52 protein-coding genes and 1 riboswitch (1 of these 53 running past the window's edge) are annotated in these 57671 nt (G+C 36.8%); of the genes, 11 read left to right on the plus strand and 41 right to left on the minus strand.

All coding sequences use genetic code 11. The annotated features are described in order from the left end of the window. Positions 1–203: 203 nt before the first annotated feature. The 4 genes from BLQ56_RS02785 to BLQ56_RS02800 all read right to left on the minus strand — a co-directional run bounded on the left by BLQ56_RS02785 (position 204) and on the right by BLQ56_RS02800 (position 2948). Entirely contained in the window at positions 204–530 is a 327-nt protein-coding gene (locus BLQ56_RS02785; RefSeq protein ID WP_090849664.1) for a hypothetical protein, read from the minus strand. An 11-nt stretch (positions 531–541) separates the two neighbouring features. Beyond that, positions 542–629, minus strand: a riboswitch (cyclic di-GMP riboswitch). A gap of 258 nt (positions 630–887) precedes the next feature. Further along, complete coding sequence (locus BLQ56_RS02790) at positions 888–1301, minus strand: RrF2 family transcriptional regulator (protein ID WP_090849666.1); 414 nt, start codon at positions 1299–1301, stop codon at positions 888–890. 113 nt (positions 1302–1414) lie between these two features. After that, entirely contained in the window at positions 1415–2536 is a 1122-nt protein-coding gene (locus tag BLQ56_RS02795) for an NADH-dependent flavin oxidoreductase (RefSeq protein WP_090849668.1), read from the minus strand. 28 nt (positions 2537–2564) lie between these two features. Next, positions 2565–2948 carry a hypothetical protein gene (locus BLQ56_RS02800; protein ID WP_090849670.1) on the minus strand — a complete coding sequence of 128 codons (384 nt, stop codon included), beginning with the start codon at positions 2946–2948 and terminating at the stop codon, positions 2565–2567. A gap of 389 nt (positions 2949–3337) precedes the next feature. Here BLQ56_RS02800 and BLQ56_RS02805 point away from each other — a divergent pair, with 389 nt between their 5' ends. Next, entirely contained in the window at positions 3338–3640 is a 303-nt protein-coding gene (locus BLQ56_RS02805; RefSeq protein WP_090849672.1) for a hypothetical protein, read from the plus strand. Between the two features lie 287 nt (positions 3641–3927). Here the strand turns inward: BLQ56_RS02805 and BLQ56_RS02810 are convergent, their stop codons facing one another. Further along, positions 3928–4347 carry an Lrp/AsnC family transcriptional regulator gene (locus BLQ56_RS02810; protein ID WP_090849673.1) on the minus strand — a complete coding sequence of 140 codons (420 nt, stop codon included), beginning with the start codon at positions 4345–4347 and terminating at the stop codon, positions 3928–3930. A 179-nt stretch (positions 4348–4526) separates the two neighbouring features. Between BLQ56_RS02810 and BLQ56_RS02815 the strand changes: the two genes are divergently transcribed. After that, complete coding sequence (locus BLQ56_RS02815; RefSeq protein ID WP_090849675.1) at positions 4527–5078, plus strand: cysteine hydrolase family protein; 552 nt, start codon at positions 4527–4529, stop codon at positions 5076–5078. Positions 5079–5153: 75 nt separating this feature from the next. Here the strand turns inward: BLQ56_RS02815 and BLQ56_RS24010 are convergent, their stop codons facing one another. The 8 genes from BLQ56_RS24010 to BLQ56_RS02855 all read right to left on the minus strand — a co-directional run bounded on the left by BLQ56_RS24010 (position 5154) and on the right by BLQ56_RS02855 (position 18322). Further along, entirely contained in the window at positions 5154–10256 is a 5103-nt protein-coding gene (locus BLQ56_RS24010) for a rhamnogalacturonan lyase family protein (protein WP_090849677.1), read from the minus strand. A 426-nt stretch (positions 10257–10682) separates the two neighbouring features. Further along, a complete protein-coding gene (locus BLQ56_RS02825) occupies positions 10683–12116 on the minus strand; it encodes an NAD-dependent malic enzyme (RefSeq protein ID WP_238457148.1) in 1434 nt (477 codons plus the stop codon). A 21-nt stretch (positions 12117–12137) separates the two neighbouring features. Beyond that, the gene (locus BLQ56_RS02830; protein ID WP_090849679.1) at positions 12138–13652 is read right to left on the minus strand and encodes a tripartite tricarboxylate transporter permease; all 1515 of its coding nucleotides are present in this window, start codon (positions 13650–13652) and stop codon (positions 12138–12140) included. A 13-nt stretch (positions 13653–13665) separates the two neighbouring features. After that, complete coding sequence (locus tag BLQ56_RS02835; RefSeq protein ID WP_090849680.1) at positions 13666–14124, minus strand: tripartite tricarboxylate transporter TctB family protein; 459 nt, start codon at positions 14122–14124, stop codon at positions 13666–13668. Positions 14125–14184: 60 nt separating this feature from the next. Continuing rightward, positions 14185–15192 carry a tripartite tricarboxylate transporter substrate binding protein gene (locus BLQ56_RS02840; RefSeq protein ID WP_090849682.1) on the minus strand — a complete coding sequence of 336 codons (1008 nt, stop codon included), beginning with the start codon at positions 15190–15192 and terminating at the stop codon, positions 14185–14187. Between the two features lie 179 nt (positions 15193–15371). Beyond that, positions 15372–16055, minus strand: coding sequence for a response regulator (locus tag BLQ56_RS02845; RefSeq protein WP_090849684.1), 684 nt, complete (start codon positions 16053–16055; stop codon positions 15372–15374). A gap of 12 nt (positions 16056–16067) precedes the next feature. Continuing rightward, positions 16068–17660, minus strand: coding sequence for an ATP-binding protein (locus BLQ56_RS02850; RefSeq protein ID WP_090849686.1), 1593 nt, complete (start codon positions 17658–17660; stop codon positions 16068–16070). Positions 17661–17905: 245 nt separating this feature from the next. Then, entirely contained in the window at positions 17906–18322 is a 417-nt protein-coding gene (locus BLQ56_RS02855; RefSeq protein WP_338011837.1) for a CBO0543 family protein, read from the minus strand. Between the two features lie 278 nt (positions 18323–18600). On the opposite strand from BLQ56_RS02855, the gene BLQ56_RS02860 reads away from it, so the two are divergent. Next, positions 18601–20124 (plus strand): multicopper oxidase family protein, encoded by a 1524-nt coding sequence (locus BLQ56_RS02860; RefSeq protein ID WP_090849688.1) that lies wholly within the window; start codon positions 18601–18603, stop codon positions 20122–20124. A 118-nt stretch (positions 20125–20242) separates the two neighbouring features. On the opposite strand, the gene BLQ56_RS02865 is transcribed toward BLQ56_RS02860, so the two are convergent. The 15 genes from BLQ56_RS02865 to BLQ56_RS02935 form a co-directional block, all read right to left on the minus strand. After that, positions 20243–21526, minus strand: coding sequence for a Gfo/Idh/MocA family oxidoreductase (locus tag BLQ56_RS02865; RefSeq protein WP_090849690.1), 1284 nt, complete (start codon positions 21524–21526; stop codon positions 20243–20245). A 211-nt stretch (positions 21527–21737) separates the two neighbouring features. Further along, positions 21738–24929 (minus strand): rhamnogalacturonan lyase family protein, encoded by a 3192-nt coding sequence (locus tag BLQ56_RS24015; protein ID WP_386756462.1) that lies wholly within the window; start codon positions 24927–24929, stop codon positions 21738–21740. A 394-nt stretch (positions 24930–25323) separates the two neighbouring features. Further along, positions 25324–27360 (minus strand): glycosyl hydrolase 115 family protein, encoded by a 2037-nt coding sequence (locus BLQ56_RS02875; protein ID WP_090849693.1) that lies wholly within the window; start codon positions 27358–27360, stop codon positions 25324–25326. Between the two features lie 30 nt (positions 27361–27390). Then, positions 27391–29379 carry a beta-galactosidase gene (locus BLQ56_RS02880; protein WP_090849695.1) on the minus strand — a complete coding sequence of 663 codons (1989 nt, stop codon included), beginning with the start codon at positions 29377–29379 and terminating at the stop codon, positions 27391–27393. A gap of 25 nt (positions 29380–29404) precedes the next feature. Beyond that, positions 29405–30514, minus strand: a complete 1110-nt coding sequence (locus BLQ56_RS02885; RefSeq protein ID WP_090849697.1) for a rhamnogalacturonan acetylesterase — start codon at positions 30512–30514, stop codon at positions 29405–29407. A gap of 178 nt (positions 30515–30692) precedes the next feature. Beyond that, positions 30693–31976, minus strand: a complete 1284-nt coding sequence (locus BLQ56_RS02890; protein ID WP_386756456.1) for an ABC transporter substrate-binding protein — start codon at positions 31974–31976, stop codon at positions 30693–30695. 236 nt (positions 31977–32212) lie between these two features. After that, positions 32213–32854: a YesL family protein gene (locus tag BLQ56_RS02895; protein ID WP_090849701.1), complete on the minus strand. Its 642-nt coding sequence runs from the start codon at positions 32852–32854 to the stop codon at positions 32213–32215. 69 nt (positions 32855–32923) lie between these two features. Then, positions 32924–33757, minus strand: coding sequence for a carbohydrate ABC transporter permease (locus BLQ56_RS02900; protein WP_090850104.1), 834 nt, complete (start codon positions 33755–33757; stop codon positions 32924–32926). Positions 33758–33819: 62 nt separating this feature from the next. Beyond that, on the minus strand, positions 33820–34719 hold the full coding sequence (locus BLQ56_RS02905) for a carbohydrate ABC transporter permease (RefSeq protein WP_090849703.1): 900 nt from the start codon (positions 34717–34719) through the stop codon (positions 33820–33822). An 85-nt stretch (positions 34720–34804) separates the two neighbouring features. Beyond that, a complete protein-coding gene (locus BLQ56_RS02910; protein WP_090849705.1) occupies positions 34805–36118 on the minus strand; it encodes an ABC transporter substrate-binding protein in 1314 nt (437 codons plus the stop codon). A 205-nt stretch (positions 36119–36323) separates the two neighbouring features. Continuing rightward, a complete protein-coding gene (locus tag BLQ56_RS02915; RefSeq protein ID WP_090849707.1) occupies positions 36324–37862 on the minus strand; it encodes a response regulator in 1539 nt (512 codons plus the stop codon). Then, positions 37840–39621: a sensor histidine kinase gene (locus tag BLQ56_RS02920; protein WP_238457149.1), complete on the minus strand. Its 1782-nt coding sequence runs from the start codon at positions 39619–39621 to the stop codon at positions 37840–37842. The genes BLQ56_RS02915 and BLQ56_RS02920 overlap by 23 nt, the downstream gene beginning before the upstream one ends. A 78-nt stretch (positions 39622–39699) precedes the next feature. Further along, entirely contained in the window at positions 39700–40071 is a 372-nt protein-coding gene (locus BLQ56_RS02925) for a sensory rhodopsin transducer (RefSeq protein WP_090849709.1), read from the minus strand. A gap of 467 nt (positions 40072–40538) precedes the next feature. Continuing rightward, positions 40539–42104, minus strand: coding sequence for an FAD-dependent oxidoreductase (locus tag BLQ56_RS02930; RefSeq protein ID WP_090849711.1), 1566 nt, complete (start codon positions 42102–42104; stop codon positions 40539–40541). A gap of 149 nt (positions 42105–42253) precedes the next feature. Next, positions 42254–43576 (minus strand): prolyl oligopeptidase family serine peptidase, encoded by a 1323-nt coding sequence (locus BLQ56_RS02935; RefSeq protein WP_090849713.1) that lies wholly within the window; start codon positions 43574–43576, stop codon positions 42254–42256. Positions 43577–43839: 263 nt separating this feature from the next. Between BLQ56_RS02935 and BLQ56_RS02940 the strand changes: the two genes are divergently transcribed. Together BLQ56_RS02940 and BLQ56_RS02945 are read left to right on the plus strand one after the other, a co-directional pair. Continuing rightward, positions 43840–44340, plus strand: coding sequence for a hypothetical protein (locus tag BLQ56_RS02940; protein WP_090850108.1), 501 nt, complete (start codon positions 43840–43842; stop codon positions 44338–44340). Between the two features lie 182 nt (positions 44341–44522). Then, entirely contained in the window at positions 44523–45035 is a 513-nt protein-coding gene (locus BLQ56_RS02945; protein ID WP_090850110.1) for a DUF3231 family protein, read from the plus strand. A 163-nt stretch (positions 45036–45198) separates the two neighbouring features. On the opposite strand, the gene BLQ56_RS02950 is transcribed toward BLQ56_RS02945, so the two are convergent. From BLQ56_RS02950 to BLQ56_RS02965, 4 genes are all read right to left on the minus strand, one after another. Then, entirely contained in the window at positions 45199–46023 is an 825-nt protein-coding gene (locus BLQ56_RS02950; RefSeq protein WP_090849715.1) for an aldo/keto reductase, read from the minus strand. A gap of 171 nt (positions 46024–46194) precedes the next feature. Next, positions 46195–46434, minus strand: coding sequence for a hypothetical protein (locus tag BLQ56_RS02955; protein ID WP_090849717.1), 240 nt, complete (start codon positions 46432–46434; stop codon positions 46195–46197). A 27-nt stretch (positions 46435–46461) separates the two neighbouring features. Then, positions 46462–46896, minus strand: a complete 435-nt coding sequence (locus BLQ56_RS02960; protein WP_090849719.1) for a glycine/sarcosine/betaine reductase selenoprotein B family protein — start codon at positions 46894–46896, stop codon at positions 46462–46464. A gap of 33 nt (positions 46897–46929) precedes the next feature. Next, positions 46930–47430, minus strand: coding sequence for a redoxin domain-containing protein (locus BLQ56_RS02965; protein WP_090849722.1), 501 nt, complete (start codon positions 47428–47430; stop codon positions 46930–46932). A 221-nt stretch (positions 47431–47651) separates the two neighbouring features. On the opposite strand from BLQ56_RS02965, the gene BLQ56_RS02970 reads away from it, so the two are divergent. After that, positions 47652–47948, plus strand: a complete 297-nt coding sequence (locus BLQ56_RS02970; protein WP_090849724.1) for a hypothetical protein — start codon at positions 47652–47654, stop codon at positions 47946–47948. Between the two features lie 123 nt (positions 47949–48071). Here BLQ56_RS02970 and BLQ56_RS02975 read toward each other — a convergent pair whose 3' ends face one another. The 7 genes from BLQ56_RS02975 to BLQ56_RS03005 form a co-directional block, all read right to left on the minus strand. After that, positions 48072–49025 carry a glycine-rich domain-containing protein gene (locus BLQ56_RS02975; RefSeq protein WP_090849726.1) on the minus strand — a complete coding sequence of 318 codons (954 nt, stop codon included), beginning with the start codon at positions 49023–49025 and terminating at the stop codon, positions 48072–48074. A gap of 175 nt (positions 49026–49200) precedes the next feature. Beyond that, complete coding sequence (gene folE / locus BLQ56_RS02980) at positions 49201–49764, minus strand: GTP cyclohydrolase I FolE (protein WP_090849728.1); 564 nt, start codon at positions 49762–49764, stop codon at positions 49201–49203. 51 nt (positions 49765–49815) lie between these two features. Then, positions 49816–50544 (minus strand): 7-carboxy-7-deazaguanine synthase QueE, encoded by a 729-nt coding sequence (queE, locus tag BLQ56_RS02985; protein WP_090849729.1) that lies wholly within the window; start codon positions 50542–50544, stop codon positions 49816–49818. Then, on the minus strand, positions 50537–51019 hold the full coding sequence (gene queD / locus BLQ56_RS02990) for a 6-carboxytetrahydropterin synthase QueD (RefSeq protein WP_090849731.1): 483 nt from the start codon (positions 51017–51019) through the stop codon (positions 50537–50539). Before queD ends, queE begins: the two co-directional genes overlap by 8 nt. A 3-nt stretch (positions 51020–51022) precedes the next feature. After that, a complete protein-coding gene (gene queC, locus BLQ56_RS02995; RefSeq protein ID WP_090849733.1) occupies positions 51023–51685 on the minus strand; it encodes a 7-cyano-7-deazaguanine synthase QueC in 663 nt (220 codons plus the stop codon). Between the two features lie 263 nt (positions 51686–51948). Further along, positions 51949–53007 (minus strand): C40 family peptidase, encoded by a 1059-nt coding sequence (locus tag BLQ56_RS03000; protein ID WP_090849735.1) that lies wholly within the window; start codon positions 53005–53007, stop codon positions 51949–51951. Between the two features lie 69 nt (positions 53008–53076). Next, on the minus strand, positions 53077–53919 hold the full coding sequence (locus tag BLQ56_RS03005; protein ID WP_090849737.1) for a halocarboxylic acid dehydrogenase DehI family protein: 843 nt from the start codon (positions 53917–53919) through the stop codon (positions 53077–53079). 198 nt (positions 53920–54117) lie between these two features. Here BLQ56_RS03005 and BLQ56_RS03010 point away from each other — a divergent pair, with 198 nt between their 5' ends. The 4 genes from BLQ56_RS03010 to BLQ56_RS03025 all read left to right on the plus strand — a co-directional run bounded on the left by BLQ56_RS03010 (position 54118) and on the right by BLQ56_RS03025 (position 56258). After that, positions 54118–54303, plus strand: coding sequence for a hypothetical protein (locus BLQ56_RS03010; RefSeq protein WP_090849739.1), 186 nt, complete (start codon positions 54118–54120; stop codon positions 54301–54303). A 33-nt stretch (positions 54304–54336) separates the two neighbouring features. Then, complete coding sequence (locus BLQ56_RS03015) at positions 54337–55218, plus strand: ATP-binding protein (protein ID WP_274380199.1); 882 nt, start codon at positions 54337–54339, stop codon at positions 55216–55218. Positions 55219–55400: 182 nt separating this feature from the next. Next, positions 55401–55907: an Hsp20/alpha crystallin family protein gene (locus tag BLQ56_RS03020; RefSeq protein ID WP_090849743.1), complete on the plus strand. Its 507-nt coding sequence runs from the start codon at positions 55401–55403 to the stop codon at positions 55905–55907. A 42-nt stretch (positions 55908–55949) separates the two neighbouring features. Continuing rightward, entirely contained in the window at positions 55950–56258 is a 309-nt protein-coding gene (locus tag BLQ56_RS03025) for a hypothetical protein (protein ID WP_274380200.1), read from the plus strand. Positions 56259–56307: 49 nt separating this feature from the next. On the opposite strand, the gene BLQ56_RS03030 is transcribed toward BLQ56_RS03025, so the two are convergent. Then, on the minus strand, positions 56308–56574 hold the full coding sequence (locus BLQ56_RS03030) for a spore germination protein (protein WP_090849747.1): 267 nt from the start codon (positions 56572–56574) through the stop codon (positions 56308–56310). An 11-nt stretch (positions 56575–56585) separates the two neighbouring features. Beyond that, a complete protein-coding gene (locus BLQ56_RS03035) occupies positions 56586–56957 on the minus strand; it encodes an Hsp20/alpha crystallin family protein (RefSeq protein WP_175490168.1) in 372 nt (123 codons plus the stop codon). A gap of 85 nt (positions 56958–57042) precedes the next feature. Here BLQ56_RS03035 and BLQ56_RS03040 point away from each other — a divergent pair, with 85 nt between their 5' ends. Beyond that, positions 57043–57671 carry the 5' portion of a hypothetical protein gene (locus tag BLQ56_RS03040; RefSeq protein WP_090849751.1) on the plus strand. It continues 439 nt past the right edge of the window, so 629 of the gene's 1068 nt are visible here — the first part of the coding sequence; the start codon lies at positions 57043–57045; its stop codon lies beyond the right edge, outside the window.

The raw sequence follows: 57671 nt of genomic DNA on the forward strand, positions 1-57671 counted from the left end.
CTGGTTTTTTCTATATAGTAAATAATTCCCAATATGAACATACATGTTTAATATATCAAAATTTAGAGGCTTTAATTTTATATAACAACCAACTACATATTATATGACTATTATAGAACAAATGGTTTTTTTTAATCCTTAGTAAAATACCATTTACCCTCTTTTTCATTTTCAACTAGTATAAGCTTTCTTCCCATTCAACACTATAAAGCACGTTTGTATCCATCCCTTAAAGCTTCTTTTCTAACAGTAACCCCAGTTAGAAACGTCTTTAAATAGTTTGAGATATTGCTATTTCTTTCTTTAATTAAATCGATATCTTTTAGAAATAGCACTTTCTCTGTGTAAGATAAGTTTTCCTCTAATGTATTTATTATAAAAGTTTTATTAAACAAATAAACTCTTTTACCTATTTTTATTTTAAGTTTTAAATCTGGAATATTCTCAAAGGATATTTCTGACTTATACATGTCGAGGTTATCTATTAAAGAATAAAATTCATTACTGTCTACAATTCTTTGGTCAACCACATATTATTCCCCCCGGTAACTTGGCAGTCGTAGTGATTTTCACACGTTAGACCCATAGCTTTGCGTCCCCAACTTTCGATGGGTTTGCCTTTTTCAAGTAAATTAGAAACATTCATGATAAAAATATACTATTTCAACAAATTTTACAATACAAATATTTAAGGAAATAATTTTCATCTACAACTAATGCATTCTAGGAGGAGTTTTTTCTATTAATGTTTCCTATTATAGGATGAATGAAAAAAGCCATCCTTTTATCAATGAGAATAGTTTTATCAACATTAATGGATGACTTGTTATAGAGATTCAAACTCTCAACCCCTACCCTGTCAAATTTATATTCTAAATCAAAACCATTTAACAACCCTGATTAACAAACTCGACTACTTCTTTAATGGTGTATTTTTTTAGATATACTCCAAGATGTTCCTCTGCCCCTAAGAAGATATTGAAAAGAACATGCTGCATATTTGCTCCAACGATACACTTTTCATTTGATTCAGGACACTTTGGTTGCAACGCCCCTTCTGACGTAATCTTATATATATCCCAGAGGTTCACATCTTCTGGACTGAGAGCGAAAATAAATCCCCCCCCTGTACCTTCTTTAGAGATGATATAACCATGTTTTTTTAACACACTTAGGACTTTTCGGATTCGTACCGGATGAACATTGGCACTTTCGGCAATTGCATCACTAGAGGACATACTCTCAGGCTTTAGGGCAAGAAGGGTTAAACTATGAATCGCCAGTGTGAAATTACTATTCATATTTATCATCCTCCTTCGTTAGTCGTTAACCTATTATATCCTTTAATACGCCACATTTCCTCAAGTTTTAAAAAAATGCGGTCAATTTAATGACCGCATTTCCATTAATCCCATTAATCAACGACTGGAAACCATCCAGGACTATTGATGATCGCTTGCCAAAGATAATCAGGAATGATTAATTTCTCTTGATCTTTTTTAGACAAGGTTGTAGCAATCTCTGCTTCTTTTCCTTCAACGACTTTCTCTACCCAGTCTGGTTCCATAATAAGTTCACGGCCAAGAGCCACCATGCTTGAGCCTGTGCTTAGAGCTTTTACTGCTTCTTCAGGTGTATGAATAGAACCTACACCAATAAATGGCACTCTGTTCCCGATTGTCTCTAATAAATACTCAATACGTAGTTTTGTTGTATCAACACCACGTCTAGGCTCAGACCAGAAATCCATAAGAGAAACATGAAGATAATCAAGTCCTTTATCTGCAAGAGCATCAACTAACACTAGCGTATCAGCCATCGTAAAGCCTGGTGTCGTTTCTTCTTCTGGTGAGAAGCGGTAACCGACAATAAATGGTTCCTTTGCATGTGCATTTACAACTTTTTGAACTTCGTCAACAACAGCAAGTGGGAAGGTTAAACGTTTTTCTAAACTTCCTCCAAAGCGGTCTTCACGACGGTTGCTATGTGGTGAAAAGAACTGGTGGATTAGATAACCGTTCGCACCATGAATCTCAACACCATCAAATCCAGCTTCAATAGCTCGGCGTGTCGTTTCGCCGAATGCAGTAATCATCTCTTCAACTTCATTTTCCGTTAATGCTCTTGGAGTAACATCACTACCCTCTTTTGCTACCGCACTTGCACTAACTGTTTCTCCATTTGGTACTAATTCAGTCGGACACTCTCTTCCTCCGTGAAAAATTTGCAGAACGGCTTTCGCTCCTTTTGCTTTAATGCTGCTTGCAAGTCTGCGAAAACTTGGAATCATACTATCATCATGTCCACCAAATTCACCATGAAATCCTTTTCCATTAGCCGTTACATACGTACATGCTGTGATGACCATCCCAACACCCTTAGATCTACGCTCATAATATGCAATTTCCTCATCAGACACAGTGCCATCAGGATGTGAGGCAAAGTTAGTCATAGGTGCCATAACGACACGATTTTTTAATTGAAGTCCATTTTTAAAATCAATACTTTCAAATAAAGGCTTAAAGTTTTCATTCATCATTTAACACTCCTCTTCTCTTAACCAATTACAATCGGTAAGAATCTATTCTATTATGCTGTGTTGGTTTTACAGCTATACTCTGCTTATGGATATTTGATGCTTTTCTTATCGCAACAAATCTTTCCTGAAGCTCATAAAACCAATCCTCATCTTTTGTTATAAGTGACAATTCAATTAATTCGCGAATACCTTCTTCATTCGTTTCGGCAGATGGCAGTCCCTGAACTAACCTTGATAGAGTTTCAATGGTCTTACCTACTACGATGTCATGATCTGAATGTACAACTTTCACTTTAACGGTTTTATTTAAAGAATGAATATCTTCTATATAGCCTAAAAATAATTCTCCACTCTTCGTTGTTCCTTTGACCCAGTTACCAATTTGTATAATCTCGGTTCCTTTCAACACTTTATCCACCACCTTCAATATAATAAAAAAAGATACAGTTCATTTGAAAAATAAAGCTTAAACAACTTTTTGACATTTAAGCCTTGAATACGATTGAATTCTCTTTTAAAAGATTACTGTAATAATATATTTTACAGTTCGTGATGTCAAAGAATTGAACTTCAGGTCCTTCTTTTGAAAACCTAATTGAAATTGTCTCTGAACCAAGCCGTTTTCTTACTAATAAGACTGTTCAAAATCTTCTATACCAGTTTACCTCCTCAGTTCCCTCCAATGCTGTCGTTAAACCTGTTTTCCTGTCTTAATTTCACGACAAAAACTCGTTATGTAATGTAAAAAATTCAATTATAATTATATCTATGGTTAATTTTTAAAAAGGAGTTTTTAGTATGACATTAACGAAACAAGACAAGGATTTCATCGACTATATTACATTATGGCACTTAAATAAGATTCCAAACGGTAGGGTTTTGGGTGGAAAAGATCAATTGGAAGAGGTATCCACTGAAAGATTACTACATTTATATAAAGGAACTGTACAATTGATTAAGGAAATTAAAGAAGTTGTAATGACGACTCAAAAGTGCGAACCATTATTCATGGCCATCGATTACATATCAACCAAGCTATTATTTGAGCGTGTGATAAAAGACAGACTTCGTTATGAAACTGTCGAAGGGGTATTTCAATAGAATTATAATAAGCTAAGGGCTGGGACTATTAAAGTGTTTAACTGAGTTCGAACAAATCAAAATTTAGCGGATGAAATATACGTAGACTCCTGCGGGATGAAAAGCAACGGTGAGACCCCGCAGTGCGAAGCCGAGGAGGCTCACCTCACCAGCTTCCCGCGGAAAGCGTAGTATATTTCAGCAGCGGTGTTCCTACACCATCTATGAATGTTCGGCTTTTTATTTAGTTAAAACACATTTGTCTCGGCCTCTTTTTTTGTGTATCTCTCTAGTAATTGTAGGGGAGATTAGTATACTTTATCTGTTACAGGCGAAGAAAGATTCATCATCGTATAAGGTTTCCCAAAGTCCATCGTTTCATCAATAAATCCTTCTAAACTCTCATTCGTATCTGTCACAATCTTTACTAGATAACTATATTGTCCCGTTAATCTGTGACATTCAATGACCAATGGATTTTCCTTACAAAATTCTCTAAACGCTTTGCATCGATGAGTTTCTACTAATACAAAGGCTTTTACTCCCTTACCCATTTTAGCAGGGTTAATTTGAGCTTTGTACCCTTCTATTATTCCTTGTTCCTCTAGTTTTCGAACTCGCTCAACCACAGCAGGTGTGGACAGATTCACTTTCTTTCCTAACTCAGTCATCGATATCCTTCCATCCATTTGAAGTATACCCACTATTTCGCTATTTACTTGATCCATAAGTGCTCACCTTCAATCATTCATTTTACCCAACTAATTTCCTTCTTTTTTTAAGAATAGCAGTTCTAATTCCTTAAAAATAGTATATCTCTGATTATTTTTTTCCAATAGAATATAGTGGAGAATTGGTGAAGCAACCAAAGCCAGAAACACCATGCGAACTGAAGGAGAGTAATAAAATGAAGAGAGCACTAATCATAATAGATGTTCAAGAAGCTTTTAACAGTCCTAAATGGGGCGTGCGTAATAACCTACAAGCAGAGGAAAACATTCGCATTCTTTTATCTCTGTGGAGAAAAACAAAGCAAGAAGTCATTTATATCCAACACACATCAAAGAATCCTGATTCACTATTCCATCCTCAAAACCCTGGTTTCAAAATCAAAGACATGGTTCGTCCTTTAGATGGCGAAAAGGTGATTACAAAAGAGGTAAATAGCGCTTTTATAGAAACGAATCTTGAAGACTATCTATTATCAAAAGGAATTACAGAGCTAGTTATTACAGGTTTGACTACGGCCCACTGTGTTTCTACTTCTACTAGAATGAGTGGGAACTTAGGCTATACAACCTTCCTATTATCTGATGCAACGGCAACATTCGGTTTGTATGATCATCACAATCACTATATAGAAGCAGAAACCATTCATCATGTATCACTTGCAACCATTCATAAGGAATTTGCTACAGTTTTAACAACAGAGTCTTATATTAAAGAATTTCTTACATAAAAAAAGGCAGAAAAAACGTGGGGACTAACCCCCACGTTTACCATCTGCTTCAAATTTGAGACATGAGAACCGTCCCTATTTGACTAAATGCTCTGCGAACTTAATTAAGTACCCAGATTGCTCTTCTGTTATTTGTTTATTTGTTTGAGCCTTTACGTGATTTATATATGCCTTAGTCGGACCGGCTTGTGCTTTTATATTTCCTCTTTCAGAAGCAGCTTTAGCGGCTTCTAATTTTGATAGATATGGAACAGAATTTTCATGACCATTTTCGGTTAAGAAAGTTTCTGTTAATTTACCTAGACTATCATAGTTCACCGTCACAGTAATTGTAACAGCTGCACTAGATTGGTTGCCAGCTACGTCTACAGCTTCAACATTAAATGTATGTTCACCAAGTCCAAGCTTGTATGCTTGCTCTGAGATTTCTTCACAAGTACTAGATTCAATACCTGATAAAGCATCTTCAGCCGTACAAGAGAACGTTACAACTTCGTCAATTCCAAATTCTGTACCATTTTCAACTGAGAATTGAATAGCCGGTGCTGTTCGATCAATGTTAATTCCCACTTCTTTCTTTTCTTCAACATTACCAACTTCATCCTCGCTCCAGAATTGGATGGTATATTTCCCCTCTTCCTCAAGAACAACTGAATTTCCAGTCTGAGTCTCACCATCATTGATTGTGAAGTATGTTCCATCAACCTCTGATTCGCTATCAGTTGCCGTCAAGTTAACTGTTACTGTTTCACGATACCAGTCATTGTGCGCTTCTCCTACAATTTCATGTGTTGTTTCAGGAGCTGTAACATCTGGCTTTTTAGCTGAAACTAGATAAATATTAGCGGTTGGTGGTTCTTCCATCCCATGTCCAATGAAGAAGCTTGGATGTGGTGGTTGGTTGTAACCGACATTTTGCCATGAAATTGCTAGTCGATACTGTGAATCGTGCATTAACGTATAAATCTTATGTTCTGTCACATCTGTTGTCATGAAGACTCTTAAAGCAGAACTATCCTCTGTTCTCCAGATTGCTTCTTCTCTCCAGTCTCCCAAAATATCTGCTGATAATGAAGGTGTACCCTTTGTTGAATTGTTTGAGAACGTTCCATCTGCAGTTACTAAGTTTACTAGCTTCTTATTGTTATAATCCCACTTGTCAATCGTTCCAGTACCTACACCGCTCGCAGCATCCCACTTATGGTCAAGTAGCTCACGTTGTAAATCTCCATCCCACCAAATTCCAAAGTTTGATGAAGGGATATTCTCAGAGATTTTCTCACCTTTTACTGAATATAGCCCACCAGTTGTGCTGTTCCATGCGCCTGAAATCGCCCAAGCCTCTGCACCAGGATAGTTCGGATCAATATCAGCCGTCATTCCACGTCCTGTATCCTCACCAGTTTTCACACCCCAGATGACTTCTCCAGTTTCTGCATCACGAAGGTCATATCCGAATTCAGCAGCCTTATTTTCTTGAACTGCAAAGATTTCTTGACCTGGTCTTGTAGGATCCAAATCACTTACATGTAATGCATCACCATGACCTAAGCCCGTATTGTATAGCCCTGTTCCATCATCATCAATTGTCATTTGTCCATAGACAATCTCGTCTTTCCCATCATGATCCACATCAGCCACACTTAAGCTATGATATCCTTGACCAACCCAGTCATTATACTCTTCCTGATTTGTGTCAAACGTCCAAAGCTTCGTTAGCTTTCCATCACGGTAGTTGTAAGCCGAAACAACCGTTCTTGTATAATAACCACGAGCCATAATAATACTTGGCTGTTCTCCATCCAAATACGCCACACCAGCTAAGAAACGATCAACACGGTTTCCATAGGAATCTCCCCATGAAGATACATCACCACGTGGTGGATGGTAATCAGTGGTTACTAGTTCTTTCCCTGTCGCGCCTTCAAAGACCGTTAAGAACTCATCTCCTTGTAAAACATACCCTGATGTATAGCGGTGATCAGCTTCTGCACGACCAATCACATTGCCCTGGCCATCTATTGTTCCATCTGCTGTTTTCAATGAAACCTCGGCCTTTCCATCTCCATCAAAGTCATATACAAGGAATTGTGTATAGTGAGCTCCAGCTCGAATGTTTTTCCCTAAATCAATACGCCACATTAATGTTCCATCTAGCTTATACGCATCAATATAAACATTTCCTGTATAACCGGATTGTGAGCTATCCTTCGAGTTTGTCGGATCCCATTTAAGGATGATTTCGTATTCTCCATCACCATCTAAATCACCGACACTTGCATCGTTTGCTCGATATGAATATGGATCGCCTAATGGTGTAACACCATCTGCTGGTTTTTGAAGCGGAATATCGAAATGATTATTACTTAGGACATTTGCTTTATCCTTTGTTTTCTTTTCTGCTCCGTCAATCACAGCACGAACTTCATATTGGTCTTCAACTGTTCCCTCTTTATCAACATAATTCGTTGTTGATGTGATAGGCTCAGAGTTAATCAGTTTCTTATTACGATATAAATTAAAGCTAGTATCCTTTGAGTCTGTCCCAAATAATCTCCAACTCAGATAAACACCATCTTCCGTCTTCATCGCAACAAGTCCTCGATCAATGGACTCCATTTGTCTCTTTAATACAGTAACAGCTGGTGTTTCTAGGCTGTCAGAAAGCTCGGAAATTCCTCCTGCACTTACAGCAGAAACCTTGTAATAGTACTTAATTGTTGTTAAAACTGTATCATCCTTATAAGATGTTCCTTTTGTTTTCCCAACTAACTGGTACGTACCATCTTTCTTTTTGGCACGATAAACATTGTAGGTTTGCGCACCCTCTGTCTTGTCCCAACTAAAAGTTAGATCATTTTTGTTCACATCACCTAGTTTAAGATTTACAGGTGCACTTGGAACAGCAACGTCTGGGTCAATCATCGAAACTGTTAATGGCATAGATGGAACAGTCTCTACACCTGCATTATCAATGGTTGTAACGACATAATCATATTTCATACCCACATCGATAGTATTATCGTTAAATTGATTGGTCTCTACCGTTTTAATAAGTTTGAAATCCTTTGTTCCAGTAACTTTACGGTATACATTATACTTTGCCGCATCTTCAACAGCCTTCCATGTAAGGTCCACTGATGGATTTTCCGGATCAGTTATTATTTTTTCAGCCTTTAATTCAGAAGGAGCAATTAAGATTGGTGTTAGCTCAATACCGTTCGCAATCCCTGTTGAACCACTAAATCTTAGATTCATTTGCCCATCACTTACTGCAACATCGGAAAATACCTTTGATGTCCAGTTTCGACTAGCTGCATTAACAGGACCAAGGTTCTTCCCTTCTATCGATACATCTGTTCTTGCACTACCAACGAAATCAGCCACATATACTTTCACAGCATAAAGGCCATTTGGCACGTCTACTTTAAATTCCCAGCCAACTCTAAAATAACCAAGCCAGTCTCGGGTTACATCACGTAAAGGTGTATCTCCATCCCCACGGTCTCTTGTAATCATTCCACTATTATCATTAATCCCATAGCCTAATTCTGGGGTGTATATCGTATTTAAATCAACATTAGTATATCCCTCAGCAACAGGACTCCCTACAGGACCAAAGTCAAACTTAAGTGTAGCCTCTTTTGTTTTAATCAGCAAAACGTCCGATGGTTGTGAATCTCCTCGCCCATTCACCGCTACAACCTGGACATGATAACTTTTACCATCTTCCATTCCCGCTAATGAGGCTCTAGGAATCGTAGAAGATCCAACCAGTTTGTATGCAGAATCATCCTCCGAAGCTAATTTACGGAACACCTTATAAATATCGGCGCCTTCTACTTCATTCCAAGATAATAAAGCTCCTGCATTACTAACACTACTAGCAGTAACACCTGTTGGTTTCGTTGGAACTTCAGCCGGCAGTTCAACATCTGCCACATACGGAGAAAGTTCATTATTTAACCCTTTAATTCCACCTGATAACAGGCGAGCAATTTGGATTGCCCCATACTCTTGAAAGTGTGTATCATCTTGGGAACCGTTAGGAAAAGCAGTATACACTCCCGGTGGAGTATGTAAAAATACTGACAATGTTCCTTCTGGTCCAATCGTGTCATAGTATTCACGACTAAGTGTACTAAGGTCTACAAGATCGACATCAAGCTCTTCTGCCACTTCCTTCATCCCTTGTACATACTCTGGAAAACTCACATTAAACTTACCAGTTTCAGAGTTAAAAGATCTTCTTCCCACTGGCGTAACTAAGATTGGTGTTGCCCCTCTTTGACGAGCACCATTAATATACGTTTTTAAAAACTCTTTGTAGTCTGGAACACTCGCATATCGTTCCGGTCTACTAATTGTTGCATCGTTATGACCAAATTGAATAAGGAAAAAATCATTCGGTTTAATTTCTCTTAAAATGCTATCTAGTCTACCTTCAAAAATAAAGGATTTTGAACTTCTACCACCAATAGAATGGTTAAGAAACTTTATATCAGAAGTGAAGAAACGATCAATCATTTGACCCCATCCAGCTTCTGGTTTCCAGTATTCATCATAGGTCTGAACAGTAGAATCTCCTGCAATATAGACTGAAGGAATTTCACTAGCAGTTCTCTTTGGAAGTTCTTGAATAATGAGTCCATTTATTCTTGCTACATTAACATCTGTTGTATTTGTAGTAAACTCAACACTTAATTGACCATCTACGATCGCTATATCAAAGGTACGGTCAATAAACTGGCCAGCAGCTATATCCGTGTTTTGAATTTTCTGTATATTTTCAACCTTCATTCCCATATTAGTCGCTTTGCTGTCATCACCAGCGATCACCGTAACCGTATAATCGCCATTCGGTAAGTCAATTAAAAACGGAGATTCTAAAGTGGAGATATAATCTCTCTTTAATGCATCAGCAGTTTCATTATCTCCTGAGCTCACTTTACTCACATCACTAAATCCATAGGTTAACTCTTTGGAATAACCTGTGTCACCTGCCACTTTTACATAACCATCCTGCACTGGACTTGATGATGTTCCAAAATCAAATTTCTTAGTGATTAAATCTTCTTCCGCCTGCGCAGCTGGTGGATTCATTGGTATACTTAAAAATACCATTAAGGCTGATAAAAATATCGCTACATACTGCCTAGCTTTTCTCCTCTTACTCATAAGTGCACTACCCTCTTCCTAGAAAATATAGTTCCCTTATGTAGAATCTAGTTGTCACTAGTCACCTCCTAGTAATGCTTTGAAAACCCTTTCATAAGAAACTATAAACATTACTACCTTTTTAAGATATAAAAAAAACAGATTTAAACGTTTAAAAATCAGGGAGACAACTGTCAAAAAACCACATACTCACAAAGATCTCTGTCACTATTTGTTGGTTAATGGGGACGGTTCTCGTGTCTCATTCCATATGCCAATTTCTGGATGCAAGCAAACATTAAAAGGCATACCTAGTGGAATTTACTAGTTATGCCTTTTAACTAATTGTTTGCTATCCTCGAAGACAGCTTATTCAATGTTTTCCAACAACTACAAACAAAGGTGATTATAATCGCAATTTTGACACATTAGAACCGTCCCCTTGTTTCACGAAAGCTGACTTTCGACTCGGAGAGGATCTTTTCTTGCAACTTCGGTTTGGTAGGCCGCTTTGATCACAGCTTCTCTTACTTTTTCTACAACCTTCTGATTAAATACACTTGGGATAATATAGGTCTCATTTAGTTCATTCTCTGATACTACACTTGCGATTGCTTCTGCTGCAGCTATTTTCATTTCTTCGTTGATGACTCGAGCACGACAATCGAGGGCTCCTCTAAAGATTCCTGGGAAACACAAAACATTGTTGATTTGATTTGGATAATCAGATCTGCCTGTTGCGATGACTCTTACATGAGGTTCTGCCAGTTCTGGATCAATTTCGGGATTAGGATTTGCCATCGCAAACACAATTGGATCATTTGCCATTTTCTTTAAATGATCCACTGTTAATATCCCCGGTGCAGACACTCCAATAAATACATCTGCCCCTTCAATCACATCTGATAAACTTCCACTTAAATTATCAGGGTTTGTGAGATTTGCAAATTCTGTCCAATTAGGATTACTATACTTTTCTCCTCGGTGAAGCGCTCCATTGCGGTCGACACCTATGAGATTTTTCACCCCGGCTCCTATTAAGATTTTTGCACACGCAGTTCCTGCTGCTCCGATTCCAGTTAACACAACCTTTATTTCACTTAACTTCTTCCCTGTCAGCTTTAATGCATTGATTAATCCCGCTAAAATCACTACCGCAGTTCCATGTTGATCATCATGAAATACAGGTATATCAAGCTCTTCCTTTAAGCGTTTTTCAATCTCAAAACACCTAGGTGAAGCAATATCCTCTAAATTTATTCCACCAAATGCAGGGGCAATGGATTTGACGATTTGAATGATTTCCTCTGTATCCTTTGTATCTAAGCAAATCGGAAAGGCATCGACCTCCCCCATTTGCTTAAATAACATCGCTTTTCCTTCCATTACAGGCATAGCAGCTAATGGACCAATATCACCAAGACCAAGTACAGCTGTCCCATCTGAAACCACAGCCACTGTATTTCTTTTAATAGTTAGCGAGTAAGCCTTATTAGGTTCTTCAGAGATGGCTTTGCATACTTGAGCAACACCAGGTGTATACACTCGAGATAGATCATCACGGTTCTTGATTGGGTTCTTAGATTGAATTTCAATTTTCCCGCCGAGATGTAGTAGAAATGTACGATCAGAAACAGACATGACATTGATTCCTTCTATAGATTTCAATCTCTCTGTTATTAAATGCGAATGCTTCTGATCATTTACATTGATCGTAATATCACGAATCGTATGTGTCTTACTTGAGGAAATGACATCAATTCCGACAATATCCCCACCAGCTTCACCGATTTCCTTTGCGATATCACTAAATGTAATTTGAGTCTTATCAATCTGAATTCGTATAACAATATTCATACTTGAATTTTTAACATCTGACATGAAGCTCATCCCCCATTTAATCTATTTTTTGAGTGAGATATCTGAAACAATGCTCGCATTCTTTTTCTTATTTTTAAAAAATGGGACGATGAATGAAAGCAATCCAACGATTATTAATGTTAAGGCAATTGGACTTTGGACAAAAATCATTAAGCTACCATTTGAAATGGTGAGTGATTGGCGTAATGATTGCTCCATCATTCCTCCTAAAATAAAGGCTAAAATAAACGGAGGAGCTGGAAATGAGAAAATTCGCATTAAAAATCCGACTAAACCAAACACTAATAATAGATATAAATCAAATACATTAAAGCTAAGTGCATAGACTCCAATTAAACTAAAAATGATCACTAGTGAGATTAACAACGGACGAGGAATTTTCAACACCTTTGCAATATAAGGGACTAACGGTAAATTTAAGATTAATAAAAACACGTTCCCTACATACATACTAGCTATTATTCCCCAAAATACCTCCGGATTATCTTGAACCAATAAAGGTCCCGGCTGAATTCCCATGACTAAAAATGCACCTAACAGGACTGCAGTGGTCCCTGAGCCTGGAATTCCTAAGCTTAACAGGGGAACAAACGCTCCACCTGTTGCCGCATTATTTGCTGTTTCTGGTGCCGCAAGACCCTTTACAGAACCTTTCCCAAACTCATCTGGATTTTTTGATATTTTCTTTTCCGTAATGTACCCTATAAATGAAGCGATGGTTGCACCTGCTCCAGGTAATACACCTAAAATAAAGCCTAATACTGATTGTCTTGCCATCGGCCCTCTCATTTCTTTGAAGTCCGCCTTTGTAAGCTTCAAACTACCTAGATTTTTTTGATTAGTAATTGAATCATCATGTCGGTTAAAAATCAGCATACACACCTCTGCAAGTGCAAATAACCCAAGGGCTATGATTAAAAAATCGATACCTTCTAATAAATTCGGATTCCCGAATGTAAATCTTGCAGTTCCCGTCTGCCCATCAATCCCTATTGTTACAATGATAAATCCTAGAACAGCTGAGATCATTGCTTTTAAAGTAGAGCCCTCTGATAAGCTTGAAATGGCAGTTAGCCCCATTAACATTAAGGCAAAATATTCAACAGGTCCAAATACGACTGCAACTGAGGCAAGTAATGGCGTAAATAGCATCAGTAATAAAACACTGACCGTACCACCGGTAAACGAAGAAATTGCAGCAATCGCTAAGGCTTTACCTGCTTTACCTTGTTGAGCCATCGGATAGCCATCAAAGGCTGTTGCGACTGTACCTGATATTCCTGGTGCATTTAATAGAATAGAAGATGTTGATCCGCCAAAGACTGCCCCATAATAAACACCTGCCATCATAACCAGCGCCAACGACGGCTCCATGCTATAAGTGACAGGAATCATGATCGCGATTGCGCTAATTGGACCTAAGCCAGGCATCATTCCAATAAACGTTCCAATAAAGACTCCTAGAAAAACAAATAACAAACCTTCTATGCTAAAAGCAACTTGAAATCCAGTTAATATTCCTTCAAACGACCCCATTCATCTCACTCCTTTAAACTGGCAATATCCCTGATGGAAGATTTATTTGTAAAAGATAACTAAATAAAAAATAAAGTGTGATCGAAAAACCAATTGAAACAATTGAATTCACTTTAAAGTTCTTATATCCAAGAAACCACGAGCAGAAGAAGATGAATAATGTTGTCATGATGACAAAGCCAATGATCTCTAGTAAAAAGATATACATTAGGATAAAAGCGCAAACACCAAGTAATATATATAGATCTTTTTTAGGAAATGTGCGTTTTTGTCTTTCCATCTCTGTTTCTATTTTTTTACTGAAAAATAAACAAACTGCCAAAAGTAGTAATAGAAATCCTAAAGTTTTTGGTATAGCATCTGCATCTACAGGTGCATATGGATAGGATGGTAGCTGAAAACTTAATGATATATAAATGATTGAAAATAATGCTAGAACAAGTGCGATTTTCCGTTGAATAGGCTTTAACATCTTTTTCCCTCCATATAGTAAGAAAGTCAATGCTATCAAACATTGACTTTCTATTAATAGTTAGTTTCCTAATCCAAGCTCATCAATTAATACTTTCATTTCTTGTTCTTCCTGTTCAAGAAATGTTTTGTATTCATCCCCACTCATATATAATTCATTCCAACCATATTTTTTCCTTATATCATCCCATGCTGAAGTCTGATTTAACTCTTCAAACTTCTCTTGATAATAAGCCAGTTCTGCTTCAGTCATATTTGGAGGTCCAAAAAAACCTCTCCAGTTCACAAATGTCTCATCGATTCCTTGTTCCTTTGCAGTAGCGAAATCTTCTAATACTTCACCTTCAAGTCTTTCTTCAGACGTGATACCAAGAACCTTAATTTTCCCTGCCTTCACTTGTTCCACTGTTTCAGCGGTTCCTGCTGAATAGACATCCACACTTCCATTTAGTAATGCCGTTAATGCACCGCCATCCTGATCAGAAACGTATTTAATTTTCTTAATATCAACACCTGCTGCCTTTGCAATTTTAACGAATTGAATGTGATCCATACTACCTGGCGAAGATACTCCTATAACTGTTACACTAGAAGGATCTTTCTTCATATCCTCAAATAGTTCATTTAAGTTATTCCATTTTGCATCAGCACGTACAGCAAATGCAGCATAATCCGCAATCACATTTGCTATTGGCGTGAAATCTCTAAAACCATATTCTGACTGGCCATTTAATGGCACTAAAAGTAGTGGAGGTGAAGCGACAAACATATGATGTGGATTCCCTTCCTTTTGGGACACATAAGCCCACCCAACTGCTCCACCACCACCTGGCTTATTAACAACTGGTAATCTTTTATCTATGATTCCTTCTTGTTCAAATGTTTGAGTAACCATTCGAGCAGTCGTATCCCAACCACCTCCAGCACCAGCAGGCGCGACTACCTCAATCGGTTTTGTTGGTGACCATTCTCCTGTTTCCGTATTATTTCCAGCAGATTCGTTGCTCGAACATGCCGCACTCGTTAATAGCAAACCAATAGCTGTAGCAATTGATAACATTCTTTTCATTTCGATCTCCCCCTAAGTTTTCTACTTATCTCTCAAACTCCTTCTTGAACACAATTTTATAAAACAAAATCACATTTGTAACCGTTTACAAAATAACTATCATAAAAACCCTTCTGCACATTTTGTTCATAAAGTTCAAGAAAGCGTCACAAAAAAAGATGATTCACAATGAACCACCCTTAATAAACAATATAGTACTTTCGCTCTGGTCTTCCCACAATGCCATATTCTAATTCTGCTTTTGCCTCACCAATTGAAATCAAATACTCCAAATATCTTCTCGCAGTTGTCCTGGAAGCACCTAATTCTAGGCCTAGCTCCTCAGCATTTATTCCAACAGGAAGACCAGTTAAGGTTTCTTTTACCTTTTGGAGGGTTAAAGGATCTATTCCCTTTGGTAACTGGCTAACCTCAGATTCTACTAAAGCTGATGATTGAAAACTTAGGAATTGATCCACTTGTTTTTGATCAAGCTCTCTTACATTAGCTAACATTTTGTTTCTTTTTCTATATTTTTCAATAGCTTGAGAAAATCGTTCAATCGTTACAGGTTTAATTATATAATCAATAACGCCATTTCTAATTGATGTCTCTACAAATTCTCTTTCAGTGGCTGCTGTAATCATAATAATATCGACATGAGGAAATTTCAGTCGTATCTCTGGCAAAAGAGTAGCACCAAGTTTATCTGGCATATAATTATCTAATAGAAGTAGGTTAGTTGTATGCTCCTCAAGTAGTTTCATAGCTTCTCCAGCATTAAGGGCTTTCCCTACCACTCTAACATCTTCTATCATGGCGAGAAATTGTTCGTGAATGGAAGCAACACGATAGTCATCTTCCACGATGATTATTTTGATCAAAGAAATCCCCCCTTATGCAATGACTTTTGGTAAATAGACGGTAAATATGGTACCCTTCTCTTTTTCTGACACAATTTCAATCGTACCCTTCAGCTCATTCACTGTTTGATTCACCAAGGCTAAGCCATATCCTCTATTTGAAGAGGACTTTGTAGAATATCCAAATTCAAATACTTTACGAATATCCTTATCAGGTATACCGTTTCCCTGATCATTCACTTCAATAATAATATCTTTGCCCATATCTGTGACAAAAAAGGTCACAACTTTCTTCTCTTTCATTTCCACCGCTTCAAACGAATTGTCGATTAAGTTTCCTACAATCGTAATCATTTGAGAAATGTTAATGTGCTTAGGCAGTGTATTTATTGAACTATTTTCATCAATCGTAAACTGTATTTTCTTCTCTGAGGCCTTTCCAACCTTTCCTAAAAGAATTGCCTGGATCTTACTATCATGTATCTGTTCAAAGAGAATCTTATTTTGCATATTATGATTGCTTGATTCAATTTGAATAAGTTCAATAGCTTCCTCATATTTTCCTAGTTGCATTAATCCTGATAGCACATATAATTTATTCGTGTATTCATGTGTTTGTGCTCGAAGATCTTCCGAGTATTTTTGCACTTGACTTAATGTATCGAGCATTTCATTTACTTCTGTTTTATCGCGGAAGCTAGATACAACTCCTATTACTCTATTATTCTCTAGTATAGGTGTCCGATTTACGATGACTTGACGATTTCTCAGGAGAACCTCAATATTTTTTTCAGGAACTCCCGTTTCTAAGACTCGATAAATTTCTAAATTATCAAGTATTTCATCTATCTTTTTATGTTTTGATTGCTCATTAATTCCTAAAATGTTTTGAGCAGATGGGTTAAGCATGGTAATATACCCTTGATCATCGATCGCAATAATCCCTTCCTTAATCGAATTAAGAATGGCATTACGCTCTCGGTACAAGGAAGCGATTTCATGCGGTTCCAATCCTAAGATATCTTTCCGAATATTTCTTGCAAGAAATACTCCACCTAAAATACCAATTCCTAAAACAAAGAATGCAAAATAGGCAATTTTTTGAATCCTGTCGAAAACAATCGCTTGAATATCTTCTATTAAAAATCCTACCGAAACAATTCCTGTAATATTTCCTAGATCATCATATATTGGAGCCTTTCCTCTTAATGATGGACCAAGTGTTCCTACTGCTTCCGATATGTAATATTCTCCAAACAAAAGGGCAGAATCATTATCATCTCCAACCATTGTCTTCCCGATTTTTTCTACATCAGGATGGGAATATCGTATACTGGCATCATTACCGATAACGATAAATTCAGCTCCTACTTGCTTTCTTATCGTTTCAACCATCGGTTGGATCGTCAATTCTGGATCCTTATCCACCATGCCATTTCTGATTGCTGGCATCAATGAAACGGTTGTGGCAATCTGTAGTGCTTGATTCCCCATACTTTCTTTCGTTTGTTGATACTCTAAATAAACAAAAATCCCCGTTAGTAGGACTGTTATAAAAATGAGAAGAGAAACAATGAGCCCAACGATCTTTGTTTGTAATGAAACCCTCACCTTTTTCTTTTTCATATTCCCCTCCCCAAACATAAATCCATCCATCTATATTTTAGAATATTTTTAAAACACTGTCTACGTCAGGTGGGGACGGTTCTCGTGTCTCATGCCTTATACGACCATGTTTAATTAGATAGAAAACCCTTTATTCCACTCAAAAAACACGCATTTGGACAAAAATAAGAGGATATTCAAAGTATTTTGAATATCCTCTTCTCTTTTTCATTTGTATGAATTTCTACTAAGTCAAAGCAAAACGCCTATCTAGAAAAATTTCTAATCATTCCCATGAGTCCCCTCATAGATAGAAGAAAGAGAAACATTCCGATAAAAGACAGAACCCATGTCCATGTATGATACTCAATTAAATCGGTAAACACTTCAAATAAATACTCAATCAAAGTCAAAATGGCTGATAATAAAGTTGCCTTAACGATAACACCTATCCATTGAGACTCATAGGTCATTTGATAAAAGTATATGTTTACAATTGGAAAAAGAAAGTATTCAAACAACAGACTTGAATCAAAATAGTGATCCAGAAAACTTACTGGGTACTCTATCATTTTTTCCTCAACAACTATAACCCCAATTATAGTTGTGAAATAGGCAGTAACAAAGAAAACAAGAAGAGAATGAAGTATTAGCGGTCTTCTCAACGCAAAGACCAAAAGCACAACACCCAGAAGTAACAATCCGACAAGAATATAGAATTCCATAATAAGTATATTTTGCCACATTAAAGTGAGTTTGATACATCGGGACGGTTCTCGTGTCTCATTACTGGTACAGAATTTAAACACTGTGTAGTTTTTATATTTTGTTACGAAACGAAAATGAGACATGAGAACCGTCCCTACGCACCTAAAAGTTCGATAATCATTATATATGCCCTTCCATAAACTAAGCTCTTGTCATTAACTGTAGTAATAAATAAATACAAGAGGTGAGAAATATGAGTCCAAAACTCGAAAAGTTTGTTGATCAGTTGCCTATTTTGGCAGCATTAAAACCGAATCGCAGAGAAGCAGACGGAGATTATTATGAAATAACAATGGAGGAATTTTTTCAAAAATTACACAGAGACCTACCTCCTACAAGATTGTGGGGATATAATCGGCAAGTGCCAGGTCCAACCTTAGACGTTATTCAAGATGAGCCTATCAAAGTAAAATGGGTAAACAACCTTCCAAGCAGACATTTTCTTCCTGTTGATAAGTCCTTTCTTATGCCAGACCTCCCTGAGGTTCGAACCGTGACACATTTGCATGGCGGAGAAACACCTCCACCTAGTGATGGTTACCCTGAGGCGTGGTTTACACGAAACTATGCTGAGGTTGGTCCGTTTTTTGAAAGAGAAGTTTATGAATATCTTAATCAACAAAGAGCAACCATGCTTTGGTATCATGACCATGCGATGGGGACTACAAGACTCAACAACTATGCAGGTTTAGCAGGTGCATATATCATCCGTGATAAATATGAAAAATCACTGAATCTACCATCTGGAGAATATGAAATCCCACTTATTATTCAGGACAAATCATTTAATCGAGATGGTTCCCTTTCATATCCAAAACAACCTGATAATGCATCAGAGGATTTACCAAACCCATCTGTTGTTCCAGCATTTTTCGGAGATACGATTCTTGTAAACGGCAAGGTTTGGCCATTTCTGAAAGTTGAACCTCGTAAATATCGTTTTCGCATGTTAAATGCATCCAATACTCGTGGATACCAATTACACCTAGACTCTGAACAGCCTTTCTATCAAATCGGGTCAGATGGTGGTCTCTTGGAAAAACCAGTTAAGTTAAATATGATAACGATTGAACCTTCAGAACGTATGGATATCATCCTTGACTTCTCAAAGTATGAGGGTAAAGACATTATATTAAGAAACAACCTTGGACCAAATGCAGATCCTGAAAATGAAACAGATGAAGTGATGAAGTTTATCGTATCAAAACCGCTTAAAGAGCAAGATAAGAGTGTGATTCCTAAAAGATTATCAACCATCCCTTCCCTAAGAGCTAATCAAATTTCCGCGTATAGAAATTTGAAACTTGTAGGCTCTCAAGATGAATATGGAAGACCTTTACTCTTACTGAACAATAAACGGTGGGCTGATCCTATCACAGAAAAGCCTCGTTTAGGGACGACAGAAATTTGGTCATTTATTAATACAACCGCCTTTGCCCATCCAATGCACATTCATCTCATTCAATTTCAAGTCTTAGAACGACAACCATTTGATTTAGACCGATACAATGAGGATGGTCAAATCATATTCACCGGTGCACCAAAACCACCTGAACCAAATGAACGCGGCTGGAAAGACACTATAAAAGCAACATCAGGGCATATAACACGTGTAATCGGAAAATACGGACCATTCACAGGCAACTATGTATGGCATTGCCATATATTAGAGCACGAAGACCATGACATGATGCGTCCATTTAAAGTCATTGAATAGTGGGGACGGTTCCCCTGCCTCATTCATTTATTAGTTTCAGCGCAAAAAGGTGCACCAAAAGGTACACCTTCTTTTCGTTGTAAACACGTTCAAAGTGACAAAACAAGCTACCCGTAAATCAAAATTTAATTAATTCATCTACCTTCACAGGCTGCCCTGTATTCAACGAGATATTCCCCGCAATCCCTGTAAGAATCGACATTGCTCCATCAACATGAGAGGCAGCACGATTGAATTCATCCTCAATTGGTGTACCAAACAGATCTTGTAAAAGAATTGGGTCACCACCACCATGGCCACCTAAACCTTCTTCAACCTCTACCTCATATGGCGTATCAAACATCGGCATTACAATAATTGACATTTGCTCTAATTTACCTTCATCCTCTTTCTTGCCACCTGAATTTATATAAGATTGCTCAACCACACGAACTTCAATTCTTCCCTTACTTCCGTTAAACGCCACAGTATAACCTTCCCAAGGTAAATATGCATTTAATGAATAATTCAATATTGCTTTATTTTTATATTTGACCATAACTCCTAAAGTATCCTCAATACTAATGCCATCCCCGAATACACTTTGATCACGTTGATACCCATCTTCTACTTCTGCATCCAGATACATCGCCTTCAAATGCTCATTTTCTTCTAACTGAATCGCAAATGGATCATCCTTGGCAATTTCACTTCCATGTGCTCGTTGATAAAAGTTCGTTACACCTCTTGCTTCTGCATTTTCCCTGCCATAAAAACGCAATCCACCTTGAGCATAAACAGTCTCTGGAGTCGTTCCTAACCAAAAGTTCACTAAATCAAAATGATGTGTTGATTTATGAACTAACAGTCCACCACTATTTCGCTTATCACGATGCCATCTTCTAAAGTAATCTGCTCCATGCTGGGTATTTAAAGCCCATTCGAAATTTACCGAAAACACTTCACCAATTGCACCATTATTTATTAACTCTCTTATTTTCGTATTATGTGGGGCATAACGATAATTAAAAGATACACGTACATTTCTACCGGTTCTTTTCACAGCATCAATTATTTCCTGACATTTCTGGGCATCGATTGTCATCGGTTTTTCTGTTACCACATCACACCCAAGTTCTAACGCTTTAATGATATATGTATGATGAGTTCGATCCACAGTCGTAACGATTACCGAATCAGGCTTTTCAATCTCAATCATTTTCTCAAATTCATGTGCAAGATATGTTGCAACCTGTGGATGGTTATATTTCTCCTCTAATAGGCGGTTCGCATAATTCATTCTCGTTTGATTACTATCACAAAAAGCGACAAGTTCACTCGTTTCTCCAAAATCACGTACAACTGAACCATAAAAATATTCGGCTCTCCCGCCAGTTCCAATTAACACATATCTTTTTGTCATAAGTAAAAACTCCTTATCTATTATTTCCCTGGATTAAATGAATGCGCTTTAATTATTACTTACACAATCTAGACTTTTCCCTCCCCTAATTATATGTAAGGAGTTTATTCCTTTATATATAAAAAACCGTGGTTTTTTCATAAATTTCAGTGAAGTTAAAAATATATGAGGGACGATGACTTAATCATCCTCCCCCAATTCACCTATAAAATTAATGAATCACCTTAACCATGTCTGTTCCAGTAAAAGTAACACCAGAATCAAGGTAGCCAATTACAGAAATCTCGATTTCACCATTCATCCCATCAAAAGCTTTAATTAGTTCTTGTCGATTAAATTTAACGTTTATCTTTTTTTCTGATGCCTTCCCAGCAACTTCTCCAAAGACAGATTTTCCATCTACAATAAGTTTCACTGCTTTTACATCTCCACCTTCATTTGATGGTAATTCCACAGAAACTGTTACTGAATTTTTACCACCCTTACTTTTCAGATTGAGCGTTTCTGGTTGAATACTAACCTTAGCATCTTCGACTTTACTTGTATAAATCCTCGGAAATGGCGCTTCCTCCATATCGTGTCCTAAGAAATAAGATGGATGTGGTGGTTGGTTATAGCCAACATTTTGCCATGCAATGGCAACACGATATTGCGGATCATGCATTAGTGTCGGGATGCGATGTTCAGTCACATCTGTTGTTGTATACACACGTAGTGCACTGCTATCATTTAATCTCCAAATCGCTTCCTCTCTCCAGTCCCCGAGAAGATCCGCTTGTAATGCTGGGTTTCCTTTTGTCCAGTTACTAGAAGTAATCTCTGTATCTGTTAACAAGTTTTCAAGACTACCTGTTTCAGGATTCCATTTATCAATCTTGGCTGCTCCTAACCCATATCTTGGACTCTCAGCATTTTCATCAAAATCATGGTCAAGTAGTTCACGAAGTAAATCTCCATCCCACCAAATCGCAAAGTTAGATGTTGGGATCGTGTCTCCAATTTTTTCGCCTTTAGCCGTATAAATTCCACCTGTACGCGCATTCCATGCACCACCAATTGCCCAAGCCTCAGCACCTGGATAACGTGGGTCCACATCAGCAGCTACACCTCTTCCAGTATCTCTTCCTGTATGAATGCCCCAGATAATCTCACCAGTTTCACCATCACGGAAAGATAGTCCATATGGTGAATTGCGATTTTCATGAACTCCATAAATTTCAAGGCCAGGTCTAGTAGGATCTAAGTCACCCACATGCTGTGCATCACCATGTCCCAAACCTGTTGAATGCAGCCCTGTTCCATCATCATCTATAGCGGCTGCTCCGTAAATAACCTCATCTTTTCCATCACCATCTAAGTCAGCAATACTTAAACTATGATTTCCTTGACCACTATACTTTTCATTACCAGCTTTATAGCTATCAAAATCCCAAAGCTTTGTTAGATTACCATCTTTAAAATTATAAGCTGCGATAACAGCTCTAGTGTAATATCCACGAGCCATAATAATGCTTGGTGTTTTCCCATCAAGATATGCAACGCCTGCTAAGAAACGATCAACACGGTTACCATACCCATCTCCCCAATCATTAACATTTCCTCTTGGCGGATAGTAGTCTGTAGTTGTGAGCGCTTTACCAGTCTCACCTTCAAAAACAGTTAAATATTCAGGTCCACTTAATACATAACCACCTGAATTTCGATAATCTGCATTTCCATCTCCAATGATGTTACCTTCTGCATCCTTTGTGCCATCAGCTGTTTTCATGACGACTTCTGATTTTCCATTTCCGTCAAAATCATAAACTAAAAACTGTGTATAATGTGCACCAGCACGAATGTTCTTTCCTAAATCTAATCTCCATAATAGCTCTCCATCTTGCTTATAAGCATCAATGAATACATTCCCAGTATATCCACCTTTTGAATTGTCCTTTGAATTTGACGGATCCCACTTAAGGATAATTTCGTATTCTCCATCACCATCTAAATCACCTACACTTGCATCATTAGCATTGTAAGTGTACTCCACTCCATCAGGTGTTGTCCCACCTTCAGGTTTTTGCAATGGAATATCAAAGTACTGATTACTTAAGACCTCGGTCTCGTCAGCTACACCTTGCTCTTTTCCATTTAAAATTTCTCTCACTTCATAAGTTGAATCAGCAGAACCCAACGAATCAACATAATTCGTACTAGAAGTAATAGGCTTATCATTCACTCTTTTACCATCTCGATATAAGTTAAATGATATGCCCTCAGGATCAGTCCCTAGCAAACGCCAGCTTAAATAAACTCCCTCCTCCACTTTTACCGCCACTAAATCACGAGTTAGCTCTTCCATTTGGCGAATGCTTACATTTGAAATTGGCGTTTTAAGTGGCTGAGATAGCTCTGAGAATCCACCTAAATTAACTGCACTTACCTTGTAAAAATAGTTCGTTGTTGTTTGAACAGAGTCAGTAAATGATGGCTTTGTTGTTGTAGTCAAGAAAGAATAAGTTCCCTCTTCTGCTTTCGCACGATACACATAATACATCACAGCATCATTTATTGGACTCCATGAAATGGATACAGAATCGCTTGTTGCCTTATTTAGCGATAGCCCATTAGGTTCACTTGGAGCTTGAACAGTTTCATCAAATACCTTTACAGTTATTTCCTCACTAGGAGTTGATTCGATATCACTACTATTAATTTGTGTCACTGTATAATGATACGTGAAGCCAAGTTGTGCTGAAGTATCTATGAAGCTAGCTGTTTCGGAACTACCGACTTTCACAGCATTTGCTTCTCCTTCTTGTTTGCGATAAACATTATAGTTTTTCGCACCCTCTACTTCATTCCATTTAAGAGAAACGCTAGATTCTGCTCCAAGCTTTGTATCTGTCACTTCTAATTCTTCTGGAGCAATCATTGGTATCATCTCAAGAGAGTTAATCCGTCCATTTTCTCCAATCGCGACATTAAGTTGTCCATCAGTGACTGTTACATTTGGAGATAATTCTGTATATTTACCTTTACTCGAAGAAATACTTCCATAAGATGTACCTTCGATTGAAAAGCTTGTTCGATTAGAAGCTATATGATCACCTGTCATAATCTTAACCAAATAATCACCATTTGGAACATCCACTATAAACTCATTTCCCCCAGCAAGGGCAAAATCTCTTAACAGATCATCAGGTTCACCACGATCTCGCTCGGCTGCTCCTGGGTTTTTGAATCCAAATCCCTTTTCAGAATTATATACGAATGTATTTGCAACCTGTTCATATCCTTGTGCAACAGGACTTGACGCAGAACCAAAATCAAATTTCAAGTTCTTTGTGTCTGCATTCGCGTGTACTGTACTTGACGTAGCAGCAAACGGTGCAACTCCGGAAAAGACGGAAGTCAACATAACAGCGCTAGTTAATACGGCTAATTTTTTAGTCAAACGTTTTCCCACTTCAAATTACCTCCCAATTGTTTTTTGCTCTATCTCTACTAATTTTAGGTAGAGTTCACCTCCTTGTTTAACCAACTATGTAAACCCTTACATTCACGTGCACTCTAAGCTGAAAATCTATTTCAGTGTAATGTAAATACTAGTTTGATAACATGTAAATAACAGGTTTTTACGTTAAAAAAACAGTGATATTTCAGATGCCGAAACTTTTTACCTAAGTCGCATCTCCTGCTATAAGTAAAATACTTCCATAGAACAATCTTTTAGACTCACACTATTCACTTATTTCTCTTTCTACAAAAAAAGGCGCCTTCTTACAAAATAAGAAAAACGCCGTGGCAATTTGTTAAACCTTCAGTCTCTGAACCAACTCATCGTCCATTAACTGCTTTGTTTTATTCGTTAATAATACGACCGAGCTCTCAGCCACACTAGTAAGATATCTTTTTTCCCATTCGTAAAATGAAGGACCGTCTCCTAGCATTCTTAAATACCTTCTTATCGTTTCTAATGTGTAAAATGTTAACGACACATTTGTTAGACAATCATTATGATAAAAGCCATCCCATTTTTGTGAGGTCGTCCTCTCCATCATCTCTACCGTTTCCTTTATTTCCTCCATCGCATCATCAACTAGCAAAAAGGCATCTAGAAATTCTTCCCTTTGAAACTTTTCAAACGCATGGCTAAAGCTTAATAGAGCTTTACAACCATTTTTGTGAATTTGTACTTGAATTAGAAACTGATCGTGAACTCGTTTTTGGTCAATATGATTCCCTTCCCCAACAAGAGCTTTCACATTCTCTAACAATCTTTCCCACTCTGGTAATTTCTCTTCTACCTTCGTTTTGAACCAATTAAATTGATTCTCCAAGTTCATTTCTCCAGTTGCCCAAAATAGGTTTGGCGCACTCTCTTTCCCTAGAGAACTAATCCATTGTTTCGCCAGCTTTCTGATTGTAAAATGATAGAATTGTTCTCCCGCTCGTTCATCATCAAACACACCATACTGGATTATTGCATCAAAGTAATCAGTCATATAATCTTTCATTTCCCCAGGAAATGAAGGATAGTACTTGGAAACAAATCTATTCAGAAATTCTTCAGAATTCAGTTCACCATGAGTCCAAATGTCAGAGATCGCATCAAGGAAATAAAGGTGTGGCCTAATATTCCCACAGTTTACAATTAAAAATTCATTCATTTCATGCTCAAAAGCCTCAACAAGTTCATCATTTACGAAAGTGGTTGTGTTAGGCAACATCGTTAAATGGTTAGATGCTTGAAGATCATAAAATGTGACATGATAGTAAATCCCATGAGGCCCTTCTTCATTTTTAGTAGGAAGTGATGGGACTCTTGGATTGTGAGTTCCTTGTCGTCTCGTCACCATTTTTCCATATCCGCTATCAGCCCATATTTTAATCACTCCATCAGGTAATTCTAGTAATCCCTCTTTGTATAGTTCAGTGATTTCTCCATAAAGATTAACACAGCAGATAGGATCCTTCTGATACTCAGCAATCATTTCATATTGGTCTCTCATGATTTGGGAGATTAGTGCGCCTCTTTTCTCATCAGTATCAAATGTAGGATCATCTATCCAAAAAGGGCGATCTCCCTGTCCTCTAAACCCAATATTCCAAACGATTTTAGCATCTTTCTGTTCAAGGATCGCGTCTTTCCATAATTGCTGGAACAGGTCTTTATGTTCGATATAAGATGCCCTCTTGTCTGGAAATACTCTTGCAAACATTTGGGCTCCAAGCGGCTCTGCATGGTGGTGTGTCACCCATAATCCCATACTAGTGGCAAGCTTTTTATAAACTGGATTTTCTATATCTGTTCCAGGGATCACCATGTTTCCTTTACATCTTAATAACGCTTCAAAAACCATTTCCCAAACCACTTCATTAGAATCCTTATAGTTCCACATAGAAATGAGAACTTCATCATTTACGAACCAGCCTCGATATCGAACTTTTGGTATCTCTGAAAGGAAAGGTACTGGAGTAATCTCCACCACTTCTTTGCAAGACGGTTCACAGTCATTCCAAAACCAAAACTGGTCAACACCAAGATAACTCTCACTTATATGAAGAATCCCAAAGATGATTCCTAATTCATCAGCTGCGGTCACCTTCATTTCAGTCAGATCTTCCGAGAACTGAATCGTATACTGTTCTGCATATAACTCTTTATGATTTTGTTCATCAAGCACAAACAGAACGGTTGTTTTAATTATGCTACTAGATTCTTGAAATACTTTGTTTCGATCTCTCATTAATACTTGTAAGAAGTGTTCTACACCTTTCAAATCAGGAGGACCTAGATACTCAAATTTCGTAGGCTTGTTAAAGATAAAGGATTGGCTGGTCGTCATTTATCGTTTCCTTTCCTGTTCCATTAGTAATTACCCTCTGAAATGAATGATTCTATACTGAAAAGCTCCAATCTCAATCGGCCCCTTTGGAATAGGTTCTCCTGTAATTCCATCAACACCGTTCATTTGCAGAGTAACCGTTCCACCATTTCCATCCATGTTCACAACTACCCATACCAACTCACCATTCTTCTCTCTTGGAGCTACAATTGTTCCTTGAGATACGTCAGTGTGTGATCGAACATTTGCTTCTTCGGCATAATGATTGATCAGTGTACTTAACAATTTGTCTCCTTCTTCTCCTACAGGCAACGAACCAAGCATGACAATTTTACCTTTTCCTCTTCTTTGTTCTGTTATAAAAGCTTTCCCCGTAGAAATACCTTCCTTAATGCTTCCTACTACATTTGCATCCTTAGGTTCAAAAATGGCACTCCATAAGCTTAGCGGTGCTTCTATTCCCAAAAATTCACCAACAGACTCCGTTCCATCCATCGGGTACGTGAACAATGTTTCAATTCCAGCAAATTCCTCTAATTCTCCAAGTCCAGCGTCTCTATGAATGGTGTGATGTTCAGTTCGACCTCCTGTAAGTGGTCCAATCACCCAAACTCCACCTTCTTCCACAAATCTCTTGGCTCTCTCTAGATATGTTGTAGATACATTCGGTAGAAAAGGTGTAAACAATAATTTATAACCTTGAAGACTTGCATTCTCAGTTATTAAGTCGCGATGATAGCCATTTGATAAAATATTTTCATAGAATTTAATCATAAGATCACGATAAACGAGCTCCCTATGTGGCTCAGTTTTAAAGAATGCCCTAGCAATGTCTGAATAGGTAATCGCTACTTCTGCTTGTAGAGGTCTAGTTGATAGAATCATTGATTCAATCTCTTTTCTGGCTACCTCTACTTCCTTCACATTCTCAAAACCAACAGTTGGTTTCCCCCATGCACTTAAAACAGAACCATGTGGTTGTTCACAACCTGTTCGTTGCTGTCTCCAAAGCCAATAACAAAACGCTTCTCCACCTAACGCATAAGAGGCTACAGCTTCTGCCTTTAGATATCCATTTGGATGGGAGGCTGAATGACTGGCAAGTGACGCAGCATGTGATGGGCTAGTTTCCATCACCCAAAAATCTTTCCCCACTTTCAAATTTCTCCATAAATCACAATTAAATAAGTAGGAAGCAAAATTACTTTTTTCTGCATAAGTATCAAATGATGCGAAATCAAGATTCTCGAAAAGTCTTTCATTATCTACGTGGAAGAATGTTGTACTATTATGTGTAATTGGTGCGTTTGAGTAGTGTCGAATAATCTCAGCTTGCTCATCAGCAAATTCAGCAATCTTTTCATAAGAGAAAATTTGATACATCGTCGTTAATGATGAGTTGTGAAGAAATGGTGCTGCCTTTGGTTGTGGAATTTGACCGAACCTTTGATAGTACTGACTCCAAATATCCGTTCCCCATGCTTCATTTAACACATCAATTGTTCCATAACGCTCTTCCAACCATTGATGCCAAAGTGTTTTACACGTATCACAAAAGCATTCATTTACATGGCATTTAAACTCGTTATCTAGCTGCCATGCAATGACTCCTTGAAGATTTCCAATTGCTTTTGCAATCTCTTCCGTAATAATCGCTGCTTTTTCCCTGAATACTGGATTATTTGTACAAATATGCTGACGTGAACCATGAACCATCACATGCCCTTCTTGATTAACGTGCATCCTTTCAGGGTGGTCATGAGTTAGCCATATTGGGGGAGTGGGAGTCGGTGTACACATCACTGTTTCAATCCCATGTTCATTCAACCTTTTAATCACATTCACAAAAAAACTCAAATCAATGCTTCCTTCTTCTTTTTCCAATGTTGACCAAGCAAATTCACCCATTCTTACAACATTGATGCCTGCTTCAAGCATAAATTTGATGTCTTCCTCTATTATTGCTTCAGGCCATAACTCAGGATAATAAGCTGCCCCATGATATAGTTTTTTCGCCATTATTAAACACCCACCTATCATTAATTTAAGCTTTCAAACATAAACTCAGAGAATGTAGGCCAAACTCCTTTAATCCTTCCGCGACTAATTGAGCAATCTTATTCGCACCGTACTCCTGGAAATGAGTATTATCACAAACGCCCTTAGGAAAGTTCAAAAACTCCCCAGGTACACCCCACATCAAAACCCTTTTCGTACCTACAGGCCCCAATTTTTCAAAGAGGTTCTTACTTTTTTCAGCTAAATCCACTAAACGAACATTTTCTTCATGAGCTAATTCCTTCATCGCTAAAATATAATCACCATGGGTATCGACAATCTTTCCGTCCTCATCAAAATTTCTTCGATGAACAGGTGTAATGAGGATTGGGGTCGCTCCTCTTTGTCTTGCTCCATTAATATAGATTTTCAGGTTCTCTTTATAAGTTGTGAAGGGCTCTGTATGACGTTGTTTGTCAGGCTTTTGATCATTATGACCAAACTGTATCAATAAAAAGTCCCCTACCTTCATTCCATTCCAAATTGTTTCAAGATGACCTTCATCTATAAAACTTTTAGAACTTCTACCAGAAATGGCATGATTGATTACGACTGCATCTGCTTTTATATATTGCGGGAGACATTGCCCCCACCCTGCATATGGATAACCATCGATTGGTTGATCTGTAACCGTTGAATCACCCGCTAGAAACATAGTAACGGCATCCTTTTTTAAGGAAATCTCCATTGCATTGATTCGAGGCGCACCTCCTAAAAATGTCAGCTTAATTTGTCCATCATTCACATTCACTGTAAAACTCTCTTTTACAAATTGTTTTGGGTACGTTTTCAATTCACGTAATAACACTTTATTATCGTTATACTTTATCGTAGTTTCTGTTTCAGTTAATGTATCACCAATCATGACTGTGATGGTATATATACCGTTTGGAACATCAACTATGAATGTATTTCCTAAAGGAATGCAGAAATCTCTAAACAACGGTTTTGATGTGTCACGTTCTATCATATACATGTGATCAGGCTTGATAAAACCAAATCCAGACTCAGTGTTGTATACACTGCCCTCTGTTACTTTCGTATAACCTGAAAATGCCTCTCCCGTTCCAAAGTCAAATAAAAACGTTTCAGACATCACTTTACCTCCTCAAACTCAATTAACGTTGATATAGTAAAAACCACGATATCGTGGTTTCTTCTTGTAATTACTTATTTAGCCTATTAATTTATATACTAATTTCCGACTCTTCATTAACTCAGCTAAAAACACAAGTGTTAAGCCTTGTCCCCAGCCTTGTATACGTTTATATGTTTTATTCATTTTTCAATATGTATTCAGCCTGTTCTCGGAATTTCTTTGCTCCCTCTTCAGGCGTTATTTTCTTAAATAATATTTGATCCGAAATTCCCTTAAGAACCTCCATCACCTGTGAACTGCCTTCTGGATCAGGTGGATACATTTCATCAATTAGAACTTTCGCTTTCTCCACATAATCTATCATCTTAATTTCTTCATCTGTAAGCTCAGTTTTAATAGCTTCCAAAACTGTGGATGAGACTGGAACCCCACGCTCACCTTTCATCAATTGATTTGCCTTCACATTATTTATAAAGAAATCAATAAACTTTGCAGCCTCATCTTTATGCTTTGAGCCTGTCGGTATTGAAAAAAGCATACTTGGTTTCAAAGTTAATGCTTTATTTTCAAGATGTTCTGGCGGCAAATGAATGGTTAACGGTGAATCTGTCAATTGATCAAAACCTGCATATTGATTGGAATAATTCCAAGTCATCGCTGATGTTCCTTGGACAATAAAATCGCTTTCCATTCCTCGCACTGCTTCTGACTCATCAGGAGTAGGAATCGCTCCTCTTTCAATTAATCTAAGCTGTCTATTGAAGTAGTCTATAAATAATTGATCATTTGTATAAGCGAGTCCTGTTCCCTCGTCATTATAAAAATCCTCGCCTTTTGTCCTTAAGTAATATGGGAAAAAAATATCAGGTGGATGCATGGCATTTGAGCCATAGACTCCAGTCCTCGTTTTGATTTCTAATGCAATTCTCTCGAGTTCTTCCCATGACCATCTATCATCACGAATTGACACTCCCGCTGCTTCAAGGTAAAGATCATTTGAAATCACCGATAAAACATTGATCCCAATGGGAAACCCGTATAAGTGATCATTTATTGTTCCGCTATTAATTACACCTTCATCAATTGAAGAAGTATTGATGATTCCCTTTTGAACATATGGTGTTAAGTCCTCAAGCAAACCCTTTTCACCATATTCAGCTAAAAAGGCAATATCCATTTGAATGACATCTGGAAGACGATTACCAGCTGCCATTGGAGCTAAGTTTTTCCAATAGTCAGCCCAGTTCGCAAATTCGGGTTCAACCTTAATAGTTGGATTCTCCTTCTCAAACATTTCAATCACCTTAGTTGTATATTCATGTCGTGGTTGACTTCCCCACCATGAAACTTTAATTGTGACAGGTTCTTCCACTGGCTTACTTTTTGATAAACTTCCTTCACTACAAGAAGTAGTAAACAATAAAACGAACGTGAAGAAAAAAGGTAAGTACTTTTTCACTGAGACCATCCTTTATAAAGGGCTGTTTTTAACTACATTTTTTGTTCTTCAATACTCGAGGGATGCATGGATCCTAGTAATATGGCATTATTCTCTATGCTTTAGTTTAATAGGTTTTCCCCTCTAAATTAATTGAAATTATAGACAAAAATGTATAAAAATCAGAGATAACCATTTTAAGTTAATTGTAAACATATCCATGGAGTAGGTCTACACGATATTGGTTTTCTCTGTTATCACCCTTTAGCAATTATAGTCTCGTATTTACGATTTATATGATTAAAAGCATTCATGGCAGGTTTTGTCATAAGTAACGCAAATACATTTCCACTACACACAATAAGTACAGGCGGAGCAAATGACAGCAGGATCATTAATCCAACACCACACACTAACATCATAATCGTTGAAATTGGTCTCATGATCATCACGATAAAAGAATTTTTAAGCACCTCTAGTAATTTCATCTCATAATGTACATACATCGGAAACACATAAAATAATGTACAAACATAGAGAATCAAAATAATTAGAAAAGGAACAAACAGGAAACCTTGGATTTGGGGGGAAACCTGTTTTAAAAAGAGAAAGTCAATGAATAAGACTAACCCAATGCACGAAATAATTCCTCCAAGTAGATTACTCTTAGAAAATTCCTTTTTGTAAGACTCCCAAAATACTCTTGTGATGGAGATCTCCATATCTCCCATCGCCCATCTTCTAACAACTGAAAACATTGCCACTGTTGCTGGAAACAAACCAAAAACAATAAGACCCAAGAATGAAAAAAAGATCCATAGTATATTTAGAAGCGCCAATCTTGATATCCATTCCAGAACATTATTTATAGCACCCATAAATCCATGAGTTTCAACCATATCTACTCATCCCTTTTTAATAGATTCTTGTGTCTTATTTATAATCGTTAGGGGGTTAGCGATGATTGCCTAACCCTTCAAACCACTTGTACTGATTCCTTCAACTACATGTCTTTGGAATAAGAAGAAGATAACAAATACTGGAATTAAAGTAACAATCGACATTGCAAACATAGCACCCCAGTTTGAGACTGTTTCATTGCTTAAGAACATATTTAACGCCATTGAAACCGTGTATTTATCAGGGCTATTTAAATATAATACTGGGCCTAATAAGTTATCCCATGTCCAGTAAAATGAGAAGATTGCAGCAGTAGCTAACGCTGGTTTAATCAACGGTAATATAATCTTGTAAAAGATTTTGAATGTACCACACCCATCAATTGTTGCTGCTTCATCAAGTTCTCTTGGAATCGTTTTAATAAACTGAACAAGTAAGAAAATAAAGAACGGATGTCCGAAATAGGCGGGAATAGCAATCGGCTTTATAGAATCCAACCATCCTAGTTTTGCGAAAATAATATACTGAGGAATCATAACAACCTCGTAAGGTAACATTAGTGTCACCATCATTAGCGCAAACCAAAAACCTTTACCGAAAAATGATAATCTCGCAAATCCAAATGCAATAAAAGCAGAGGAGATGACTTGACCCACCATTGTGAAGAATACAAGAACCACTGTGTTTTTTATAAACACTCCAAAAGTATTTCCACCGATTCCTTCCCAACCTTTAACATAATTACTTAAAATCCATGGATCTGGGATCAATGACTGTGCAGTGACGAAAATCGACTCACTTGGTTTAAAGGAACTCATTAACAACCAAATGACTGGATAAAGCATTAGTACAGCAAATCCCCCGACAAGTAAATGATAAATCCACCATCTTGGTTTTTTCATCTTCGGTACATGTAATCCTTTAGGATTTGATATTGGTTTTACTTTCGTTTCTGATTGCATGTCTATTTCCCCCCCTCGGATTCATAATGAACCCAAAACTTTGAAGAGTAGAATATAATTGCTGTAAGAATTCCCACAATTATTAACATAATCCAAGCCATTGCTGACGCATAGCCCATATTGAAGAATTCAAAGCCTTGAATAAATAGGTATAGTGAGTAAAGAAGTGTACCATCTAACGGACCACCAGTACCTTTTGAAATAATAAATGCTGGTACAAATGTCATGAATGCTGCAATTGTTTGCATAATTGTATTGAATAAAATAACGGGTGTTAACATTGGGAATGTAATTTTCGTGAACTTCTGAAAATAGTTCGCTCCATCCACACTAGCTGCTTCATAATAGGTTACTGGAATGCTTTTCAAACCAGCTAAGAAAATTAACATGGATGAACCAAACTGCCAAACTGATAAGAAAATAAGCATCCAAAGAGCTGCAGTTGGATCTCCAAACCACCTGACATCAGGTACACCGATGAATACAAGTAACAAATTAATTATTCCTTCATCCCCGAAGATGTTACGCCACATGATTGCAACAGCAACACTTCCTCCAATTAAAGATGGTAAGTAGAATAAAGAACGGTAAAGACCTACAGCTTTTGAGGCTGTATTTAAAATCATCGCTACCATGAGAGCGAATCCAAGTCTTAAAGGTACACCCGCAGCTACATAAATGAGAGTTACCTTAAGGGATTGCCAGTATCTTGGGTCACCAGTAAACATTTTTTCATAATTTTCTAACCCTATCCATTGTGGACTCCCAAACATATTATATTTTGTGAATGAAAAATATAAGGAAGCGATAATTGGGATAAAGGTAAACGCTAAAAAACCAATTATAAAGGGACTTATGAATAAGTACCCTGTGGCATTTTGCTTAAGAGCGCGTGTACTCATACGATCATTTCCTTTCTAGGATAAGTAACTATGTTAGTAAAGTCTGATAGCTGATCAATCTAGATCAGCTATCAGTCTCTTTACCTTATTTATTTTGAGATAAAATGCTTTCTGCTTGTTGTCTAAATTGTTTTGCAGCATCTTCTGGTGAAAGTTGACCGTAACTCATTTGTTCCGATAATAGGTCAAGAGTTTCAATGATTTCACCTGCTCCAATTGGATCTGGACCATCAAATTCTGAACTATTTTGCTCAGCCCATGCCACACTGTCAAACACTTGAACTTGTTGTGGTGTAAGAACCGGTTTAAGTGCTTCCTTCACAACAGAAGATCCTGGGATTCCGCGGTCACCTAAGATTAATTTATTTGCTTCTTCATTGTTTACAAAGAAACTGATAAACTTAGCTGCTTCTTCTTTATTCTTAGAATTATTAGCAACTGACCAGAACATACTTGGCTTTAAATATAAGCCATCACTTATTCCAGGTCCTGGCATGTTTTGTAATTTCAATTCTCTATTAGCTACTTGTTGTAATCCAACAAACTGGTTTGACCATTGCCAAGTACCAATCGCGTCTTGTTTAACAACAGGATTGTCTTCCATTCCTTTTACTTGTGCCATGTAATCAGGAGTTGGAACAGCACCATCTATCACTAGTTGTGAAGTCATTTCAAAGAAATCTTTAAACATCTGATCATCTTCATACCCTAATCCAGTTCCATCTTCATTGTATAAAGACTTCCCTAGTGTTCTTAAATAGTAGTTGAAGAATACATCTGCTTTCATTCCAGTGTCTATAAAAATTCCTGCATCTTTCGCTTTTTGAGCAACTTCTTTATAATCGTCCCAATTCCAGTCTTCAGCAAGAGAATCTACTCCAGCTTTCTTTAAGAGGGCTTCATCATAATGGAAACCAACAACGTTAACCCCTAAGTTGAAACCATATAGCTTGTCATCGATTTTCCCACCATCAACATAGTTATCAGTGAAATTTGAAACATCTAGCTGATTACCTAAATATGGCGATAAATCTGTTAATTGACCATTTTCAGCATACTGAGAGAAGTATGATAAGTCCATTTGAACAATATCAGGTAATTGTGAAGCTGAAGCTTGTGGTGCTAACTTTTTCCAATAATCATCCCAACTTGCATATTCGGCTTGAATTTTCACACCTGGATTTTCTTTTTCATACATTTCAATAACCTTTAATGTGTAATCATGTCTTGGTTCTGATCCCCACCAAGCGATCCTTAGTTTAACTTCTTCTACTTTACTATCATCTCCTGACTTTTCTCCTGAATCAGAAGGTGTTTCACTTGTTGAGCTACTACCACTACAAGCTGCTAGAGAGAAAACCATGAATACTGATAAAAATAACATCAACCACTTTTTCATTCTTACTTCCCCCTTGTTTCGTTTTATTTGTTAGCGTTTACAATCCTTATTTTATAGGCTCTAGTAAACTTTTAAAATGTAAAAAACAGATAACACTGTTTAAAAATCAGTGAATGTTAAAACTAGGAAATACTACCCTGGATTAAAGGTTAAGAATTTAATCCTTAAAAAAAACTCATTATCTAGGTGTTTCGATAATGAGTCACTAATTTGCTTTTTTATATTCTGATGGAGAATATCCAGTTAGTTTCTTAAATACTTGGCTAAAATATTGGGGATTATCACCATAGCCAATCATCTCAGCAATCTCAAACACTTTTACTTCTTCCATTACGTTAATTTGTTCAATCGCTTTATTTACCCTCATTTGAGTTACATAGCTTGAGAACTTCTGACCTGTTTCTTGTTTAAACAGTTTCCCTAAATAATCCGCATTCATATATACTTTATTGGCAACCCATTTTAGTGAAAGGTCAGTATTCGCAAGATTCTTTTCAACCATCTCCATTATCTTTTGAATAATGACCGAATGATTGGACTTATGTCTGTCATAGTGAATTTGTGTGATTTCCTTCGCAGTTAATACAAAGAACTCTTTCATTTGTCCTATCGTATCCATATCAATTAACTTAGACATTTTCTCCATGTAGCTTTGAATTTTGTTAGAATCTGATTGTTGAATAATGACTAGAAACAACTGCATCACATATGAGCGAACTAAATTAGTCGGTAACCGACTCTCAGTTAAATGTTCAAAGAAACTAGTAATTTCACTTTCTACCTTTTCTAGATTACCCGACTTAATAAACAAGCACAGAGCCTGCCCATCATATTCATAATTGTTTATGTGTTGATCTTGATGAATATCACTTTTTGAAATAATACTTCCTTCACCTAAATAGAACCTATGATTCAAGCATTCTAGTGCTTCTAGATAAAGGCGTCTTACTTGTGTAATACAGTCAACTTCACTTATAGCTACCGTCATATCCATTCTATAAATTTCATAGAAAATGTCTCTTAATTTTTCTATCTTCAATTGCAAATGATGATAATCTTGTTCGTTCACAAGAAATAAGACATTTTCTCCGATATTAGTGGACAAAATTGATTGTGAAAAAAGATCCTCACCGAGATTTTCAATCACAAACATATGCTCATAATGGTACTCTCCCTCAATCCTGAAGATCACTAGCCGTATAAACTTCTCTTCAAAATTCATTCTTAGTAGATTTTCATAAAAATGAATACCCTGGTTTCCATCATTTTTACTCGTTATAAATTCCTTTAATAATTGTTTTTTCACATAGGGTTGAACTTGCTCAAGACGGCTTTTCATATCCACAAGAAATTGTTCTTTTTTTGCGTCCCGATTCAAGTCGGAGATCACATGAGTTAATGCATCCACTATGCTTTTTTCATTACACGGCTTTAATAAATAGTGTTTAACGCCGAATTCCATTGCCTGCTTCGCAAAATTGAAATCATTAAATCCTGATAAAATAATAAACTTAATAAAAGGCTTTTCTTTTGAAATGAGTTCAACTAATTCAAGCCCATTCATACCTGGCATTTTAATGTCGCAAATAACAATGTCTGGCTGTTCTCTGTTAATAAAATCATAGGCTTCAAGACCATTTCTAGCCGTACCTATCAAATTTACTCCTAATTCATTCCAATTAATAATTCGAGATATTCCTTCTAAAATAATTCTTTCATCATCAACCAATAGCGTTTTGTACATAATCCCACCTCTTTTGATATGGAATAGTTATGCTTACCTTTGTTCCCTTGCTTAATTCACTATCAATCTGTATTCCGTAATCTGATCCAAAAACAAATTTAATTCTAGAATCAATATTGCGCAATCCAATGCCTGTTCCTCTAGTTTTCATTTCTCCTTTCCTAACCTTTTCAAGCTGTTCCTTATCCATTCCTGTCCCATTATCCTCTACAACTATGTGTACATAATCTCCGTCTTTGACAACTGACACATGAATTTTACAAGGCTCTACCATCATTTCTAATCCATAATTTATTGCATTTTCAACAAGTGGCTGAATAACAAGCTTAGGTAGGCTACAATCCATTGCCGTTTCATCTACAGATAAAGAAAATTCCAAACGCTCCTCAAATCGATATCTCTGAATGGTTACGTAGTGCTCAACCATCTTCACCTCTTCACGAACTGTAATCACATCGTCTTGAATACTAATTGCGTTTCTTAATAAAAAGCCTAACGACTCAACCATCTGTGATATTTGCTGTTGTTGATTGATCTTGGCTAACCAATTGATCGATTCTAATGCATTATAAAGAAAATGTGGATTAATCTGTGATTGTAATGCTTTAAATTCAGTGTCCTTAATTAATAATTGTTTTTCATAATTCTCTTTAATCAGGCTGTTAATTCTCTCAATCATGAGGAAGAAGTTTTGATGTAGGATTCCTACCTCATCGTGGTATTGTGAAGGGGTATATGTGTCAGTAACCTTAAAGTCTCCTCTTTGTACAAATTTCATTGCTGAAACTAAATTTTCGATTGGGTTTGTAATTCTTTTTGAGAAACGCACCACTAAAAAGATAGCGAAAGTCGTTATCGTTAAAAATAGAATAATAACGATGTATTTTATCATTGTCACCTTCGCAAACATCGTTTCAAACGGTATAACACTCCAATAGGTCCAATCCATATATGAAGATTTAGAGTAGGTAACAAAGTGACTTCTTCCAAACAAACGTTCAATTTTATATCCTTGTGGGTCACTTGCTCCTAATTGAAGTGAACTCAAGTCAATTGTTGGATCCTCAACAAAGAAAATATCTTCTCCCTTAGACATTGCAATGAAACCTTCGTTTTCTGATACACTTGAAAGGTCTTTAACAATCTTATCTAATCTCACTTCAACGATTAATGTTCCTAGGTTTTCAAACTTTAATCTCTTATACGATCTAATTTCTCTACTAGAAAAGATGGTGTCTTTTGAGCTTTCAAGAGACATCCATATGTTCCCACCGTCCCCATCCTCTGCATTTTTGATGAGGTCACCTTTGTGATTATAAAGATGCTTTGATGGTGCCCGCCCTGCACGAAATTCTTTTCCATCCTGGTTAAAAAGATGGATGGATTGTATATAATTCTCAGAACCAATATAACTAGTAAGCTTTTCCCAAATTTCCTGCTCGATTCGAAACTTTTCATATTTTGATAAACTCTTATTAGAGTCAGTTAAGGCATTTTGAATGACAGAGTCAGTTGCTACCTTGAATGTGACATCCTCTATGTTTTTTAACTCATCCTCAATACGATTAGATGACATTATTAATACTTGTGAGGACTTGCGATAGATTTGCTCATCATAGGTGTTAAACGCATATTGAAAGCCTAGGATGATGAAAAATAGACATACAAGCAATAGAATGAGTATAAACACGATTAACTTATATTTAATTTTTAAGTTTTTGTATCGAGTTAAAAGCTGCTTTTTTAAGTTCTTCATCATTTTCAGAACTCCAATTTATTATTTTTACTAGTGATGACCAGATCGGAAAACGCTTTCAAAGTTATGAAAACAACTGGGTTATTTTAATGGATAACCCATTGTTGACATAAGCGCCAATCCAGGCTGAGTAGAGTCTAGACGGCTGTATTGAACAATGATTGGTAGATCACTTTCAACCTCTAATGAATACGGCACTCCTACTGGAATTGAATTCCCATTAAGCTCAAGTGCAGATGTTCGTAAATGATTACTTCTCTTTCCTTTTGTTAAGACTGGGATTCTTTCGATTGGTTCAAGGTCCTCAAAATAAATCGAAATAAGAAGATTTGCATCCTCGTCATTTAAATTTAATATACAAATTGACTCATGACTTAGTAGTTCTCCAGAACTAAGTGGTGGAATATATCCATCCGGAATGATCCAATGGGTTTCACCTTTATTATGATTCATGAAAAAACCTCCTAAAATATATGAATAGATTAAATATTAAAACTATACTGAATTATGACACATAATTAATCATTATAATCATATCACGAATTAATAGTAAAAAGATGTAAAAAATGGATACACTATCAAATTTTTTTTGGAAATTAGTGAAATCAATTCTATTATAAAGAAAGCCAACTTCTCTTAACATATAATTATCAGACATGAAGGATTAGAAAACAGAGTTATCCTTACTTTTATTCTCTTCTATTTGACATACTAAGAATAAAAGTGTTGATCTACAATAATAGCACATTCATCTAAATTCGGTTAAATACCTTCTAAAAATAACAAAAGAGACAGTATTTCAAAATATAACACAAGAAATGCTGTCCTCGTGTGCCATCTTCTAATAAAACACAAAAACGGAACTCAAGCCCATTCCATAGGTAATTCCTACGAAAGTGAGACACGAGAACCGTCCCCGTTTAATACCCAGAGTCTTCTGATGTAAAGTTGTCTAGAAGTGTAAAATCATATTGTTGTAACGGTTTTTCTGCTGGCCCTTCTAGCACTTCACCTGTGTATGAGAATCTAGATCCATGGCATGGACAATCCCATGATTTCTCACCACAATTCCATGATACCTCACATCCAACGTGTGTACAGGTCGTATCTACTATGTATACTTTCCCCTCTTCGTCTTTATAGACTCCTTTACGGTGGCCGTTTATCGAAATAACAGCACCTTCTCCATTCGCTATCTCATCTACATTTTTCTGTGGCATCTCCAATTTCCCTTTTATTAAATGCTTGACTACGTCTGCATTCATAAGCAAGAATTTTTTTAAACTAGGATCCGCATAAAATCGGGAAGGAGAATAGAGATCACGATACTTATTTTTTCTTTTTAATATAATATCCCTAAATATTAGCGCAGCAACAGTACTGTTTGTCATACCCCATTTTCTGAATCCAGTTGCAACTAAAATATTAGACTGATCTACGGTTAGTTCTCCGATATAAGGAATTTTGTCCAATGTTGTTAAATCCTGAGCAGACCACCGATTCACAATTTCCTCCACCTCAAAGTTCTGTTCGCTAAAATTCTCTAGTGCAGTATATTCGCCTAACGTATCCGTTTCCTGACCTGTTTTATGACCTTCACCACCGATAATCATCAACTCTTCTTCTTTATATGAGGCAGAGCGGAGTGAACGTGATGGTTTATCCACACTAAGATACATGCCTTCTGGATACTTCTCCTTCGCTTTTACGGCAATCACATATGAACGATCTGCATACATCCTTGCTGAATACATCCCTAATCCCTCATAGAAAGGAAAATGGGAACAAGATAAGACGAATCCTCCGGTGACACGGTTTCCATCACGAGTTAGGACTGTTGGCTTTTCTCCTGTCTCCACATTCACAGCAACTGTATCTTCAAATATTAATCCACCCTTTTCTGTAATGATTTGAGTGAGTTGAGCAAGATACTTAACTGGATGGAATTGCGCTTGGTCTTTCATAACAATTGCATTTTTCACTTCGAAGTCAAATGGGATGCTTTCAACTATCCCGCCATCAATACCAAGCTTTTCATATGCCTCCCCTTCTGTTTTAATCTTTTGGGCATACTCATCTGTAGTGGAGTACAGGTATGCATCCTGAACTTTAAAATCACATTGGATTTGGTGTTCCTCTACAGTTTGCTTAATGAAATTAAGAGCTTCTATATTTGCTTCATAGTATAATCTAGCCTTACTTTTTCCGAAATGTTGAATAAACTCATCATAAATAAGATCATGCTGTGCCGTAATTTTTGCTGTCGTATGTCCAGTTGTACCATTTACTAATTTATTCGCTTCTAGGATAGCAACACTTAACCCCTCATTCAGCAATATATAAGCAGCAGTAAGCCCTGTAATCCCGCCACCCACAATAACAACATCTACCTCAAGATCATTTTCCAATTTGGGAAAGGTAGGGATTTCAAGATTTTCTCTCCAAAAAGGCTCTATTTTATCAGGTAGTTTATGATTGGATGTCATAATTACCCCTCCATTCCAACATATTTTACTACTAGGATTTCCAACTATTTACTTATCATTCTTTAAAACTGCCTATAATAAAAAGCACCCTATAGAGTGTATCCTTTAATGAAGGAGTCCACTCTATAGGGTACATGCTTACCCTTGTTTTATTTTGTTTGAGCTGCAAGCCACTCCATCAGTGTTGTTTCTTTTCCATCGATTATTTCTGAGACATCGTTGTTATATACATAAATCCAAGACCAGTGTCCATTGTATTCGTATGGTGTACCATCATCGTTTGTATATAAACCAGATGTATCAATTACATTATTAAATAATGAAAGGTGAACATCTCCGGCTCCAGCTTCAACTAAACGATTATATGTAGGTACAGTATAGTTAGCTGGATTAACAATTGTATCTGTTTCAGCAGCAATAAACCAAATTGGAAGATCTGCCATTTTCTGAATTTCTTCATCAGTGATTAAAGAATCTAGTAATGCCTCACATGTAGGAAACGCGGCTGCAAAGTAATCTGTATAATCACGAATCATAAGCATTGTCATATATCCACCATTAGAATCTCCACCAATATAAATTCTACTAGTATCAATATCCTTATTGTTAGAAACATAATCATCAATTAAAGCCATCAGTGCATCTTGGTAGATTGAAGTCCCATCTCCGAAACCTGTTTTACCATTCATCCATAAAGTTGGCGTTTGAGGTGCTAAGACATAAGCTCCATCAAAATGAGATTGGATTTCTTCTGATGCAAAATTTACTGCTTTATTTCCTGCAATTGCCATGGTTGGATCTGTACCACCTTCTCCTGCTCCATGTAGCCAAATAATGAGTGGGTTCTTCTTATTATCTTTTCCTGGAGAATACTCCGCATATGATAGAGTGACATCAATATATGTTGCTGTTCCGGTTGTAAATTCATCAACTAGTTCTCTTACCCCACCTGGATATGTATCCACAACTAAACCTGAAACAGTTCCAGCCTTCGTTTGAATCTCTTTTTGTTGCGTGATTGTATACTTATTCTGAGTCCAATCATTGAATCCAGTACCTGCCCAATCATAGTTAATAGCAGAAGAGAGTGATAAGTTCGGACCAATCTCTAATTCTAAAACAACGTGTTTCCCCATCTTTACAGCTGGTTTTCCATTCCCATCAGCAACATAAGCATTTGTTACATTTCGAAGACCTTGCTCTAAAATTGGATTTGCTAACCTGCTATCAGATCGTTCAACATGTACAGTGAATGTATCCTTTGTAACAGAATCGACTGGAATAGGTCTGCCAATATCAATAATTACCTTTGAAATGACAGCACCCCAATCTTCCACTTCCGTAACCGTTTTATAAGAAGAAGGTTGTGTGTTTACCTCCTTAGCGAATACACCTGTGTGGAACGTAAGAGTAAATAAAGCAGCTGAACCAATAAGCTTTAAAGATTTTCCCCATTTCTTCTTGTTTTTCAATTAAACCGACCTCCAAGCTACTATTATATGTATTTTGTACCTTTATATTAGAATTCAACACTACTATAGAAACCCCTTCCAAAATTCCCCCTAAACAAATCGACACCTTCCTCACGCATTCGACCTCAACGCTGGGACGGTTCTCATGCACCATTTTTTTATCAAGGAGGTCTTATAAGAAATGAGACATGAGAACCGTCCCCATGTCACAAAATGAAAGTCCTCCTCATATGATAAAAGTATCTATAATGGGGGAGATTTTCATGAATAAATGGGTAAAGGGAATCATTTTAGCCTATCTGTCACTATTGTTTTTTGGAAGCTTTCTTGCAATAGGACTGTTATGGACAGGTGTCATACAAACAGTGTTTCCTATTATAATTAAAATCGAAATCTTTTTGTATTATTTCTTTGCGGGTGCGATTGGGGCTTCACTTCGACATCTATATATGTTTTGTTCACACTATATGAATGATGATTTTGACAATCCGAGAGAATGGATTATGTATATTTTCTATCCTATTTTTGCGACTGGAACCGCAATTATTGCTGTTTCGTTAATACAAAGTGGAATATTGATTTTTGAATTTGCAAGTACTAGGGACGCTCCATTCGGACAAATAAGTATCGCGTTCTTTGTCGGATTTGGTTTCAATCGATTTCTAGATAAACTCAATTCAGTTTCGAAAACGATATTTAAAGCGAACAAACCAGAAGCCAATAAGAAAGAACCCATAACCGAAGGTACAAATAAGCCAGAGTAGCAAATTGTTACTTCTGGTTTTTTTTATGATACATCAGAACCGTCCCCGTGTCACAACAAGTGGAATAACTTTCTTTGTTTTTACGCACACTTACTTAGAATTATCTTTCGCGGATAATACGATTTAAGCTTTATACTTAGGAGAATTTTATGACTTTCAAACAAACGATGAGGAGTGCTTTTATGGGAATTTTAAGTGGAAATCCACAAGAAGAACCTATGCATTATGGTGAAGTATTTGCAACTTGGTCTTTTCTACTCACTGCAAAAGGTGCGGTTGCTGGTTATCAAACGATGTTAAACCATGCTGGAGATGAAGATCTACAAAAGTTACTAGTTGAAGCAAAAGAGCATTGTCAGCAGGAAATGAAACAAGTTGAAACCCTACTAAAAGAAAATGGAATTGGACTTCCTCCAACTCCTCCTGAAAGACCTAACGCACGTATTGAGGACATCCCAGTGGGAGCAAGATTTCTCGATAATGAGATTGCTGCTACATTATCTGCTGATATTGCGGCTGGTCTTGTGGCTTGCAGCACAATAATGGGTCAATCAATACGAGAAGATATTGCCATGATGTTTGGACAATTCCATACACAAAAAGCAACTTTAGGTGGAAAAGTACTAAGACTTAATAAGGAAAAAGGATGGCTAATTCCACCACCACTTCACTACAATAAATCCGAAGATTGTTAACAAGGTTTCGGTATTTCACTATTGTAGTATTCTATAGGTGCAATCTTTCCGTAGGGCAGGCGATGAGGTTCCTCGTTGCCATGCTCCTACGTTATTTTTTTACTCAACTTACGTACACTTAAACCAATTCTCCTAACTATGAAACATCAGAACCGTCCCCATGTTACCTTTTATTATTTTCGTTTGGATGTGATCCTCTACGTCTGTTGCGATTTATGTTATGAATTTGTTGCATGTGATCTTCTGTTAATTGGAAATCAAATACATTAAAATTCTCTTCAATTCGAGATGGTGTGACCGATTTAGGAATAACGATTGTATTGTTTTGTAAATGCCAACGTAATACCACTTGTGCAGGAGTTTTACCAACTGATTCCGCAATTTTACTAATTACTTCATCCCTTAATACTTCTCCACCCTGATCAAGAGGACTCCACGCTTCCACAAAAATTTCATGTTTTGCACAAAACTCTTTTAACTCAACTTGAGAAAGGTATGGATGACACTCTATTTGATTTAATACAGGTTTGACATCACATTCATTCAAAATACGGTCTAAATGCTCGATCTCAAAATTACATACACCAATTGCTTTTACTCGTCCATCCTTATATAGCTTCTCTAATGCTTTATATGTATCCACATATTCATCAAACTGAGGAGTTGGCCAGTGAATTAGATACAAATCAACATAATCAAGTCCTAATCGTTCTAAGCTTTCATCAAAAGCACGCAATGTTTTCTTATAGCCTTGATCGCCATTCCATACCTTAGTTGTTATGAACATTTCCTCACGCGGTACAGAAGAATTTCTTATCGCTTGTCCTACCCCTTTTTCATTTTTATAAATCATCGCTGTGTCAATTGATCGATATCCTACTTCAAGTGCTGTTGTAACCGCAGTGGCTGCTTGCTCATCAGGCACCTGCCATACACCAAACCCAAGCTGTGGCATTTTCAAACCGTTATTTAATGTGACAAATTCCATCATTCCACTCTCCTTTTTTCTCCAAAGCTTTACATATATAAACTAAGAATATTCTATTATACTCATACTTGCACTTAATAAGTCTTTAAGTTGTGAACATAGATGACTTTTCTCCATAAAAATAAGAGGTGAATCATTCTCACCTCTTATTCCTCGGTTCTGCCCTAAACATCAATAACTAGGAAAATTAGTTTCATGAATGTTTCCAGGTTCTTGTCTTTCAGGTAATTCAAGTAGAGCAGCTTGTAATACCTTCATTTGTGTTTGCTTATCGTTTGGCTTTCCTAGAGAATGTCCAAACTCAAAGCCCTTCGGATGTATCGCACGCGGAGGTCTCATAAGACTTGATTGCTCAACATCGAGTGTAATCAAAGTCGTTGGAATTCCTTGTGCTTCAATTCCACGCTGCACTGTAACTACAGTGCGGTGACAAAGCGGTCAGCCAGCTGTTAGTAATACAGCGTCAGCTTTTGAACGAACGACTTCTTTCACAAGCGCTGGAATTGTTTCTTTATTGATTTTATTAAGTCTCATTGAATAACCCATCATTGTAATATGCTTTTCAGCAATACCACCAAGATCACCATCATCAACCATTTCTCTTAAACGATCAATCGGAAACACACAATTGATATCCTCTTTCGGATAATCTGTATTATAGTGATCCTTTGGTGCAGCATGGGTAACGGTTAAATCTTTTGACTCTACATCACCCGGGATGATTCGAAAAGTCGCATCCCCTTCAGCTGGGTCAGTATTATATGGTTCTTGATCTTTAAGATGTACCCCTGAAGTTGAAACAATCATGATCGTTGTTTCATGCAAAGGCTTATCCATAGGTGTATATGGGATTGCTTTTCTCGAGAGTTCCATACACAACCTCCTTTTTATATTGACATTTTATCTTTAAAGTTTACGTAATACGTCAAATAATTCTTCATTGTCTGGTTGTCGATCAAGTGGATGAACATCGATAAATTGAATAATTCCTTCTTTATCAATGATCATTAGAGCTCGTTCTGACGCTCCATATGCTGGTTCATCCTTGTTTTTTCGAAGAACACCGTACTTCTCTGATACTTCTCCATGTGGGTAAAAATCAGAACACAGTGGGTATGAAACACCACCAATGGATTTTTGCCATGCCTCGTGACTATGAACACTATCAACACTTATACCCAGGACCTGGGTATCAAATTCTTCAAAGCGAGGTAAATCATCCTCGTATGAAGGCATTTGCGCTCCTCAGACAGGTGTCCAATCTAGAGGATAAAAACATAAAAACACATTATTCTTTCCGCGAAAATCACTCAATGTCACTTTGCGGTTGCCGTGGGCATCTAACGTAAAATCTGGTGCTTGATCACCCACCTTTAGGGTACTTGTTTCAGTAGCTCCTTGTGGCATAATATCTCTCCTCTCTGTTAATAAGATATAATTTAAAACACTCCTCAGTATCGTCCATCTTCACAGAGTTTATCCCTGTTTTTATTGATTAGACTTATGTTAAATTAGGTGAGATGAAAAAGTGAAACATTCTCGCCCCAGGATCTGAATAAATACCAGTTTATTTTTTCAAGGTAAATCAATTACAATAGAATAAAGATAAAATGAAGGGAACGAACAATATGATTAGTAAGGCTGATGTAATTGAAAGGTTAGGTACTTTAATGGGGAAAGAACTAACTAGTAGTAATCTCCATGAGGCATTATTCTGTGAGGAAAAACATAAAAAGATCTTACGCCGTTTTCATCATGGCACACATACATATGTACAGTTTAACATTCAGGAAAATGTCACTCCTGTCTTTGTAGAAATCAGAGTCCCTGGTAATCCAAATACGTTTAAACTAGAGCTTGAAGAAAAAGACGGACAGCTTATTGTTCAATCAGAACCAAGGATTAATTTTTCATATTTAAAATAGAGTCTTTCAAACTTAAAAGTCTGGGGAAACCTTACCGCCAGTAGTGTCTTAATCGCAATTACTTTAAATAAAAAAGGTCCTAAGAATGTAGCGTTTCATTCTTAAAGACCTTTATTTGCATTCTTAACTACTGCAACCTCCCCCGCAACTCGAACAACTACTTCCCCCTGAATCTCCACCTGAATCATCAGAGGAACTGCTACATGCATAACCAGAGCAAGCGGATCCCGTGCCGTGAGGCTCTTTATTATATTCACCTGGCATTAATTCACTCATGTGATCTTGAAATTGCTCTTCTTCATAAATCGAATAAAAGACAACCGCTCCAAGAGCATAATTATATAGCTGTGGTCCCCCCATTGAGTTGGGTGTTCCAAGGGGTCTATCTCCATCCTTCACATAGTCTGCTTGTTTAATTTCATTCTTCATTTTAGTAATTAAATGTTTTTTCACATCCAACCAATCTTCATTTTTCCGAAAATATTTAGAAAGTAAGTCTTTTTCCGGTAGATGCTTAAAATCATCGAGAATTTGACGTTTTATTGGGTTCTGTAAAAACCCTCCCCAAATTTCCTTACTATTAGAAGTTAGTTCAAATAAACTTAAATATACCCAATCAAAAAACGCTCTTTCTCCAGGTATGGGTGTACTTTCTAAATTAGGCGTGTGATGTAAAATTTCCTTGTAAAAACTTTTTGAGAATTTCTCATAATCTCTAGTAAACATAAGCATCTCATGCCATATTTCATCAACTCTTGTACTAAACATTGGAACTGACTTTAGTAAACTATTCATAATAAAATAACGTTTTAATTCAAAAAGTGTCCACTCAAACTCATAATCCTGCAATTTATGATTTTCCAGTAAAACCCGATTCTTCACATTTTCTACATAAGAATTAGTGAGGGCCCTATCTAACGCTTGAATCATTTCTTGACCATCTATGCTGATACCAAGACTTCCTGGCGGTGGCTCATTTTTAAGTTGTCTTCTCCTGCTTCTACTAGGTTTAATATTCTTTGTAACAATTAATACAATAAAAAGAAACAATCCGATTGCTATAATAAATTCAAACATTTTAATCCCCTCCTTGTATCAAACATATATCCCTTCACCTATTAAATCATAATTATGGGAATTTCTGTATTAAATTACTATAAAAAAACACTCTTTTACCTAAATAGGTGAAAGAGTGTGGTATACAGGGACGGTTCTCGTGTTTCAGAAACACGAGAACCGTCCCCACATCTCATTAACGAATGTAACTTAATACTTCTTTTCGAGCATCACTGTCGGTTTTAAATACACCTCGAACCGCTGAAGTGACTGTTTTTGCACCAGGCTTTTTCACCCCGCGCATTGTCATACACATGTGTTCAGCTTCAACGACAACCATTACTCCATGAGGCTCTAATGTTTGCATCATTGTATCAGCGATTGTTGATGTAATTCTTTCCTGTAATTGAGGACGACGGGATACTGCTTCAACCGCACGAGCAAGCTTACTTAAACCTGCTACTCTTCCATTTTGTGGGATATAAGCTACATGTGCTATACCATAAAACGGAACAAGATGATGTTCACACATGGAGTGAAAAGGAATATCCTTTACCAATACTAGCTCCTCATGATCTTCACTAAAAATCGTTTCAAAATACTCTCTTGGATCAATTTTTAATCCTGAAAAAGCTTCTTCATACATTTTTGCAACACGTTTTGGAGTGTCCAAAAGTCCTTCTCGGTTTGGATCCTCACCCACTGCTTCTAATATTAAGCGAACTGCCTCTTCGATTTGGGCATGATTGATCGTTGTCATTATGCTTCCTCCTACCTATCTTCTAAAAAGTATTATATAGACTTCTAGTACCTAAACGCCTCGCTTATTTCCCCAAATATAGGTATGCAGTTGAGGTAGCACTTTCACGTCTTTCAATTCATCGTCTGCCATTACTTTATTAATTAACCATTCATATTTCTTTAATAGCTCATTAATAAGCATTTGATCATCAGTCGTTTTGTTATCTTCATTACCGACTTGCAGGAAAAATGGGATTTCTGGATAACGAAGGTGAACCATTTTTGCATAGTTATAATCCTCATCATTGAAAACTACAACCTTAAGGCTAGTTTGATTTCGATTATCAGTAGCCTTCATTTTGCCTAGTATCATGTCTAATGCGTTAAAATCAGTTTCCATACCTGAACTCGGTGGTTTTGGTGAAATCGTTAATTCATCTATATTTAGGAACCAATCCTGCCATTTGCTTCCCTGTGTTTCTAATCCAATTTTAATCTTTTTTTCTTTTAATAGATTGATTAAGTAGCTAAGATTTTTTAAGAGTGCAGGATTCCCACCTGAAATTGTTACAAATGAAAAACCTTCGCCTCCATGTGAAACAAGCTCTGCCCAGATCTCTTCTGCGTCCATTTGCTTAATCAAGTCTATTCCAGTTCCATCCCATGTAAAAGATGAATCACACCATGAGCAAGAATAGTCACAGCCTGCTGTTCGAACAAACATCGTTTTTTGGCCGATCACCATTCCTTCCCCTTGAATTGTCGGACCAAAAACTTCCATCACAGGTACTTTACTCACCTTCCATCCACTCCCGTCTTGCTTCTCCAAAACTAGTAGGAGTTTCATAGAGACGAACAAATTCAACTCTTGCACCTAAATATTGTTTTTGTCTGTCATCTTTATTTAATGCTTCTTTCATTTTTTCATAGATCCATACAACCATATTTTCAGCTGTTGTATTCATCGGTGGAAGTGTCTCATTCAAATATTTATGATCAAGAAAAATTTCGATTTCATTTTTCCAAATATCCTTTATATCTCCAAAATCAATCATTAAGCCACGCTCGTCTACATAACCACTAATTCCAAATATCACTTTATAAGTGTGTCCATGCAGATTCATACATTTCCCATCATACTCGTGTAAATGATGTGCCGCATCAAACGTAAATTCCTTACTGACCATTACACGTTTATTATGATATTTTAACTGATTATGACGAATATCCTCATCCATTTTCTGAAGCTTATCAACAATCCGGAAACCGTACATGTCTTATCGCTCCCCTCGAATTTCTAAGTAATCATCAAGCCCTTTTTGGCGAAGTTTACAAGCAGGACATTCCCCACAGCCTTCAGCAATGATTCCATTGTAGCAAGTTAACGTTTTTTCTTGAACAAACTCAAACGCTCCAAGGTCATCTGCCATTTCCCATGTCTCAGCTTTATTGATCCACATTAATGGAGTATGAATGACGAACTGAGCATCCATTGATAAATTTAACGTGACATTTAAAGATTTAATAAAAATATCACGACAGTCTGGATATCCACTAAAATCAGTCTCACAAACACCTGTTACAATATGTTTGGCATTTACTTGCCTTGCCAATACCCCTGCAAATGACATAAATAACAAGTTACGCCCAGGTACAAAGGTAGAAGGTAACTCTCCTTCTTCACCGTCTTTCACTTCAATATCATCTCGCGTTAATGCATTAGGTGCTAATTGATTTAAAAGTGACATATCTAAAATATGGTGTTTAATCCCTAATTCCGATGCTATATTTTTGGCACATTCAATCTCGGTTACATGCCTTTGATTATAATTAAAAGTAACAGCTTCTACTTCTTTAAATTGCTTCATTGCCCAAAATAAACAGGTCGTGCTATCCTGTCCACCACTAAACACAATAATTGCTTTTTCGTTTTTTAACATCATATAAACTCCCTTAACATAAAAAAACAGTACCCCAAGATAGAAGTACTGCTTCTTCTTAGTTTTTTTAACGAGGGGTGCTAGAACCTCTATTGCTCTCATGATTTTATCACGAGGCTGATTTTATGTCTACAACTGAAACATGGGGCATATCCAAAGTGCCAGGCACCACTTCCACAGTTTCTTCTTATTAATTGAGTGTAGCTCGACTAATACCTGAGGTTTTCGGTGGTGCCAGGCACTAATGACAGCCCCTCATACCATTATTGAATGACTCTTTTTGAGAAAAGGTAATTTTTACCCCAGTAAGGGTTTGTTAGTACATTTTTTGTGATTGAAACACCTTTAGATGAGGAAGCATGTATCATGCTACCATCTCCCATATATACTCCTACATGGCCAATTCTTCCATCAGAGTATATTTCACTATTTGTGAAGAACATTAAATCTCCTGCTTTTAACTCGTTCACATTAAAACCTTTACTTGCTTGATCTCTTGATACTCTTGGCAGTTGGATTCCATTTTGTTGGAACACGAGCATTGTGAAAGAAGAACAATCAAATAACTTAGGTGCATCTGCCAGTGACGCCCCAAATTTATAACCTGCACCTAGGTATTTCTTTGCCTCGGCTATGACACCTTGTCTTTGGTTCTCGAGTTTTGTATGGTGATCATTTGGTACAGGTTCTTTTTCTCGAATTGGTTCTAGTTCATGAGTTTTATCTCTTGCTGGAATTTTTAATTTTTGACCCACTGAAATAATGTTAGTCGTTAAGTTATTTGCAGCTTTTAAATCCGCAACAGTTGTATGGTGAGCTCTTGAAATCGTCCATAATGTATCGCCTGATTGTACAACATATTGTCCTGCTGGTCTCTGTATCTGTACTGACCCGTTATCTTTTTTATAGTAAATATATACATTAAATAGAGCTCCAGCTGCGTTCATTGACACATAAGCTGTATTATTATTCCAACGAGGTGGTTCAATATTAATATACTCGTTACTCTTCTTAGCTCTCGTTCCACCCATCGTCATTCTAATGATTGTAGAACCATCAGTTACTTGATATGTCCCTGTTTTTTGCTCATATTTGATATTATTGTAACCAAGTATTTTCGACAGTTGTAAAAATGGCAGATGATATTTGCCGTTAATTATGATTGGATTAATTCCATCAACAACTTTTCCATTAATTGCGATCCCCGCAGTAGGTACTTTCTGAACTTGTGCATGTACCGGAAGTAACATACTAAATGTCAAAGTTAAGATTAAAATTGCCACAATCGTTCTTCTAATTCTTTGTAGTACGTCTCTTCCCATAACCATATTCCCCTTTACAGATAATGTTTTAACCTATTGATATCATCTGTTAAGGATCCAAAATTTATACTAAGAAGGCTCCCCATCAATCGTTCTTCTGAGGCATTCTCCTTCGATTATTAAATCAGAAATATGTGTTGTAAACATTGATATAATGCCCATAATTCCTGCGACTTCTTTAGGAGAATAGAAGGTCTGAAGAAATTCCGATGACAATGTTACTGGATATGGTGATTTCTCGTGTACTAATTTTCTCGCTTTATTTTTTATTTCCTCCCCTAAAAGCGTATATTCACTAGTTCCAATATACTCTTTAATCGAAGGCCAAGCCCTTGTTAGAAAACCTGGAAAATAAGCCAAAGCACGATAATCACTTGCTGCATCATAGCTCTTTTTCTTGTCTATTATGTCTGACAACAAGTTTTTTGTCCTTATACTTGCTGAAGGAATATGGATCAACTCTGGTTTTGGGAGGTCTGGTATTACTCCTGGCTGAATAAACCCCTCATTAGTTGCCCCTCCATTAATTGGTCTATATCCTAAGGCTTCTTGCCAACTTGTTGTTATTACAAGAAGTTTAGGATTCACATAATTAAAAATAAAAAGGGTTTTTTTTATCGTTTGCACCGTTTCGTCCGAGTACATTTGATTCCATTTGATTTCCGAAGGTTGAAATGATATTTTAGGATATCTTAATTGAGAAGCCGAAAATTCTAGGTTTCGCGTGAGTAGGTTCGGCCTAACTTGATTCCATGAAAGTTGCAAAAAAGTCTCATAATAAGCAAGTGTACGAAAGACAAAATTAACGATAGGTACCTTTAATACAAATTTTATGTCTTCATAAATGGTCTCTAGCATGCCATGGGCTTGACTTTCAAAAATTTCGGGTATCCCAAACTGCGGTTTGAACATCTCTATTCCCCCTAACCTCTTTGTTCATTTTATTTTTAGACCTCTTATAAAAGAACAAACCAAACTGTCCTTACAGAAACAAGGGGTTAGGTAAACATTTCCATTTATAACAGACAGAAGGATTCTTACCTTTACTTGTTGAATAATTATAATAAGCAAAAAAATAAGTTGAATATGCCCCAAAAGGAGGAAACTCTAATGAGCAAAATGCTTGAAGAGAAGATTGACTTAATCCTTAGGATGTCCCAGGAGCTAATTGGTACAAGAAGCATGTTTGTTTCTCGAACTGGAAACGGTGTATTCTCAATTCTTAAGGCTCGAAATAGCAAAAACGGCTCCCTTGTAAATACTGGTGAGTCAATGGTACTAAATGATATCGTATGATCATTAATTTTCACAGGTGGCCGTGAGCCACTTATCATACATAACACAAAGCACAATCCTTCTACCTGCAACATGGATGTTATCTATGATTGTAATGTTGGCTCTTATTTAGGGATACCGATTTTCCTAGAAAATGGAACTATATTTGGAACCATTTGCGCAATAGATCCGGATCCATTTTTATTTACAAAAGATCATGTAGATAAGTTACAATTATTTGCTGATATGATTGTTTCTTTAATCTCTAAGGTTGAGAACGATTCGAACAACATTCAATCACAATTAAAGCAATTTGAAGCACTAACAGCAGGAATATCTGACAAAATCGGAAATTCAATTCAAGTCATTCGGGGTTTCCTGCAATTATCCTTAGACAACAATTCTTCCTATTCGAACATCATTCTTCGTGAGGTTGATAACATTAGGGATGTTTTAAAGGATTTTGAATTAACAACGAAACCCCCTGCCCTTATAAAACGTGAATTTTCAGTTGATCAATTAATCAACAATCTTTTCAAAGAGTTTGAGGAAGAATGTTATTTAAAAAATATTATGTTAGTTTCTATGATGGAAGTGACTTGCAATGTTCATGCTGACTATACCCAAATGAAACAAGTTTTCAAAAATTTACTTCGTAATGCAATTGATGCTATCGAAACGAATGGGAAAATTAATGTAAAAGTATCCAGTCTGGTTCCTCACCAATTATCCATAACTGTCACAGATAACGGCCATGGGATTCATCCATCCATCTTTGAAAAGATTGAACTACCCTTCTTCACAACAAAAGAAAATTCAATCGGATTAGGTTTATCAATTACAAGAAGAATCATTAATGCTCATAAAGGGGCAATGTTAATTGATAGTAATTGTAATGGGACATGTGTTCTTATGGAAATTCCAATGAACGCTTAGGTTGGTTGGTATTAAATTAAATAAGAGCACTATGCATTAGCAACTGTCTGACGTATTTACTTTATTATACGGAAGACTAGTTGCTTTTTTAGTTTTCCCATGAGAATAGCCCACGTGTCCCTCACCCATAGACATCTGCCTGAATACAATAACGATGAAAAGGAATGAAAGGGTGAGGTTACATGAATCCAATGGAGTTTTTTAATAAAAAAGATGGATTTCCGTTTAGTGCGATTCCTCAATCACAAATAAACCCAGAATCATTGCATGAAATGAAAAAGATGGTTAAACAATACCACTCTATGTTAAATGATGATTTTTGGGGTGATATACAAGGTTTAGGTTCGAACAAAAAAAAACAGTCTCAAAGGATACCGGTTGAGATTTGGGAAAGTGACGAGAATATTTACTTATTAATTGTAGCACCTGGATTGACAAGTATTAATCACACGAAAATCGAATTCAATACTGATCAACTCCTTACACTTAAAATGAAATTAAAATCATTGAGACCAAATCGGGCAATGTCGTTATTATCGAGCGAACTTCCACAAAATACGTATGTAAGAGAAATATCCCTTAAACGATCTGTAAAAACAACAGATTACACATCAAGTTATGAGGATGGGGTACTAACTTATACGTTTAAAAAAGTAAGTGACGAGTTAGACATTCCTTTTGACTTCTAACCAAGCTAGGAGGAGAACATCATTCCAAAAATCGAAATTAATATAGGAAATTTCAAAGTATTTAGTCTATCTGGAACTTCTTCATTGGTTGTTGGAAAGGGGTATTACGAAGATTTATCAAGCTCAGCAAAAACCACCAATGGTGTAGGTAGTGCATATGGTGATGGGTCTTACATAAATATGAGCCCTTACCAATCACCTGTAAATGATCCTGACATGCAAAGGGGAGATAGCAATATCAACCCGGGTAGCTCCTATCAACACTATAATCCTTATTATACAACTCCTTATCTTCAGCAGCCAGATCCTAGATTTTATAACTACCCTAGCAGATACAATCAATGGTCATAATATTCCATAAAAAAACACTTCATATCAAATTGAAGTGTTTTTCTTATTGTTAGTCCTCTAACCCTAAAGATGATTGAGCAATCGGCATAATATTATCAAATCCATCTGGATCATATACATGTGAGGCTATCGGTTGGATATTGTTAAAATCGAAATCTCCAAATATTTGTCCGGCGATAAGGTTATTTTTAACTTGGCTTTCCAAAGACTGAAAGAAAGACTCTCCTACTGCAAAAGAAGCATTGGTTTCCATTTGGTTGACCTTTATCCCACCAAGAAACACAATGCCAACTGGTTCATTATCACCAAATGCCATGTTCCCACACCCTATCCTTTATTAATAGATACTTCTAAAATCCCGCTGTTATAACTGAATTGAACACTCTGTTTATCAATTGAATTTGGAATCTTTATTAATCGATGAAAAGGCCCTTGATAGATTTCTTGAAATATAATATTTTTAGTATTTTCAGGGAGGATTGTGATCACTTTCCCCTTAATTTCAAGGTTGCCTTCTTGATTAATATTGATTTCTAAATTTTCCTTCTTCACACCCGGAATGCTTAAACGAATATAATATTGATTTTCCGTTTCAACGAAATCGATCCTTGGAGTACGGACCGCTTTTTGTTGATGATTACGATGTTTAACTGTTGATGTCCTCTGTGAACCAAACTGGTGATCACTATCGTAATACATATTAACCCCTCCAATGGAATAAGTATTATATAGTCTATTCGTAAAGCTAAAAAGTGTGAAAAGATTTTCATAAGGAGTGTGGAACATGCATTCCAATCAATCTAACGACGAACATATTCTCCAATTGAAGCAACAAATTCATTCCCTACAACAGCAGATTCAACAGTTAAACTCCTATATTAATTATTCAAATGTATATGAGTATTATATTCAAGGTGTGAAGCTTGAAAAGGTAAAAGGAACTTTCCAGTTAGGACAATTGACGCAAAATGAACTAGCTGACTCTGATGGAATACATAGGTTTTACATCGGCGAAATCATCATTAAAGAAATTGAAGATACCGGAACTGTCGGGTTAGGAATTACTGAAAAGAGGAAAGAGTCACAAAACAAAGAAATTCCTTCGGAGCATGCAACTGGTGAAATAAAAGCGATGTATAATGGAATAAATACATTACTAGCAATCGAAAATACCCCTTCCTTCTTTCAGTCTTTAAGTGTTCATGAACAGATATTAATAAAAGTTTGGGAGTTTATGAATGAGCAGTGGAAATCAACCGATGAATTCACTACTTTCTACGAAAATACATTGAAGTTATTAAACGAGAGCATTAACCCAAGGATTAACATCACGAAGCCGAATTTTGAAGATGAAGTCTATATTTCTCTCGCTGACTATATAGAAGAACAAGCGAAAACACTATTAGTAATTGG

The sequence above is a fragment of the Litchfieldia salsa genome (assembly GCF_900104555.1).
Taxonomy (GTDB): Bacteria; Bacillota; Bacilli; order Bacillales; family Bacillaceae_L; genus Litchfieldia; species Litchfieldia salsa.

What these genes read in the sequence shown, in the direction of transcription:
- BLQ56_RS02880 (WP_090849695.1), bottom strand. Translation starts at nt 29,379, where the DNA reads ATGGCGAAAAAACTATATCATGGGGCAGCTTATTATCCTGAGTTATGG.
- BLQ56_RS03000 (WP_090849735.1), bottom strand. Translation starts at nt 53,007, where the DNA reads ATGGGAAGAGACGTACTACAAAGAATTAGAAGAACGATTGTGGCAATT.
- BLQ56_RS02875 (WP_090849693.1), bottom strand. Translation starts at nt 27,360, where the DNA reads ATGACGACCAGCCAATCCTTTATCTTTAACAAGCCTACGAAATTTGAG.
- BLQ56_RS02830 (WP_090849679.1), bottom strand. Translation starts at nt 13,652, where the DNA reads ATGGGGTCGTTTGAAGGAATATTAACTGGATTTCAAGTTGCTTTTAGC.
- queD (WP_090849731.1), bottom strand. Translation starts at nt 51,019, where the DNA reads ATGTACGGTTTCCGGATTGTTGATAAGCTTCAGAAAATGGATGAGGAT.
- BLQ56_RS03035 (WP_175490168.1), bottom strand. Translation starts at nt 56,957, where the DNA reads ATGTATTACGATAGTGATCACCAGTTTGGTTCACAGAGGACATCAACA.
- BLQ56_RS02950 (WP_090849715.1), bottom strand. Translation starts at nt 46,023, where the DNA reads ATGGAATTTGTCACATTAAATAACGGTTTGAAAATGCCACAGCTTGGG.
- BLQ56_RS02850 (WP_090849686.1), bottom strand. Translation starts at nt 17,660, where the DNA reads ATGAAAAAGAAAAAGGTGAGGGTTTCATTACAAACAAAGATCGTTGGG.
- BLQ56_RS02790 (WP_090849666.1), bottom strand. Translation starts at nt 1,301, where the DNA reads ATGAATAGTAATTTCACACTGGCGATTCATAGTTTAACCCTTCTTGCC.
- queC (WP_090849733.1), bottom strand. Translation starts at nt 51,685, where the DNA reads ATGTTAAAAAACGAAAAAGCAATTATTGTGTTTAGTGGTGGACAGGAT.
- BLQ56_RS03030 (WP_090849747.1), bottom strand. Translation starts at nt 56,574, where the DNA reads ATGGCATTTGGTGATAATGAACCAGTTGGCATTGTGTTTCTTGGTGGG.
- BLQ56_RS02925 (WP_090849709.1), bottom strand. Translation starts at nt 40,071, where the DNA reads ATGAATCATAATAAAGGTGAAACCCATTGGATCATTCCGGATGGATAT.
- BLQ56_RS03020 (WP_090849743.1), top strand. Translation starts at nt 55,401, where the DNA reads ATGAATCCAATGGAGTTTTTTAATAAAAAAGATGGATTTCCGTTTAGT.
- BLQ56_RS02945 (WP_090850110.1), top strand. Translation starts at nt 44,523, where the DNA reads ATGGGAATTTTAAGTGGAAATCCACAAGAAGAACCTATGCATTATGGT.
- BLQ56_RS02940 (WP_090850108.1), top strand. Translation starts at nt 43,840, where the DNA reads ATGAATAAATGGGTAAAGGGAATCATTTTAGCCTATCTGTCACTATTG.
- BLQ56_RS02920 (WP_238457149.1), bottom strand. Translation starts at nt 39,621, where the DNA reads ATGATGAAGAACTTAAAAAAGCAGCTTTTAACTCGATACAAAAACTTA.
- BLQ56_RS02795 (WP_090849668.1), bottom strand. Translation starts at nt 2,536, where the DNA reads ATGAATGAAAACTTTAAGCCTTTATTTGAAAGTATTGATTTTAAAAAT.
- BLQ56_RS02860 (WP_090849688.1), top strand. Translation starts at nt 18,601, where the DNA reads ATGAGTCCAAAACTCGAAAAGTTTGTTGATCAGTTGCCTATTTTGGCA.
- BLQ56_RS02895 (WP_090849701.1), bottom strand. Translation starts at nt 32,854, where the DNA reads ATGGTTGAAACTCATGGATTTATGGGTGCTATAAATAATGTTCTGGAA.
- BLQ56_RS02975 (WP_090849726.1), bottom strand. Translation starts at nt 49,025, where the DNA reads ATGTTTGAATTTATTATAGCAATCGGATTGTTTCTTTTTATTGTATTA.
- BLQ56_RS02815 (WP_090849675.1), top strand. Translation starts at nt 4,527, where the DNA reads ATGAAGAGAGCACTAATCATAATAGATGTTCAAGAAGCTTTTAACAGT.
- BLQ56_RS02905 (WP_090849703.1), bottom strand. Translation starts at nt 34,719, where the DNA reads ATGAGTACACGCGCTCTTAAGCAAAATGCCACAGGGTACTTATTCATA.
- BLQ56_RS24015 (WP_386756462.1), bottom strand. Translation starts at nt 24,929, where the DNA reads ATGTTGACTTCCGTCTTTTCCGGAGTTGCACCGTTTGCTGCTACGTCA.
- folE (WP_090849728.1), bottom strand. Translation starts at nt 49,764, where the DNA reads ATGACAACGATCAATCATGCCCAAATCGAAGAGGCAGTTCGCTTAATA.
- BLQ56_RS02825 (WP_238457148.1), bottom strand. Translation starts at nt 12,116, where the DNA reads ATGTCAGATGTTAAAAATTCAAGTATGAATATTGTTATACGAATTCAG.
- BLQ56_RS02930 (WP_090849711.1), bottom strand. Translation starts at nt 42,104, where the DNA reads ATGACATCCAATCATAAACTACCTGATAAAATAGAGCCTTTTTGGAGA.
- BLQ56_RS02840 (WP_090849682.1), bottom strand. Translation starts at nt 15,192, where the DNA reads ATGAAAAGAATGTTATCAATTGCTACAGCTATTGGTTTGCTATTAACG.
- BLQ56_RS02835 (WP_090849680.1), bottom strand. Translation starts at nt 14,124, where the DNA reads ATGTTAAAGCCTATTCAACGGAAAATCGCACTTGTTCTAGCATTATTT.
- BLQ56_RS02885 (WP_090849697.1), bottom strand. Translation starts at nt 30,514, where the DNA reads ATGTCTGAAACGTTTTTATTTGACTTTGGAACGGGAGAGGCATTTTCA.
- BLQ56_RS24010 (WP_090849677.1), bottom strand. Translation starts at nt 10,256, where the DNA reads ATGAGTAAGAGGAGAAAAGCTAGGCAGTATGTAGCGATATTTTTATCA.
- BLQ56_RS03005 (WP_090849737.1), bottom strand. Translation starts at nt 53,919, where the DNA reads ATGTTCAAACCGCAGTTTGGGATACCCGAAATTTTTGAAAGTCAAGCC.
- BLQ56_RS02960 (WP_090849719.1), bottom strand. Translation starts at nt 46,896, where the DNA reads ATGGAACTCTCGAGAAAAGCAATCCCATATACACCTATGGATAAGCCT.
- BLQ56_RS02865 (WP_090849690.1), bottom strand. Translation starts at nt 21,526, where the DNA reads ATGACAAAAAGATATGTGTTAATTGGAACTGGCGGGAGAGCCGAATAT.
- BLQ56_RS02970 (WP_090849724.1), top strand. Translation starts at nt 47,652, where the DNA reads ATGATTAGTAAGGCTGATGTAATTGAAAGGTTAGGTACTTTAATGGGG.
- BLQ56_RS02805 (WP_090849672.1), top strand. Translation starts at nt 3,338, where the DNA reads ATGACATTAACGAAACAAGACAAGGATTTCATCGACTATATTACATTA.
- BLQ56_RS02810 (WP_090849673.1), bottom strand. Translation starts at nt 4,347, where the DNA reads ATGGATCAAGTAAATAGCGAAATAGTGGGTATACTTCAAATGGATGGA.
- BLQ56_RS02900 (WP_090850104.1), bottom strand. Translation starts at nt 33,757, where the DNA reads ATGAAAAAACCAAGATGGTGGATTTATCATTTACTTGTCGGGGGATTT.
- BLQ56_RS02910 (WP_090849705.1), bottom strand. Translation starts at nt 36,118, where the DNA reads ATGAAAAAGTGGTTGATGTTATTTTTATCAGTATTCATGGTTTTCTCT.
- BLQ56_RS02915 (WP_090849707.1), bottom strand. Translation starts at nt 37,862, where the DNA reads ATGTACAAAACGCTATTGGTTGATGATGAAAGAATTATTTTAGAAGGA.
- BLQ56_RS03010 (WP_090849739.1), top strand. Translation starts at nt 54,118, where the DNA reads ATGAGCAAAATGCTTGAAGAGAAGATTGACTTAATCCTTAGGATGTCC.